General features: G+C 72.3%; 50 protein-coding genes and 2 pseudogenes (1 of these 52 cut by a window edge). 12 read left to right on the plus strand and 40 right to left on the minus strand.

The features are described 5' to 3' along the window. The 4 genes from ACFP2T_RS29750 to ACFP2T_RS29765 all read left to right on the plus strand — a co-directional run. Positions 1-994, plus strand: the 3' portion of a protein-coding gene (locus tag ACFP2T_RS29750) for a sensor histidine kinase (protein ID WP_377427422.1). Its footprint begins 338 nt before the window's first position; 994 of the gene's 1332 nt are visible here — the last part of the coding sequence; its start codon lies beyond the left edge, outside the window; the stop codon is at positions 992-994. 116 nt (positions 995-1110) lie between these two features. Beyond that, positions 1111-1671 carry a PepSY domain-containing protein gene (locus ACFP2T_RS29755; protein WP_377427425.1) on the plus strand — a complete coding sequence of 187 codons (561 nt, stop codon included), beginning with the start codon at positions 1111-1113 and terminating at the stop codon, positions 1669-1671. A gap of 303 nt (positions 1672-1974) precedes the next feature. After that, positions 1975-3480 carry a S8 family serine peptidase gene (locus tag ACFP2T_RS29760; RefSeq protein ID WP_377427427.1) on the plus strand — a complete coding sequence of 502 codons (1506 nt, stop codon included), beginning with the start codon at positions 1975-1977 and terminating at the stop codon, positions 3478-3480. Positions 3481-3528: 48 nt separating this feature from the next. Beyond that, positions 3529-4491 carry a hypothetical protein gene (locus ACFP2T_RS29765; protein ID WP_377427430.1) on the plus strand — a complete coding sequence of 321 codons (963 nt, stop codon included), beginning with the start codon at positions 3529-3531 and terminating at the stop codon, positions 4489-4491. 108 nt (positions 4492-4599) lie between these two features. Here ACFP2T_RS29765 and ACFP2T_RS29770 read toward each other — a convergent pair whose 3' ends face one another. After that, positions 4600-4962: a hypothetical protein gene (locus tag ACFP2T_RS29770; protein ID WP_377427432.1), complete on the minus strand. Its 363-nt coding sequence runs from the start codon at positions 4960-4962 to the stop codon at positions 4600-4602. 377 nt (positions 4963-5339) lie between these two features. Here ACFP2T_RS29770 and ACFP2T_RS29775 point away from each other — a divergent pair, with 377 nt between their 5' ends. Both ACFP2T_RS29775 and ACFP2T_RS29780 read left to right on the plus strand, forming a co-directional pair. Beyond that, entirely contained in the window at positions 5340-7166 is a 1827-nt protein-coding gene (locus ACFP2T_RS29775; RefSeq protein WP_377427434.1) for an AMP-dependent synthetase/ligase, read from the plus strand. A 265-nt stretch (positions 7167-7431) separates the two neighbouring features. After that, on the plus strand, positions 7432-8205 hold the full coding sequence (locus tag ACFP2T_RS29780; protein WP_377427436.1) for an ATP-binding protein: 774 nt from the start codon (positions 7432-7434) through the stop codon (positions 8203-8205). Between the two features lie 141 nt (positions 8206-8346). Here the strand turns inward: ACFP2T_RS29780 and ACFP2T_RS29785 are convergent, their stop codons facing one another. Both ACFP2T_RS29785 and yczR read right to left on the minus strand, forming a co-directional pair. Beyond that, a complete protein-coding gene (locus tag ACFP2T_RS29785; protein WP_377427438.1) occupies positions 8347-8745 on the minus strand; it encodes an NUDIX hydrolase in 399 nt (132 codons plus the stop codon). Positions 8746-8836: 91 nt separating this feature from the next. Beyond that, complete coding sequence (yczR, locus tag ACFP2T_RS29790; RefSeq protein ID WP_377427440.1) at positions 8837-10294, minus strand: MocR-like transcription factor YczR; 1458 nt, start codon at positions 10292-10294, stop codon at positions 8837-8839. A gap of 59 nt (positions 10295-10353) precedes the next feature. Between yczR and yczE the strand changes: the two genes are divergently transcribed. Then, positions 10354-11088: a membrane protein YczE gene (gene yczE, locus ACFP2T_RS29795; RefSeq protein WP_377427442.1), complete on the plus strand. Its 735-nt coding sequence runs from the start codon at positions 10354-10356 to the stop codon at positions 11086-11088. A 141-nt stretch (positions 11089-11229) separates the two neighbouring features. Further along, positions 11230-11685, plus strand: a complete 456-nt coding sequence (locus ACFP2T_RS29800; protein ID WP_377427445.1) for a hypothetical protein — start codon at positions 11230-11232, stop codon at positions 11683-11685. A gap of 103 nt (positions 11686-11788) precedes the next feature. Here ACFP2T_RS29800 and hisF read toward each other — a convergent pair whose 3' ends face one another. From hisF to hisD, 9 genes and pseudogenes are all read right to left on the minus strand, one after another. Next, positions 11789-12559, minus strand: coding sequence for an imidazole glycerol phosphate synthase subunit HisF (hisF, locus tag ACFP2T_RS29805; protein WP_377427447.1), 771 nt, complete (start codon positions 12557-12559; stop codon positions 11789-11791). A 67-nt stretch (positions 12560-12626) separates the two neighbouring features. Beyond that, complete coding sequence (locus tag ACFP2T_RS29810; protein WP_377427449.1) at positions 12627-13058, minus strand: organic hydroperoxide resistance protein; 432 nt, start codon at positions 13056-13058, stop codon at positions 12627-12629. Between the two features lie 232 nt (positions 13059-13290). Next, the gene (gene priA / locus ACFP2T_RS29815) at positions 13291-14016 is read right to left on the minus strand and encodes a bifunctional 1-(5-phosphoribosyl)-5-((5-phosphoribosylamino)methylideneamino)imidazole-4-carboxamide isomerase/phosphoribosylanthranilate isomerase PriA (protein WP_377427452.1); all 726 of its coding nucleotides are present in this window, start codon (positions 14014-14016) and stop codon (positions 13291-13293) included. Between the two features lie 128 nt (positions 14017-14144). Beyond that, a complete protein-coding gene (locus ACFP2T_RS29820; protein WP_377427455.1) occupies positions 14145-14471 on the minus strand; it encodes a hypothetical protein in 327 nt (108 codons plus the stop codon). Positions 14472-14496: 25 nt separating this feature from the next. Then, positions 14497-15159 (minus strand): imidazole glycerol phosphate synthase subunit HisH, encoded by a 663-nt coding sequence (hisH, locus tag ACFP2T_RS29825; protein ID WP_377427457.1) that lies wholly within the window; start codon positions 15157-15159, stop codon positions 14497-14499. Further along, positions 15156-15329: a hypothetical protein gene (locus ACFP2T_RS29830; protein WP_377427459.1), complete on the minus strand. Its 174-nt coding sequence runs from the start codon at positions 15327-15329 to the stop codon at positions 15156-15158. The genes hisH and ACFP2T_RS29830 overlap by 4 nt, the downstream gene beginning before the upstream one ends. After that, positions 15329-15940 carry an imidazoleglycerol-phosphate dehydratase HisB gene (hisB, locus tag ACFP2T_RS29835; protein ID WP_377427461.1) on the minus strand — a complete coding sequence of 204 codons (612 nt, stop codon included), beginning with the start codon at positions 15938-15940 and terminating at the stop codon, positions 15329-15331. Before hisB ends, ACFP2T_RS29830 begins: the two co-directional genes overlap by 1 nt. Positions 15941-16146: 206 nt before the next feature. Further along, positions 16147-17208, minus strand: a pseudogene (locus ACFP2T_RS29840) (histidinol-phosphate transaminase); the annotation flags it as partial. After that, a complete protein-coding gene (gene hisD, locus ACFP2T_RS29845) occupies positions 17205-18581 on the minus strand; it encodes a histidinol dehydrogenase (RefSeq protein WP_377427463.1) in 1377 nt (458 codons plus the stop codon). The pseudogene ACFP2T_RS29840 and the gene hisD, both read right to left, overlap by 4 nt. Before the next feature lie 112 nt (positions 18582-18693). Between hisD and ACFP2T_RS29850 the strand changes: the two genes are divergently transcribed. Continuing rightward, on the plus strand, positions 18694-19455 hold the full coding sequence (locus ACFP2T_RS29850; protein ID WP_377427465.1) for an LON peptidase substrate-binding domain-containing protein: 762 nt from the start codon (positions 18694-18696) through the stop codon (positions 19453-19455). Here the strand turns inward: ACFP2T_RS29850 and ACFP2T_RS29855 are convergent. From ACFP2T_RS29855 to ACFP2T_RS29990, 28 genes and pseudogenes are all read right to left on the minus strand, one after another. Beyond that, positions 19370-20389 carry a DUF2567 domain-containing protein gene (locus tag ACFP2T_RS29855; protein ID WP_377427467.1) on the minus strand — a complete coding sequence of 340 codons (1020 nt, stop codon included), beginning with the start codon at positions 20387-20389 and terminating at the stop codon, positions 19370-19372. The two genes, ACFP2T_RS29850 and ACFP2T_RS29855, sit on opposite strands and share 86 nt — an antisense overlap. A 146-nt stretch (positions 20390-20535) precedes the next feature. Then, positions 20536-24075 (minus strand): DNA polymerase III subunit alpha, encoded by a 3540-nt coding sequence (gene dnaE, locus ACFP2T_RS29860; protein WP_377427469.1) that lies wholly within the window; start codon positions 24073-24075, stop codon positions 20536-20538. Positions 24076-24384: 309 nt separating this feature from the next. Further along, entirely contained in the window at positions 24385-26247 is a 1863-nt protein-coding gene (locus ACFP2T_RS29865; protein ID WP_377427472.1) for an AAA family ATPase, read from the minus strand. 135 nt (positions 26248-26382) lie between these two features. Beyond that, positions 26383-27522 carry a hypothetical protein gene (locus ACFP2T_RS29870; protein WP_377427474.1) on the minus strand — a complete coding sequence of 380 codons (1140 nt, stop codon included), beginning with the start codon at positions 27520-27522 and terminating at the stop codon, positions 26383-26385. A 40-nt stretch (positions 27523-27562) separates the two neighbouring features. Next, positions 27563-28522, minus strand: coding sequence for an RluA family pseudouridine synthase (locus ACFP2T_RS29875; RefSeq protein WP_377427477.1), 960 nt, complete (start codon positions 28520-28522; stop codon positions 27563-27565). Between the two features lie 122 nt (positions 28523-28644). After that, a pseudogene (gene lspA / locus ACFP2T_RS29880) lies at positions 28645-29247 on the minus strand (signal peptidase II); the annotation flags it as partial. A 36-nt stretch (positions 29248-29283) separates the two neighbouring features. After that, positions 29284-29730, minus strand: coding sequence for a TraR/DksA family transcriptional regulator (locus ACFP2T_RS29885; RefSeq protein ID WP_377427479.1), 447 nt, complete (start codon positions 29728-29730; stop codon positions 29284-29286). Between the two features lie 433 nt (positions 29731-30163). Next, positions 30164-31666: a potassium/proton antiporter gene (locus ACFP2T_RS29890; protein ID WP_377428038.1), complete on the minus strand. Its 1503-nt coding sequence runs from the start codon at positions 31664-31666 to the stop codon at positions 30164-30166. 58 nt (positions 31667-31724) lie between these two features. Next, positions 31725-32030, minus strand: coding sequence for a DUF167 domain-containing protein (locus ACFP2T_RS29895; RefSeq protein ID WP_377427482.1), 306 nt, complete (start codon positions 32028-32030; stop codon positions 31725-31727). Between the two features lie 41 nt (positions 32031-32071). After that, positions 32072-32833, minus strand: a complete 762-nt coding sequence (locus ACFP2T_RS29900) for a hypothetical protein (RefSeq protein ID WP_377427484.1) — start codon at positions 32831-32833, stop codon at positions 32072-32074. Positions 32834-32892: 59 nt separating this feature from the next. After that, positions 32893-33699, minus strand: coding sequence for a DivIVA domain-containing protein (locus tag ACFP2T_RS29905; RefSeq protein ID WP_377427486.1), 807 nt, complete (start codon positions 33697-33699; stop codon positions 32893-32895). Between the two features lie 52 nt (positions 33700-33751). After that, entirely contained in the window at positions 33752-34048 is a 297-nt protein-coding gene (locus tag ACFP2T_RS29910) for a YggT family protein (protein ID WP_377428040.1), read from the minus strand. Positions 34049-34078: 30 nt separating this feature from the next. Next, complete coding sequence (locus tag ACFP2T_RS29915) at positions 34079-34780, minus strand: cell division protein SepF (protein ID WP_377427488.1); 702 nt, start codon at positions 34778-34780, stop codon at positions 34079-34081. 192 nt (positions 34781-34972) lie between these two features. Continuing rightward, positions 34973-35719: a YggS family pyridoxal phosphate-dependent enzyme gene (locus tag ACFP2T_RS29920; RefSeq protein WP_377427490.1), complete on the minus strand. Its 747-nt coding sequence runs from the start codon at positions 35717-35719 to the stop codon at positions 34973-34975. 9 nt (positions 35720-35728) lie between these two features. Then, positions 35729-36841, minus strand: coding sequence for a cell division protein FtsZ (gene ftsZ / locus ACFP2T_RS29925; RefSeq protein WP_377427492.1), 1113 nt, complete (start codon positions 36839-36841; stop codon positions 35729-35731). Positions 36842-37100: 259 nt separating this feature from the next. Beyond that, positions 37101-38030 carry a cell division protein FtsQ/DivIB gene (locus tag ACFP2T_RS29930; protein ID WP_377427494.1) on the minus strand — a complete coding sequence of 310 codons (930 nt, stop codon included), beginning with the start codon at positions 38028-38030 and terminating at the stop codon, positions 37101-37103. Then, a complete protein-coding gene (gene murC / locus ACFP2T_RS29935; protein WP_377427496.1) occupies positions 38027-39535 on the minus strand; it encodes a UDP-N-acetylmuramate--L-alanine ligase in 1509 nt (502 codons plus the stop codon). Before murC ends, ACFP2T_RS29930 begins: the two co-directional genes overlap by 4 nt. Beyond that, positions 39532-39720, minus strand: coding sequence for a hypothetical protein (locus ACFP2T_RS29940; RefSeq protein ID WP_377427498.1), 189 nt, complete (start codon positions 39718-39720; stop codon positions 39532-39534). The genes murC and ACFP2T_RS29940 overlap by 4 nt, the downstream gene beginning before the upstream one ends. Further along, a complete protein-coding gene (gene murG, locus ACFP2T_RS29945) occupies positions 39717-40823 on the minus strand; it encodes an undecaprenyldiphospho-muramoylpentapeptide beta-N-acetylglucosaminyltransferase (RefSeq protein ID WP_377427501.1) in 1107 nt (368 codons plus the stop codon). The genes ACFP2T_RS29940 and murG overlap by 4 nt, the downstream gene beginning before the upstream one ends. Continuing rightward, entirely contained in the window at positions 40823-42235 is a 1413-nt protein-coding gene (locus ACFP2T_RS29950; protein ID WP_377428042.1) for an FtsW/RodA/SpoVE family cell cycle protein, read from the minus strand. The genes murG and ACFP2T_RS29950 overlap by 1 nt, the downstream gene beginning before the upstream one ends. A gap of 357 nt (positions 42236-42592) precedes the next feature. Next, a complete protein-coding gene (mraY, locus tag ACFP2T_RS29955) occupies positions 42593-43696 on the minus strand; it encodes a phospho-N-acetylmuramoyl-pentapeptide-transferase (RefSeq protein WP_377427503.1) in 1104 nt (367 codons plus the stop codon). 40 nt (positions 43697-43736) lie between these two features. Beyond that, positions 43737-45143 (minus strand): UDP-N-acetylmuramoyl-tripeptide--D-alanyl-D-alanine ligase, encoded by a 1407-nt coding sequence (locus tag ACFP2T_RS29960; protein ID WP_377427505.1) that lies wholly within the window; start codon positions 45141-45143, stop codon positions 43737-43739. After that, positions 45140-46708, minus strand: coding sequence for a UDP-N-acetylmuramoyl-L-alanyl-D-glutamate--2,6-diaminopimelate ligase (locus tag ACFP2T_RS29965; protein WP_377427508.1), 1569 nt, complete (start codon positions 46706-46708; stop codon positions 45140-45142). The genes ACFP2T_RS29960 and ACFP2T_RS29965 overlap by 4 nt, the downstream gene beginning before the upstream one ends. A gap of 52 nt (positions 46709-46760) precedes the next feature. Then, positions 46761-48998 carry a peptidoglycan D,D-transpeptidase FtsI family protein gene (locus ACFP2T_RS29970; protein ID WP_377427510.1) on the minus strand — a complete coding sequence of 746 codons (2238 nt, stop codon included), beginning with the start codon at positions 48996-48998 and terminating at the stop codon, positions 46761-46763. A 4-nt stretch (positions 48999-49002) separates the two neighbouring features. After that, the gene (ftsL, locus tag ACFP2T_RS29975; protein ID WP_377427512.1) at positions 49003-49677 is read right to left on the minus strand and encodes a cell division protein FtsL; all 675 of its coding nucleotides are present in this window, start codon (positions 49675-49677) and stop codon (positions 49003-49005) included. Beyond that, positions 49677-50816 carry a 16S rRNA (cytosine(1402)-N(4))-methyltransferase RsmH gene (rsmH, locus tag ACFP2T_RS29980; RefSeq protein ID WP_377427515.1) on the minus strand — a complete coding sequence of 380 codons (1140 nt, stop codon included), beginning with the start codon at positions 50814-50816 and terminating at the stop codon, positions 49677-49679. Before rsmH ends, ftsL begins: the two co-directional genes overlap by 1 nt. Before the next feature lie 206 nt (positions 50817-51022). Beyond that, positions 51023-51454 carry a division/cell wall cluster transcriptional repressor MraZ gene (gene mraZ / locus ACFP2T_RS29985; protein WP_377427518.1) on the minus strand — a complete coding sequence of 144 codons (432 nt, stop codon included), beginning with the start codon at positions 51452-51454 and terminating at the stop codon, positions 51023-51025. Between the two features lie 385 nt (positions 51455-51839). Next, on the minus strand, positions 51840-54707 hold the full coding sequence (locus ACFP2T_RS29990; RefSeq protein WP_377427521.1) for a DEAD/DEAH box helicase: 2868 nt from the start codon (positions 54705-54707) through the stop codon (positions 51840-51842). Positions 54708-54924: 217 nt separating this feature from the next. On the opposite strand from ACFP2T_RS29990, the gene ACFP2T_RS29995 reads away from it, so the two are divergent. From ACFP2T_RS29995 to ACFP2T_RS30005, 3 genes are read left to right on the plus strand one after another with little or no spacing between them, the layout of a single operon-like run. Beyond that, positions 54925-56172 (plus strand): Mur ligase family protein, encoded by a 1248-nt coding sequence (locus tag ACFP2T_RS29995; protein WP_377428044.1) that lies wholly within the window; start codon positions 54925-54927, stop codon positions 56170-56172. 13 nt (positions 56173-56185) lie between these two features. Further along, a complete protein-coding gene (locus ACFP2T_RS30000) occupies positions 56186-56920 on the plus strand; it encodes a type 1 glutamine amidotransferase (RefSeq protein WP_377428046.1) in 735 nt (244 codons plus the stop codon). Then, positions 56917-57615, plus strand: a complete 699-nt coding sequence (locus ACFP2T_RS30005) for a TVP38/TMEM64 family protein (protein WP_377427524.1) — start codon at positions 56917-56919, stop codon at positions 57613-57615. Before ACFP2T_RS30000 ends, ACFP2T_RS30005 begins: the two co-directional genes overlap by 4 nt. The last annotated feature ends 56 nt before the right edge of the window (positions 57616-57671 follow it).

The raw sequence follows: 57671 nt of genomic DNA on the forward strand, positions 1-57671 counted from the left end.
CCTCGTCGCGGTGGGGGGCCGACCGGACGGTACGGCGGTGATCCGCACCTTCGTACCCAGGGCCGAACTGACCCGTGGGGTCTACCGGTCCTGGCTGGTCCTGGCCGGGCTCGGGCTGGCGCTGTTGCTGCTCGGTCTCGCCGTCGCCGACCGGCTGGCGCGCACGCTGATCGCGCCGATCACCGAACTCTCGGCGGTCTCGCACCGGCTGGCCCGGGCGGAACTGACCGCTCGGGCCCGACCGTCCGGGCCGCCGGAGCTGCGCGCCGTGGCGAACGCCCTCAACCATCTGGCCACCCGGATCCAGGAGTTGCTCCGGGAGGAGCGTGAGCAGCTCGCCAACCTCTCGCACCGGCTCCGCACGCCGCTGACGGCACTGCGGCTGGAATCCGAGTCGCTGGCCGACCCGCACGAGGCCGCCCGGGTCGGCGAGCAGGTCGACGCGGTGGAGCGGGCGGTGACCGGGCTGATCCGGCAGGCGCGGCGGCGCGGCGTGGAGGGAGGTGCCGAGCCGGTCTGTGACGCCACGGCGGTGGTCCGGGAGCGGGTCACCTTCTGGTCCGTGCTGGCTGAGGACACGGGCCGGGAGGTCGCCCTCGACCTGGCCGACCACCCCCTGCCGGTACGGCTGCCGGCCGACGAACTCGCCGCGGTGCTGGACGCCCTGCTCGGCAACGTCTTCGCACACACACCGGACGGGGTCGACTTCACCGTCGCGCTGGTCCCCGGGCCCACCGGTGGAGCCCTGCTGACCGTCACCGACACCGGCCCCGGGCTGCCGCCGACCCTGGTCGACCCGACGGCGCTGGTGGAGCGGGGCGCGAGCGCCGCCGGGTCGACCGGTCTCGGCCTCGACATCGCCCGCCGGGCCGCCCGGGCCAGCGGGGGCCACCTCGACCTCTCCGCCGGCAGCGGCGGCGGGGCACGGGTCGCAGTCACGCTCGGACCACCGGTCCTCGCGCCGGCCCCGAGGCGTGCGGGCGGGGCGGCCTGACGATCGCCGATCTTTACCTCGGCTTAGCACTGTCGCAGCGCGCCGCTATCCCCCGTCCGGCGAACCTCGTCGGAACAACGCCGAACAGAGTGTTCGAGGTTCGAGGAGGATTTGTGATGCGGCGCAAGACGCTGGTCCTGAGCATCGGTGGCGCGCTGGCCGCTGCCGCCGTCGTCGGTACCGCGATCGGTGCCAGCGCGGCAGAGGGCGAACGGCAGGGGTTCGGGACGGCGCCCACGGCCACCGCCGCCGCTACCGCCACCACCGATCCGACCGGGACGCCCGGCACCGATCCGTCCGGGACGCCGACGAGCGGTCCGACCGGTACGCCCGGGGGCACGCCGACGGCGGCACCGACGGGTTCGCCGGGCGCGACCGGCGGCGCACCGGTCGGCTCCCAGCGGGCGGTCGAGATCGCGCTGGCCAGCGCGGGCGGCGGCCGGCTCGACGAGGTCGAGCAAGAGCAGGAGCACGGCCGGACGGTGTGGAGCGTGGAACTGGTCAAGGACGGCTGGGAGATCGAGGTCGACGTCGACGCGACCACCGGCGAGATCATCAAGACCGAGCGCGACGACAAGGACGACGACCGGGACGACGACAAGGACGACGACAAGGACGACGACAAGGGCCACGACGACCGGGACGACGATGACGACGAGGATGGTGACGACGACTGATTCCGGCGGCAGCCCCGTCGTTCCACCGCCCGCTGGCGTTTGTGCAGCGGGCGGTGCCGTTGTCGGACGGCATCCGGATACATCCGGATCCGTCCGTACGCCTTGTCGCTCCGCCGGGGGTGTCCTTGACTGTGCCGACGTACGACGACGGGACGCCCCGGGACCCGGAGCCCCGCCGACTGACGATCGCATCACCCGCGACAGGACGGCGCGCATCACGCCCACTCTCGACGGACGCCTCCACCGCCGACAGGGGCTTGCGGCCCCTCGGATCCCTGCCACCTCGCCGATCAAGGAGCGTTGTTGCCCTCCGCAGGATGTCACCCGGCGAGCGGGTCCATCGCCCGGCCGGACCGCGTGGGCCCGGTCCCGACGGTCGGGGCCGTTTCCGCCCTTCGCCGGATCGCCACCGCGCTACTCGTCGTGACCACCGCGTCGGCGGTGGGCCTGGTCCTACCCGTTCCCGCCCGCGCCGCGCCCGCACCACACCCGAATCCACGCCAGTGGCATCTCTCCGAGACCTGGGCGGTCGAAACGGAGGTCTGGCCGCACTCCCAGGGTGAGGGGGTGGTCGTCGCGGTGCTCGACAGCGGCGTGGGCGGGGTGGGTGGCGTGTTCGACATGCCGGAGATGCACGACGTGACCGTGCCGGGCGGCAGTTTCATGCCCGGCGGCGGCGACGGGCGCGGCGACACGAACGGGCAGGGCACCGAGATTGCCCAGCTCATCGCGGCGCGGGGCGTGCAGGGAGGCTTCGCGGGACTCGCGCCGAAGGCAAAGATCCTTCCGGTCGCGATTATTGCGCTCAGCCAGGTGGAGGACGCGATCCGGTTCGCGGTCGACCACGGCGCGAAGGTCATCAGCGTGACCCTGTCGGGGTACTCGGGCTATTCCGACGACCTCTGTCCAGCGGACACCCGCGAAGTCGTGGACTACGCGATCGAGCATGACGTCGTCGTCGTGTCGGACGCCGGCAACGAGGGACACAAGGACAACCTCCCGCTGTACCCCGGCGCCTGCCCAGGGGTTCTCGCCGTCGGCGCGGTCACGAAGGCCGGACAGCCCTGGTTGCAGACCAACCGGCAGGCACACGTCTCCGTCGCGGCACCGGGTGCCGGGGTGGTGGTCCGGGACATCCATCAGGAGGTCGGCACCCGGGACGGGACCGTCTTCGCCACCGCGCTGGTCGCCGCCACGGCGGCCCTGGTCCGGGCGAAGTTTCCCGACCTCTCGGCGCGGGAGGTGGTGCAGCGGATCACCGCGACGGCCCAGGACACCGGTCCGAAGGGCCGGGACGACCTGACCGGTTACGGGGTCGTCGACCCGGCGAAGGCGCTCGCCGCCGACGTTCCGCCGGACGCGCCGAACCCCGCGTTCGAGGCCCTCGACGCTTATCAGGATTCGATACAGGATCGGAAGCGGAACGTCCTGCTACTCAAGATCGGCGGAGGACTCTGCGTCGGCCTGGCTCTGCTGGTGCCGGTGCTACTGCTGATCTGGAGCGTACGGCGGAACCGGAGAAGGGCCAGGGCCGTGCTCGGGCCACCGGCCGCCGGTACGCATTTCCCGGTGCCCGGAGCCGGCACCCAATTTCCGGTGCCCGGTCCGGCGCAGATGCCCGGACAGCCGTATCCACAGGCACAACCGCCGGGGCCGCCGTATCCGCAGGCACAACCGCCGGGGCAGCCGTACCCGCAGGGACAACCGCCGGGGCAGCCGTACCCGCAGGGACAGCCGTACCCGCCGGGACCGGCGCAACGTCCGGGACAGCCGTACCCGCCGGGGCCGCCCCACCATCCGTCGAGATAACGCTGACCGGCGACCGTACCCGGCCCGTCGCGGCCCGGAGGAGTTCCGTTGACGTACCCACCGCATCCTGGCCCCGTCGGACCGCCCCGGCACGGTCCGGCGCCCTCCGCCGGCCAACCGCCGTACCAGCCTCAACCGGGAGCACCGCTGTCGGGACAGCAGCCCGGCTACGGTCAGCCGCCCGGAGTGGAGCAGCAGTCCGGGCAGCCGTACGGCTTCCCACCCGGATCCGCGACGCCGGCTCCGCCTCCACCGCGGCCGCACCGGTCCTACACCGGGCTCATCATCGCCGCGCTCGTCGTGGTCGTCGTGGTCGTCGTGACGACGGGGCTCGCCGTCGTGGGCTACCACTACGTCGTCAACTCCTCGGGGGGCGAACTGCCCGACGGTTCTGGTCCCACCGCTCCCGGCGAGCCGATATACCGCAAGTTCCCGGCGCCCTGCGGAATGTTGGCCAAGCCCACCCTGGCGGCGACGGTGCCGGCCGGAGAGTCGATGTTGGACTCGAACCGGCCCGGACCGAGCGAGACGGACGGGGCCCACGCCGTCTGCCACTTCATCATGCCCTACGCCGAGAGCGAACGACGCGCCATGGACAGGTCGCTCAGGGTCACCCTGGACGCCCATCTCCATGAGCGGTACGCCACGGGCGTCGACAGAGCGAAGAAGGTATTCGCGGACTCACGCGCGACGTTGCAGGGACTCGCCGACAAGGGCGAGGACGAAGGCCAGGGCACCCGGACCGTCTTCGGCAAGCTGGAGGAACCCGGTGGTCTCGGGGACGAGGCGGTGGCCATGTACACCACGACGACCTCGGACGACCGCAGGTACGGCGGGACGGATCTCCGGGTACGAGTCGGGAACGTCTACCTCCAGGTGTCCTACACCGGCTTCGACGGCCGTGAAGGGCAGGAGAGGCCGATGACCCCGGAGGTGGCGCGTCAGGGGGCGCAGGACGCCGCGCGCGACGTCGTCGAGGCCCTGATCGACTGTCCGGACTGCAAGAGCTGAGCCCGGAGCCGACGGCGGGACGCCTCGGAGGCCGACCCGGGCCGGCGCGGAGTCCAGCACCCGAACCGACGGGTCGAGCGCCAGCCCGGCCGGGGGAAGCGCCGCTCGCTACGTTCCGGGTGGCACCGGTGCGCCGGCCCAGGCGGCGGACGCGGCGGGGGCGGCGTGCGCGAGTGACCTCTCCGGCCCGGTCACGGTCCCCGGAGTGCCGGCTACGCAGGGGCCCGGATGTCCCTCGCGCTCGCCGCACCGGCCGTCGCCGAAGAGCAGCCGGTCACAGAACACCCGGTACCGCTCGTGCTGCGCGTCCTCGGCCGAGACGGTGACCTCACCCGCGTCGAGTTCCGGGAGGAAGGCCAGCGACTCGGCCAGCAACGCGGCCAGTTCGGCGGCGGCATCCAGGGTGTGTACGGCGACCGGAAGATGGATGACATGTCCCGGTACCGCGTCGCCGCGACCGGGACCTCCCATGACCGGACCTCTCTGACCCATGGTTGATGACCCTCATCCGTGGTTGACGATTCCGTGGTTGACGATGGCTCTGGCCCTCGGTCCAGGACTCTCGCCCTCGGTCTGGCAGCGCGACGTCCCGTACCGACCTGGGCCGACGTCTCGATAGCTTAGAGACGTATCCGGTCATTCCGGGTTTGCCACTCGGATCGACCACGGACCCGCCCCCGGTCTCCTCCGGCGCTGCGGTCCGATCGGCTCCGGCGTTGCGGTCCGATCGGCGTAGCCGAACCGAGCCGAGCAGGACTAGCCGATTCGAGGTCAGACCAAATACTCTGCGGTAACCGCGAGTTAACGTGACCGCCGTCACGCCACGATATCCGGAGGCTGCCCCCGCCATGGCTCTCGATGTGCCCTACCGATCCATCCCCGACATGTTCCTCAAACGCGTCTCGGCCTCCCCTGACCGGGACGCGTTCGCCCATCCCGCGCCGGACGACTCCGGCCCGCTCTGGCTCAGTTGGGCGCAGGTCGGCCAGCGGGCCAAGGCGATCGCCGCGGGATTGCACGGCCTCGGCGTCGGCCACGAGGATCGGGTGGCGATCCTGGCCAACACCCGGCTCGACTGGATCCTCTCCGACCTCGGAATCATGTGTGCCGGAGGCGCGACCACCACGGTCTATCCGACCACCGAGCCGGAGGACACCGCCTTCATCATCGCGGACTCCGGCTCCAAGGTGCTGATCGCCGAGAACGCCACCCAGGCCGCCAAGATCGTCGGAGCCGACCTACCGGCGCTGACCCATGTCGTACTGATCGACGGACCGGCCGATCCGGGAGCCACGCCTCCGCAGCTCGCCCTCGCCGACCTCGAGGTGCAGGGGGCACTCGCGCTGGAGAGCGACCCGGGCCTGATCGACCGGCTGGTCGCCGACATCGATCCGGATCACCTGGCGACGCTGATCTACACCTCCGGCACCACCGGCCGTCCCAAGGGCGTCGAACTGATGCACGCCGGCTGGTGCTGGGAGGGCGTGGCCCAGGCGCAACTGGGCCTGATCAAGGCGGAGGACCTGCAGTACCTCTGGCTCCCGTTGTCGCACTCGTTCGGCAAGACGCTGCTCTGTGGCGTGATCCACGTGGGTATGCCCACCTACGTCGACGGTCGGCTCGACAAGCTCGTCGAACTGCTCGGCGTGGTCAAGCCGACCCTGATGTGCGGCGCGCCCCGGATCTTCGAGAAGGTCTACAACCGGGCCGTGACCACGGCCCAGACCGGAGGCGGCGCCAAGGCCAAGATCTTCGCCTGGGCGGTCAGGACCGGCAAGCGGAAGGTCTCGCTGGAGCAGGCCGGCAAGCCCGTCTCGGCGGGGCTGCGGATCAGCTACGGGCTCGCCGAGAAGCTGGTCTTCAGCAAGTTGCAGGCCCGGCTGGGCGGCCGGATCCGGGTCCTCGTCTCCGGCTCCGCGCCGCTGAGTCAGGACATCGCCCTCTTCTTCGCCGCGGCCAACCTGCCCATCTCCGAGGGGTACGGCCTGACCGAGACCAGCGCCGGCAACTTCGTCAACCGGCCCGGCGCGCTCAAGATCGGCACCGTCGGCAAGGCGCTCGGTGACCTGGAGTGCAAGATCGACTCCGACGGCGAGATCCTGCTCCGGGGCGCACCGGTGATGCGCGGCTACCACAACCTGCCCACCGAGACCGCCGAGGCGTTCACCCCGGACGGCTTCTTCCGGACCGGCGACATCGGCGAACTCGACGACGACGGGTTCCTGAAGATCACGGACCGGAAGAAGGACCTGGTCAAGACGTCCGGCGGAAAGTACGTCTCGCCGTCCCGGATCGAGGGCATGTTCAAGGCGCTGTGCCCGTACACCTCCCAGGTGGTGGTGATCGGCCAGGCCCGCAACTACTGCACGATGCTGCTCACCCTCGACGCGGACGCGATCGCGACCTGGGCCGCGAACGGCCCGCTGGCCGGCCGCCCGTACGCCGAGATCGTCGGCTCGGCCGAGGTGGGCGCAATGATCGACGACTACGTCAAGCAGTTGAACGACAAGCTGAACCGCTGGGAGACGATCAAGAAGGTGCGGGTCCTGTCCCGCGAACTGACCGTCGAGGACGGCGAGATGACGCCGTCGATGAAGATCAAGCGTCGCGCCGTGGAGACCAGCTTCGCGACGGAGATCGACGGGATGTACCAGGGCACCCTCGCCCAGATCTGAGTATCGGACCGGGTATCGGACCGGCCGCCGGGGCTCACGACCGTCCCCGGCGGCCGGCACCCGACGTCGCCGCTCGACTACTGCGGGACAAGGTGACATCTGGTCGGCTTCACCGGACCACCGCCGGGGTAAGACCAGGGTCAGATGCGCGATATGCCCAGCCGAGAGCAGGGCCGATCGCGGCGGCGGACGGGCGGGCGAGGGGGTTCCGGTAATGGCGGCCACGGTGGCAGCTCACATCGAGACCGGGGCTTTGGTGATCACCATGGCTGGGCGGTGGAGCGTAGGACAGGCGTACGCACTCCAGCGGGCGTTCGAACGGTGCGCGGCGCACCATCCGCCGTACGTGGCGGTGGACTGCACCCGGGTCGTCGTCCCGGAGGGACTGGTGCCGGCGCTGCTGCCGGCCCTGGTGGTACTCGGGCAGTCATGCCGGCGCGGCATCACCGTACTGGTCTGCGCCCCGGCCTCGGCCCTCACCGGCCTGCTCCGCCGGCTGCCGACCACCCGGATCCGCCTCTACCCGCGTCTCACCGAGGCGCTCAGTCGAGTCCGGCCCTACCACCTCCCGGGTCCGAGCCGACGCGTCCACCGCCGGTTCACCCCGTCCCCGGCGGCCGTCGGTACGGCCCGTCGGCTGGTCCGCGAGTGCTGCGAACGGTGGCGGCTGGACGGCGTGACCGACAACGCCCAGCTCGTCGTCTCCGAGCTGATGGCGAACGCGGTCGAGCACGCCGGTACCGAGATCGATTTGACCATCGGCCACCACCGGCACCAACTCCGGATCGCGGTCGCGGACCGGCACCAAGCCGTACCGGCGCTCGACCAGAAGGATTCGGACGGTGGCGACCTCGACGCACGACAGGAACTCGCCCTGCGGGGACGCGGGCTGGCCCTGGTGGCCCGGTCCGTCGCCAACTGGGGAGTGCTACGCGGCACCGACGGCAAGGTCGTCTGGGCCGCCCTGGCCGCGCCCCGGGCCGCTCGGCTGCGCCTGTCGGACCTGGCCCTCATCACCGGAAGCGGCTACCCGGCCTGACCGCCGGCCACGGCACGGCGCCGTCGGCGCCCGTCGGTGTCTGCGGCGCCCGTCGGTGCCCGCGGCGCCGTCGATGTCTGCGGTGCCGTCGATGTCGGGACTGCCGGCAGTCCCGTCGAGCCGTCGCTGCCGTCGACAGCCTCAGCCGAGGCTGCCCGCATCGTGGAGATGGTCGAAGATGACCTGGTCGACCGGGGAGACGCGGTGCCGGTCGGCGTGGGTCAACCAGACGATCTCGGCGACCTCGTTACTCGGTCGCAATTCGCCGTGATAGTCCGCCGTGTAGCAGGTCATCCGGACGATCGTCCCGGCCGGATGCCCGTGCGCCTGGGCCCGGAACGTGCCGAGGTGCCGGGCGCTGTCGGCGGCGATGGCGACGCTCAGTTCCTCTTCGATTTCGCGTACCAGCGTGTCGACGTCGGCCTCGCCCGGTTCCCGCTTGCCGCCCGGAAGGTAGTAGACGTCCTTGCCGTGCGATCGCGAACTCAGAATCCGGCCGTTCTCCAGACGGATCCAGGCGATCTTGTCAATCATGCCCATGCGGGTTCGACTCTCCAGTCCTCCGGGGACACCGATGGCTCTTCCACGGACACCGATGACGCTCGCGGTGTCCCGACGCGCGGGCCCACGGTCAGGCGATGACCACCGGCTCGCGCCAGAGCGAGCGTTCCGCCCGGTCGATGTCGTAGCGGACCGCGGCGATCCGGCGTACCGCCTCGGTCAGTTCGGTGGCGGGGAGGGTGAACGGGAGCCGGAGAAAACGCTCCAGCGTGCCGTCCAGGCCGAACCGTGGGCCGGGGGCCAAGCGTACTCCGACCTCCTCCGCCGCCCGGGCGAGCGCGCTGGCGATCGGCCCGTCCAGCTCCGCCCAGAGGGTGACCCCGCCGCTCGGGGTGCGTACCCGCCAGTTGGGAAGTTCGTCCCGCAGGGCGGCCAGCAGGGCGTCCCGCTGCGCGGCCAACTGCCTGCGCCGGGCCGCCACGATCGTGTCGGCGTCGGCGAGCAGCCGCACCGCGACCAGTTGGTCCAGCACCGGACCGGCCATGTCGACCCCGACCCGCGCCGCGGCCAGCCGCTGCACCTGCGGAGCCGAGGCGCGGATCCAGCCGATCCGCAGCCCGCCCCAGTACGGCTTGCTCATTCCGCCGATGGTGACCACCCGGGAGTGCCGGTCGAAGACGGCGGTCGGCGGCGGCATCTCGGTGCCGTCCAACGCCAGATCCACGAAGGACTCGTCGACGACCAGGTCCGTGCCACTGGCGTGCGCGGTGGCCACCACCCGCTCGCGCATCTCGGCGGGCATCAGGTGGCCGGTGGGATTCTGGAACTCCGGGATCAGGTACGCCAGCCGGGGACGCGTCTGCCGCAGGCTGCCGAGCAGCAGGTCGGTGTCCCAGCCCGTGCCCTCGGTGGCCAGGCCGTGGGTGGTGATCCGGGCCCGGCGCGCGGCGAACGCGGCCAGCGCGTTGGGATAGGTCGGTGACTCCACGAGTACGCCGGCACCGGGCGGCAGGACGAGCCGGAGCACCAGGTCCAGCGCGTGCTGTACCCCGTTGGTCACCATGATCTGCTCTGGGCTGGTGGTCAGTCCACGGTCGGTGTAGGACCGGGCCACGGCCGCACGAAGCTCGACTATCCCGGTCGGGTGGTACCCGGCACCGCCGAGATAGCGCGGCAGGTCCTCGGCCGCCGCCCGCGCCGCCGCACCCAGTTCGGCCGGGGCTGCCAGCGCGGCACAGCCGAGGTCGATCATGTCCAGATCGTCCTGCGGCGTCCACAGCCCGGAACTGGCCACCCGGTGTCCGCCCGGCAACGTCGTCCAACTTCCGGCGCCCCGGCGACTCTTCAGGTGACCGGTCTCGCGCAGTCCGCGGTACGCGGCGGTGACCGTGGTCCGGCTCACCCGCAGCGCCTCGGCCAGTTCCCGCTCGGCGGGCAGGCGTACGCCGAGCGGTAGTCGCCCGTCGGCGAGCAGTCCGCGTACCGCCCCGGCCAGCGCGACGTAGTCGGGGCTACGTCGCCGGCCCGGAAGGGCATGCCACTGACCGAGCATCCGCCCCAACTGTGGACCCCGAACGAGGTTTGTCACAGCCACTTCTCCTCGATTGGCCCTTCGTACATCCTGGATTGGCCCTCAGAGTGGCACGCATGGCAACAATTGGCAACAGCAGAGACCGGCTCGCCCGGCGACTCGGGCAGCTCTACGTCGGTCTGGCGCTCTACGGGGTCAGCATGGCGTTGATGATCGAATCGACGCTCGGGCTCGATCCCTGGGACGTCTTCCACCAGGGGCTGTCCAGGTTCACCGGCGCGTCGATCGGCACCGTCACCATCGTCGTCGGCGCACTCGTCCTGCTGCTGTGGATCCCGCTACGCCAACGCCCCGGCCTCGGCACGCTGAGCAACGTCGTCGTCATCGGCCTGGCGGTCGACCTCGCGCTGGCGGTGCTGCCGACCGTCGGCTCCCTGCCCGCCCGGATCGGCTTCGTCGTCGCCGGCATCCTGTTGAACGGCGTGGCGACCGGCCTGTACATCGGTGCCCGGCTCGGCCCCGGACCGCGCGACGGCCTGGTGACCGGGTACGTCGCCCGCCGGCCGCACCAGTCCATCCGACTGGTCCGGACGGTCGTCGAGGTGACCGTCCTGGCGATCGGATTCCTGCTCGGCGGAAAGGTGGGCATCGGCACGGTGGCCTACGCGCTCGCCATCGGTCCGCTCGTGCACACCTTCATTCCGATGTTCACCGTACGTCCCGTGACCGTCGGGCCGGTGGCGACGACGCGTCCCGTGACCGTCGGGCCGACGACGGAGACCGGGATCGGACAGTCGGACGACCGGCGGCGGGAATCCGACAGCCGGGCGGCGGAAGTGGCCGTGCCGTAGCCCCGAACTGCGCCGGCCCGCTGAAAAAGATCGTCGATCTGGATCGAATCGTCCCACGTGGAGGGCCGTTGACCGAGGTCCGCCGGAATGAACGGGTGGACAACGGTTCCGTCGGCCCGCGTCGCACGGCATCATTTCCCCATGGGGGATGAGGGATGGCGGTGGTCCGACGCTTGGATCTTCGTATCGCTGATCATCGCGGGCGGCGCCGGCCGCCACCGGCGTTCGAGCAGCACCCGGCGACCGGAGGGAGTCCGGCTGGCCGACGTGCTGTCCACGGCTGACCATCTCAACCGGGCCATCCCGGCCAGGCACGAGATCGAGGCCGCCGTACGCCGCCTGGTGGGTGCGGGACTGATCACGGTCTCGGACGGTTGGTTCCGGGTCACCACGGCCGGCGAGCAGTTGTGGCGGACCCGGCCGCACGGCGGCCTCGCCACTACCGTGGAGACGGTGCACGGAGTGCTGACCCGCCGGCACGCCCCAGGAAGTCACGACTGGGTACTCGGCGAGGAGGAGCACGCCGCCGCGGTCCAGGAGTACGCCGCCCGGTTCACCCTGCCGATGCCACGCCGCTCGCCGGAGAACGGTTCCTGACCGAGCTGGACTGACACCTGACCGCGCTCGACCTGACCGCACTCGACCTGACCGCCTGGGCCGGACCGGCGCGGATCGGTGGCCGGTCGGGACCGGACGCGGGTCAGCGGACCGGATGCCCGGCGGCCTGTAGCGCGCCCTTCACCTCGCCGACGCTCAGCTCACCGAAGTGGAAGACACTGGCCGCGAGGACCGCGTCCGCGCCGGCCGTGACCGCCGGTGCGAAGTGCGCCACCGCTCCGGCGCCGCCACTGGCCACGACCGGTACGTCGACAACCTGCCGCACCGCCCCGATCAGCTCCAGGTCGAACCCGGCCTTGGTGCCGTCCGCGTCCATCGAGTTCAGCAGGATCTCCCCGGCGCCCAGCTCGGCGACCCTGGCCGCCCAGTCGACCGCGTCGATGCCCGTGCCACGCCGGCCACCGTGCGTCGTCACCTCGAACCCGCTGCGCGTAGCCGTGCCCGCCGGAGTCCGCCGCACGTCGAGCGAGAGCACCAGCACCTGCCGCCCGAACCGCTCGGCGATCTCGGCGATCAGCTCCGGCCGGGCGATCGCGGCGGTGTTCACTCCCACCTTGTCGGCACCGGCCCGCAACAGCACGTCGACGTCGGCGACCTGTCGCACTCCCCCGCCGACGGTGAGCGGGATGAACACCGACTCGGCGGTGCGGCGTACCACGTCCAGCATGGTGCCCCGGTCGTCGGACGAGGCCGTGACGTCGAGGAAGGTCAGCTCGTCGGCGCCGGCCTCGTCGTACGCCGCGGCCAGCTCGACCGGGTCGCCCGCGTCCCGCAGGTCGACGAAGTTGACCCCCTTGACCACCCGACCGGCATCCACGTCCAGACAGGGAATCACCCGTACCGCCACCGTCATGTGCCGAGCCTAACCAGCGTCGCGGACGGGCCGCAGGACGAAACCAGCCGGCGGGACGTAGCCGGGTTCACTCCTGTCCGTCCCCTGCCACGGCCAGGGCCACCTCGACGTTGCCCCGCACCGCGTTGGAGTACGGGCACAGCTCGTGCGCCTTGGCCGTCAGTTCACGCACCACGTCCGGATCGACCCCGGGCACGTCGACGGTGAGCGCGACGGTCAGGCCGAATCCGCCGCTGTCGGTGCGGCCGATCCCCACCTCGGCGGTGACACTGGATCCGGCGACCTCGACCCCGGCTCGCCGGGCCAACAGCCGCAACGCCGAGTGGAAACACGCCGCGTACCCGGCGGCGAAGAGCTGCTCCGGATTGGTAGCACCGCCCTCGCCACCCATCTCCTTGGGCGCGGCGAGGTCGAGCGCGAGGATGCCGTCCGGGGTGGCGACGTGACCGTCGCGGCCCTCCCCGGTGGCACGGGCCTGAGCGGTGTAGAGCACCCGCATCGTCGCTCACGTCTCCTTCCGGCACCGGTCGCCGCGTGCCGGCCGGGACCTGACTGGGCCGAGGCTGGCCGGAACCCTGGCCGGCGCAACCCCGCCGGCCCGACTGGCCGGTCGGCCCAAGATACGCTTCGGCTCCGCCCTCGACCAGGCATCCGGATGATCAGGTGACCAGGCCCTCAGCTGTGATCTGGCTCGCAGTCGGCCGGACGGCTCGCAGTCGGCCGGACGAGCCTCAGGGCTGCGCCAGTACGGCGAGGGCCTGCGCGACGGTGAACGCCCCGGCGTAGAGGGCCTTGCCGGCGATCACGCCCTCGACCCCGATCGGTTCCAGGGCGGCGAGCGACCGCAGGTCGTCCAGTGTGGAGACACCACCGGAGGCGATCACCGGGGCGTCGGTACGGGCACATACCTCCCGCAGCAGGTCCAGGTTCGGCCCGCGCATCGTGCCGTCCTTCGTGATGTCGGTCACCACGTACCGCGCCGCGCCCGCCTTGTCCAACCGCTCCAACACCTCGAACAGGTCACCGCCGTCCCGGGTCCAGCCCCGGGCCGACAGGGTGCGGCCCCGCACGTCCAGCCCGATCGCCACCCGGTCGCCGTACTCGCCGAGCACCCGGTCACACCACTGCGGGTCCTCCAGCGCGGCGGTGCCGATGTTGACCCGCGCCGCCCCGGTACCCAGTGCCGCCGACAGTGACTCGTCGTCGCGGATGCCACCGGACAACTCCACCCGGACGTCGAGCCGGCGGACCACGTCGGCGAGCAGGTGCGCGTTCGAGCCCCGCCCGAACGCGGCGTCGAGGTCGACCAGGTGAATCCACTCGGCACCGTCGCGCTGCCAGGCCAGCGCCGCCTCCAGCGGGTCGCCGTAGCTCGTCTCACTGCCGGCAGCGCCCTGGACCAGGCGTACGGCCTGGCCGTCCGCGACATCGACGGCGGGAAGCAGGGTCAGGCTCAAGGTGTTCTCCTCGGTCGGCTGGCGCGGTTGTCGGATCGGATGTCGTCCGGTCCGGCGATCAGGCTCGCCGGCCCAGTGCTCGGGTCGGTCGGTCCGGCGTTCGGCACTTCGGTTCGTCGCCTCCGGCGTCAGGTCCGCCGGCCCAGGGCGATCACCACGACCGCCGGAAGCACCAGCAGCAGCAGCGCGATCAGCCCGAGGCGCAGGGCCAGGTCGTCGACCAGCAGCCAGATGACCGTCACCGCCGCCAATGAGAGTACGACCACTCCGGCCCGCTCGCCCCGGCTGCGCCGGACGAAGAGCCGCCCGGTACGCCGGTCGGGCAGCCGGGGAGTGAGCCGACGCAGCAGAACACGCCGCCGCTGGCGTCGGACCACCGCACGGGCCCGCGCGGCCCGCTCCCGCTCGGCCTCGGCCAGCCGGACCGCCCGGCGTCGGGCGCGTTCCTTGCTCACCGGACGGCCCCGGACCGGCCCGCGCTCACAACGTGGCCAGCCAGTTGCGGAGCAGGACCCGGCCGGTCTCGCCGGACTTCTCGGGATGGAACTGGGCGGCCGACAACGGCCCCCGCTCGACCGCCGCGACGAACCGCGACTCGTGCTCGGCCGTCGTCGCCAGCGCACCGGCCTCGGCCAGTACGGCCGTGTCGGTGGAGGCGTACGAGTGCACGAAGTAGAACCGGGCTCCCGACGGCAGGTCCGCGAACAGCCGCGTTCCGGGCGGCGGCGCGACGGTGTTCCAGCCCATGTGCGGCACCCGCCGGGCGGCCAGCCTCGTCACCCCGCCGGGCAGCAGCCCGAGCCCCTTGGTGACGACGCCGTGCTCCTCCCCGTACTCGAAGAGGATCTGCATGCCGACGCAGATGCCGAGCACCGGACGGCCCGCCGCGACCCGCTCGGCGATCACCGGACCGGCCCGGAGGGCCTCGATGCCCGCCATGCAGGCGGCGAAGGCACCCACCCCCGGTACCACCAGCCCGTCTGCGGCGGCCGCCGCGGCGAGGTCGTCGGTGACCGTGACCTCGGCGCCGGCCCGGGCCACGGCACGCTCGGCGGAGCGGAGGTTGCCCGAGCCGTAGTCCAGGACCACGACGGTGGGCGGCCGACTCCGGTCGGCGGGCGACGGAACGGGCGACCCGGTCATCCGCCGGCCTCCGGAAGCAGCCACAGCACGCCACCGGCCGTGGCGAGCACCGCGAGGGCGCCGACGATCCAGAGCGCGCCCCGGGGCGCACCCTGGCGGTGCAGCGACCAGGCGCCGCCGATCAGCACGCCGCCCAGGGCGAACAGCGCCACCGGCAGTACCACGCCCATCAGAGCAGCCCCTTGGTGCTCGGGATCGCGCCAGCCGACCGGGCGTCGATCGCCACGGCCTCGCGCAGCGCCCGGGCCACCGCCTTGAACTGCCCCTCCACCACGTGGTGGGCGTCCGGGTGTCCGCCCGGCCGGGCAGCCCGGAGCACGGACACGTGCAGGGTCATCCGGGCCGCCTGGCCGAACGACTCCCAGATGTGCCGGGTCATGCTGGTCGGATAGACCGGCCCGATGTACGGCGCCAGCGCGGGCTCGTCGTGCACCACGTACGGTCGGCCGGAAAGGTCGACGGCGGCCCGGACCAGCACCTCGTCCATGGGGATGGTCGCCGACCCGTACCGCCGGATGCCCGCCTTGTCGCCGAGGGCCTGGTCGAAGGCCGCGCCCAGGGCCAGCGAGGTGTCCTCGATCGTGTGGTGCGCGTCGATCTCCAGATCGCCGACCGTGTGCACGGTCAGGTCGAAACCGCCGTGCCGGGCGATCTGGTTGAGCATGTGGTCGTAGAAGCCGACTCCGGTGATGATGTCGGCCTGACCGGTGCCGTCGAGCTCCAACTCGACGAGGACCTTGGTCTCGGCCGTGGTCCGCTCGACCCGGGCGGTTCTGCTCACGGTAGGACCTTTCGCTGTTCGGGTAGCTCGACTCACTGTTCGGAATCTGCCCACGCCGGGCCGGGATCGCCCGACGGCGAACCCGGATGGGGCGACGCCGGGCCGGGACCGGCCGACGCCGAGCCCGGACCCGCCGACGGCGACCCGGTGCCGATCGATGGCGACCCGGTGCCGATCGGGTCGGACCCGGGACCAGTCGCCCACGAGTCTAAGGCGGCGAGGAAGGCATCGGTCTCCTGCGGCGTGCCGGCGGTGACCCGCAGCCAGCCGGGCAGCCCGACGTCGCGGACCAGCACGCCCCGGTCGAGCAGCGCCCGCCAGGCCACCCGCTGGTCGCCGCCGACCTCGAACAACACGAAGTTGGCGTCGCTGTCGGCCACCGCCCGACCGCCGGCCCGCAGGCTGGCCACGATCCGGTCCCGCTGCTCCTTGATCGCCTGCACCGTGCCGAGCAGGACGTCCCGGTGGGCCAGCGCCGCCCGTGCCGCGGCCTGGGTGAGCGCCGAGAGGTGGTACGGCAGCCGGACGAGCTGCACCGCGTCGACCACCGCCGGGTCGGCGGCGAGGTAGCCCAGCCGCCCGCCGGCGAAGCCGAACGCCTTGCTCATGGTCCGGGTCACCACCAGGCGGGGATGGCCGGGCAACAGGGCGAGCGCGGTCGGCGTGCCGGCACGGGCGAACTCGGCGTACGCCTCGTCCACCACCACCATGCCGGGCGCCTCGGCGAGCACCGCGTCGACGACCGCCGGATCCAGTGCGGTGCCGGTCGGGTTGTTCGGCGAACACAGGAAGACCAGGTCGGGCCGGTGCTGGCGGACCTGCGCCACCGCGTCGGCCGCGGTCAGGCCGAAGTCCGTCCCCCGGTGGCCGTCCCGCCAGCCGGTACCGGTGGCGGTGGCGAGCAGCGGATGCATCGAGTACGCCGGGGTGAAGCCGAGCGCGGTCCGCCCCGGACCGCCGAAGACCTGGAGGAGCTGCTGCTGGATCTCGTTGGATCCGTTCGCCGCCCAGACGTCGGCGGTGCGCAGCCCGTGCCCCAGGTAGTCGGCCAGGTCGGCGCGGAGCGCCGCCGCGTCCCGGTCCGGATAGCGGTTGAGGTCCCGCAACTCGGCCGCGACCGCCTTGCCGATGGCCTCCACCACCGGTTCCGGCAGCGAATACGAGTTCTCGTTGGTATTGAGCCGCACCGGCACGTCGAGCTGCGGTGCGCCGTACGGGCTGCGCCCCCGCAGGTCGTCGCGGATGGGGAGATCGTCAAGCGAGGTCACGCCGACGGCCCGCCCGGGGACCCGGTCACCGACGGCCGGCCCGGGGACTCGAACCCGTCCGACGACTCGAACCTCACCTGCACCGCCTGACCGTGCGCCGGCAGGTCCTCCACGGTGGCAAGGGCCACCACGTGTCGGGCGGTGTCCCGGAGCGCCGCCTCGTCGTACTCGACGATGTGGATGCCGCGCAGGAAGGACTGCACGGAGAGCCCGGAGGAGTGCCGGGCGCAGCCGCCGGTCGGCAGCACGTGGTTGGATCCGGCGCAGTAGTCACCCAGCGACACCGGCGCGTACGGCCCGACGAAGATCGCCCCGGCGTTACGGACCCGCATCGCCCACTCCCGGGCGTTCCGGGTCTGGATCTCCAGGTGCTCGGCGGCGTACAGGTCGACCACCCGCAGCCCCGCTTCGAGGTCGTCGACCAGTACCGCACCGCTCTGCGGACCGGTCAGCGCGGTTCCGACCCGGTCCGCGTGCTTGGTCTCCGGGACCTGCCGGTGCAGTTCACGCTCCACCGCCTCGACCAGCTCGGCCGACGGGGTGACCAGTACGCTCGCCGCGAGCGGATCGTGCTCCGCCTGGCTGATCAGGTCGGCGGCGACGTGCACCGGATCGGCGGTGTCGTCGGCGAGTACGGCGATCTCGGTCGGCCCGGCCTCGGCATCGATGCCGACCACGCCGCGCAGCAGTCGCTTGGCCGCGGTGACCCAGATGTTGCCCGGACCGGTGATCATGTCGACCGGATCGCAGTGGACGCTCTGCGCGGCGTCGGTCCACGAGCCGTACGCCAGCATCGCCACCGCCTGGGCGCCGCCGACCCCGTAGACCTCGTCGACACCCAGCAGCGCGCAGGCGGCCAGCACCCGGGCGTCGGGGAGGCCGTCGTTCTCCGCCTGCGGTGGGCTCGCCACCACCAGCGACCGGACCCCGGCCGCCTGGGCGGGCACCACGTTCATCACCACCGTCGACGGGTACATGGCCAGGCCGCCGGGGACGTACAGGCCGACCCGGTCGACCGGAACCCACCGCTCGGTGACGGTGCCGCCCGGGACCACCTCGGTGGTCAGGTCGACCCGCCGCTGGTCGGCGTGCACCCGGCGGGCCCGGTCGATGCTCTCGACCAGCGCCGCCCGGACCTCCGGCTCGAGCGTCGCCTCGGCCCGCGTGATCGCCTCGGTCGGCACCCGGAACCGGTCCAGCCGCAGCCCGTCGAGGCGATGGGTGGCCTCCTGGATCGCCGCGAACCCATGCTCGCGGACCGCCTCCACGATCGGGCGGATCTTGTCCACCGCGACGGACACGTCAAGCTGGGCGCGGGGCAGCAGCGCGCGCGGGTCGCGCCAACCTCCGCGCAGGTCGATCCGGTTCAACACCCTTGGGAGTCTATTCGCCGTCCACGGATCGCCACGCCGTCCGTCCACCCGGCGGGACGGTGAGCCGAGCCACGCCCGTTCGCGGCTGGCCGGCACGGGCTAGGCTCGACCGGTGGATGCGCGGCTGCCGGTGTTTCCGCTCGGGACGGTGCTCTTTCCCGGCCTGGTGCTACCGCTGCACATCTTCGAGGCCCGTTACCTCGAACTGATGCAGCACCTGATCAACCTGCCCGACGGCACGCCCCGGGAGTTCGGCGTGGTGGCGATCCGCAGCGGCGGCTCGGCCCCGGTCGCCAACGGGCCGGAGCAGGAGCGGCACCCCGGGCAGGAGCGGCCGGCGGGGCGACCGGACCCGGAGCCCGCTGGTCGGCAGCCGGACGGCGCACCGGTAACCCTGCACGAGGTCGGCTGCACCGCCGAACTCCGCCAGGTCACCGAACTGCCCGACGGCCGGCTGGACGTGGTCACGGTGGGCCGCCGACGGTTCCGGATCGCGGAGGTCGACGAGGAGTCGACGCCGTACCTGACCGCCGAGGTGGAGTGGCTGCCCGAGCCCACCGGACAGGAGCAGCTCGCCGATCTGCTCGCACCCCGGGTGCTGGCGGTCTTCCGGCGCTACCTCACGCTGGTCCGGGACGACCGGGACGAGATCTCGGAGCAGTTGCCGGACGACCCGACCGTGCTGTCGCACCTGGTGGCGGCCACCGCCGCGCTGACCCTCACGGACCGGCAGCGGCTGCTGGCCACCCCGGACACCGCCGGCCGGCTCACCGCGGAGCTGCGCCTGCTCAACCGCGAGGCGGCTCTGCTGCGTCAGGTGCGGGCGGTGCCGGTGTCGCTGACGGAGCTGGCGGTACCGGCAAGTCCCAACTGAGCACGGCCGGAGCGGGCACGACCGGAGCGGGCACGGCCGGGACGGGCTCGGCCTCGGGCCGCAGTCCCGGATACCGCGACCAGCCGGCCAGCAGGGTGTACATCACGGCGGCGCCGAACGCCGGCACCAGCAGGTCCTGGATCCGGGGAATGAACCCGAGCACCATCTCGAACTGCCCGCCGTGCAGGTCCGGAGGTTTCGTGAACGTCTCGCCGGGCGGCGCGGTCTGCAACAGCCGCTCGTATCCGGCCAGGCCGATGTGCCGCCCGACCTGCCAGGCCAGCACCGCGGCACCGATCATGCCGAGCACGACCAGCAGGATTCCGAGCGGGCCACGGTACCGGCGCAGCAGCAGCCACACCGCGATGGCGACCAACACCCCCAGGCCGAACCCGAGCAGGCTGAACCAGCCATCGGCGGCGATGAACTCCTCCGGCTGTGGCTGGGCCAGCAGCGCACCGTTCTCGGTCTGCACCACCGGCACTCCCGGTGCGACGGCCGACCAGATCAGACCGAGCGGGATCCCCAGCAGGATCATCGCCAGAACCGCGACGGCGCTGACCGCGAGGCCCCGGAGCAGCCCGCCGCCCGTCTCGGGGCCACCGGGACCGGTGCCGAGCCGGGCTGCGGTCAGGTCGGGCCCGAAGTCCGGTCGGCCGACCGGATCCGGTCCGGGCCACGCCAGCGGGTCGAGATCCGCCTCGGACCCGGCCGGAGTACGTCGCTCCGCCTCGGACCCTGCGGGGGTCGGTAGCTCCGCCTCGGACCCGCCCGGGGTACGTCGCTCCGCCTCGCCGCCCGGCGGCCCGCCGGTGGGCGTCGGGGCCGGGAAGGCCGGGGCTGGGAAGGCCGGGGCAGGCGTCGACGGGACGGCGGGGCGGTCGTCGTCACCATCGCCCAGCGGGCCTTCGGGATGGGAGGTTGCCGGGCTCACCGGATGATCCTCTCAGGCGGGGCAGACCGGGCGGGGCCCGGATCCGGAGAACTGCTCGGGCGAGTGTTTTCCGCAGCCTCCGCTCGGGTGTTAGGAAGGGCCCCTTCTTATACAAAAAGCGATAAGAAGGGGCCCTTCCTTACACCTCAGCCGGCGACGGCGCTGGGGCCGAGCAGCGCCTTGAGGTCGGCCATCAGGGCGGTCGTCGGGGCGACGCGGAGCGGGCTGAGTCGGAGCAGGGTGGCGCGGGAGCCGTTGATCAGTTTGACGTGCACCTCGGCCGAGCCGGGGTGGCTGGTCAGGACCTCGCGGAGGCGTTCGACCAGGGGTGGGGTGCAGCGGGACGGCGGCAGGGCGAGAACGATCGGTTTGACCTCGTCGGCCGCGGTGATCTCCGGCATGGAGAGGTCCATGGCCATCAGCCGGGGCTGGTCGTCGCGGCGGTCGACCCGGCCCTTGACGACGACGATCGCGTCCTCGGCGATGTACTGGCCGACCAGTTCGTAGGTGTTCGGGAAGAACAGCACCTCGACCGCGCCGCCGAGGTCCTCCAGGGTGGCCGATGCCCAGGCCCGGCCCTGCTTGGTGATCCGTCGCTGGACCCCGGAGAGGATGCCGGCCAGGTTCACCACCGCGCCGTCGGAGACGTTGCCCTCCTCGGCGAGGGTGGCGATGGACATGTCGGCGGCGGCGGCGAGGACGTGCTCCACGCCGAAGAGCGGGTGGTCGGAGACGTAGAGGCCGAGCATCTCCCGTTCGAAGGTGAGCAGGTCGGTCTTGTCCCACTCCCCGGTCGGGATCGGCGGGGTGACCACCATCCCACCGCCGGCACCGCCGTCACCGCCGCCGCCGAACGCGTCGCCGAAGAGGTCGTACTGGCCGACCGCCTCGTTGCGCTTCAGGGCGATGAACGAGTCGATCGCATCGGTGTGTACGGCGAGCAGCCCCTTGCGGGTGTGCCCGAGCGAGTCGAAGGCACCGGCCTTGATCAGCGATTCGATCGTCTTCTTGTTGCAGGCCACCGCGTCGACCTTGCGCAGGTAGTCGTAGAAGTCGGTGAACCGGCCCTTCTCCTTGCGGGACCGGCGGATCGACTCGACCACGTTCGTGCCGACGTTGCGGACGGCGGCGAGCCCGAACCGGATGTCCTCGCCGACCGCGGCGAACCGGGCGTTGGACTCGTTGACGTCCGGTGGCAGCACCTTGATGCCCATCCGGCGGCACTCGGCGAGGTAGACCGCCGACTTGTCCTTGTCGTCGCCGACCGAGGTCAGCAGCGCGCTCATGTACTCGGCCGGGTAGTTGGCCTTCAGATATGCGGTCCAGTAGGAGACCACCCCGTACGCGGCACTGTGCGCCTTGTTGAAGGCGTAGTCGGAGAACGGGACCAGGATGTCCCAGAGGGTCTTGATCGCCGCATCGCTGTAGTTGTTGGCCTTCATGCCGGCCGCGAACGGCTTGAACTCCTTGTCGAGGATCTCCTTCTTCTTCTTGCCCATCGCCCGGCGGAGCAGGTCCGCGGCGCCGAGGGTGTAGCCGGCGACCTTCTGGGCGATCGCCATGACCTGCTCCTGGTAGACGATCAGCCCGTAGGTGTCGCCCAGGATCTCGGAGAGGGACTCGGCCAGCTCGGGGTGGATCGGCACCACCGGCTTGCGGTTGTTCTTCCGGTCGGCGTACTCGTTGTGCGCGTTGGCGCCCATCGGGCCGGGCCGGTAGAGCGCGCCGACGGCGGAGATGTCCTCGAAGTTGTCCGGTGCCATCGAGCGGAGCAGCGCCCGCATCGGGCCACCGTCGAACTGGAACACCCCGAGGGTGTCGCCGCGGCCGAGCAGGGCGTACGTCGCCTTGTCGTCCAGCGGCAGATCCTCCAGGACCAGGTCGATCCCCCGGTTGTCCCGAATGGCGTCCAAGGCGTCGTCCATGATGGTCAGGTTGCGCAGGCCCAGGAAGTCCATCTTGAGCAGGCCGATGGTCTCGCAGGCACCCATGTCCCACTGGGTGATGATCGAGCCGTCCTGCTCGCGCTTGTGGATCGGCAGCACGTCGAGCAGCGGATCCCGGGACAGGATGACGCCGGCCGCGTGTACGCCCCACTGCCGCTTGAGCCCCTCCAGCCCCTTGGCGGTGTCGACGATCTTCGCCACCTCGGCGTCGCCGTCGTAGAGCTGCCGGAACTCGGCCGCCTCCTGGTAGCGCGGGTGGCCGGGGTCGAAGATGCCGCCGAGCGGGATGTCCTTGCCCATCACCGCCGGGGGCATCGCCTTGGTGATCCGGTCGCCCATCGCGAACGGGTACCCGAGGACCCGGGCCGCGTCCTTGATCGCCGCCTTCGCCTTGATCGTGCCGTACGTGATGATCTGCGCGACCCGCGCCTCGCCGTACTTCTCGGTGGCGTAGCGGATCATGTCGCCGCGCCTACGCTCGTCGAAGTCCATGTCGATGTCGGGCATCGAGACGCGGTCCGGGTTGAGAAACCGCTCGAAGAGCAGGCCGTGCTCCATCGGGTCCAGTTCGGTGATGCCCAGCGCGTACGCGATCAGCGCGCCCGCCGCCGAGCCACGGCCCGGTCCGACCCGGATCCCCTCCCGCTTGGCGTACGCGATGAGGTCGGCGGTGACCAGGAAGTAGCCCGGGAAGCCCATCTTGATGATCACGTCGAGCTCGTACTCGGCCTGCTTCCGGCGATCCTCCGGCACCCCGCCCGGGAACCGCCGCTCCAGCCCTCGCAGCACCTCCTTGCGGAGGTACGTCTCCTCGGTCTCCCCGGCCGGGATCGGGAACTGCGGCATCAGGTTGCGCGAGGCGAACAGCGCCGAGTAGTCACCGATCTTCTCGGCGATCTCCAGGGTGCTGTCACAGGCCCCGGGGACCTCGGCGTCCCAGAGCGCGCGCATCTCGGCCGGGGACTTCAGATAGAAGTCGCGGGCGTCGAACCTGAACCGCTTCGGGTCGGCCATCGTCGAACCGGACTGCACGCAGAGCAGCACCTCGTGCGCGTCCGCGTCCTTCTCGTACGTGTAGTGCAGGTCGTTGGTGGCCACCGGCTTCAGGTTGAGCTTCTTGCCCAGCCGGATAAGGTCCTGCCGGATCCGGGTCTCGATGTCGAGACCGTGGTCCATGACCTCCAGGTAGTAGTTGTCCGCCCCGAAGATGTCCCGGAACTCGGACGCCGACTCGCACGCCTTCTCGAAGTTGCCGATCCGCAGCCAGGTCTGCACCTCGCCGGACGGGCAGCCGGTGGTGGCGATGATGCCCTTGCCGTACTCGTGCAGCAGTTCCCGGTCGGCGCGCGGCTTGTAGAAGTAGCCCTCCAGGCTCGCCCGCGACTGCATCCGGAACAGGTTGCGCAGCCCGTCGGCGTCGGCCGCGAGCATGGTCATGTGGGTGTACGCGCCACCGCCGGAGACGTCGTTCTCGCCGCCGTCGGCCCAGCGGACCCGGGTCCGGTCCCGACGGTCCGTTCCGGGGGTCAGGTACATCTCACTGCCGATGATCGGCTTGACCCCGGCGGCGGTCGCCTGCTTGTGGAAGTCGTACGCCCCGAACAGGTTGCCGTGGTCGGTCATCGCCAGCGCCGGCATGCCGAGCCGATCCGTCTCGGCGAACAACTCCTTGAGTCGGGCCGCCCCGTCGAGCATCGAGTACTCGGTGTGCACGTGCAGGTGCACGAACGAGTCAGACACCCAGGGCCCCCTTCCCTCACGCGGCTGCCGGCCGATCCGCCAACCCACCGGTCGACGGCGGCTACCGGTCACCCAGCGACGCATCCCCCAACGGCACCACCGCCGCACCTGGCGTACGCAGCCAGAACGGCACGATCCGTGCCCTACGGCAGGGCACCGCCCCCGGCAGAAGCGCCACCGCCGGCCCCCGAGCCTAGTCCCCGGAGAGCCCGGCCTCTAGGGGCGACACCCGCCGTCGCGAGCTGTCCCACACTCCGCCCGCGACACGCCGACCGAGACCCCTGCCGGACCCGATCCGCCGCTCGGCGGTCAGCGGGCGAAGGGCTCGATCATCATCGACGCCGCCTGGAGCCAGGCGTCCCGGGTCTCCTGCTGCAGATGGCCGTACTCGATGGACGAACCGGTCTCCAGCGCCGGGTCGTACGGCACCACCGCGACCGCTCGGGTCCGGGTGGCGAAGTGCCGCTTCAGGTCGTCGAGCAACGGCGAGCGACCCGGCGTCGGGCAGGAGAGCAGGGTCACCGCGTTGTCGGCCAGTTCGCCCATGCCGATGTCGTGCAGCAGGTCGAGCATCCAGTCCGCGGTGAACGCGGCATCCTCCCGGGGAACCGTGGTGACCACCAGCTGGTCGGCCGCGCGCAGCACGGTCTGCCAGTTGGAGCTCTCCACGTTGTTGCCGGTGTCCACGCAGATGACGTCGTGGGTGCGGCGGAGCAGTTCCAGCACCCGCCGGACGGTGTGCTCGTCCAGCCGCTGGGCGAACCGTGGGCTCTCCTCGCCGGCCAGCACGTCGTACGACCCGTCCGAGGCGTGCCGCAGGTAGTCGTCGAGCCGCTCGATCAGCCGGGTGCTGGGCAGCGCCTCGATCTCGATCAGGTCGGCGACCAGGTGTCGGATCGTACGCGCGTGACGGGCGCTCCCCGCCCGTAGCCCGAGGGTGCCGCGCAGCTCGTTGTCGTCCCAGGCGAGCACTCCCCGGCCGCGCACGCTGCCCACGGTCGCCGCCGCGAGGACGGTGGCCGTGGTCTTGTGTACGCCGCCCTTCGGGTTGGCGAAGGCGACCACCCGGGGCGTGCCGAGGTCCCGACGCAGCACGCCCATCGCGCGCTCGACCTCGGGATTCGACTGGCGTTGCTGCCGCTCGATCCGGGCCAGGTAGCCGGGCTCGACGCTGGCCCGCCGGGGAACCGGGGCGTAGCCGACGTCGGACGGCGGAGGGCCGGCCGGCGGTGACTGGGCCGGCACGTCGCCCGGCGCCGTCGGTGGGGCCAGGATCGACGGCTGTCCCGCGGGGGGCGCCGGGGTCACCGGCGGCGCCAGGGACGTCCGGGGAGCCGGGATCGACCGTCCCGGCGCGGCCGGTGGCAGCGCGGCCGGTGGCAGCGCGGGCTGCGGCACGGCGGGCATCGTCGGCGGGGCCGGGCGGCGGGACAGCGGGGGCGGACCGGACGGGGCCGGGCGCGGGGCCGGGGCGACCGGCGGTGGAGGTTGATAGCCGGTGCCGAGGGCGGCGTACCGGGATTCGGTCGGGTAGCCCGGTTCGGCGGGATAGCCGGGCTCGGCCCGGTACCCGGGATCGGGGCGGTATCCGGGGCCCGGCTGGTACGCGGAGTCCGGTCGCGGTTCGGGGCCGGCCCGGTAGCCGGGGTCCGGTCGCCGCTCCGGCTCCGCCCGGTACCCGGAGTCGGGCCGGTAGGCGGGATCGGGGCGGTAGCCCGGTTCCGGGCGGTAGCCAGGATCGGGACGGGCGTAGCCGGGGTCGGCCGGGCGGGCCGGAGGGCCCGGGTCGCCGGACGGCGCCCGTCCGGGGTCCAGTCCGAAGCCGGGATCCGGCCGGTAGCCGTTCTCGAGCGCGGCGTAGCGGGATTCGCCGGGATATCCGGGGTCGGGGCGGTGGTCGGGAGCTACGCCGTAACCGGGCCCGGACGGGTAGCCGGAGCCGGACGGCTGGCCCGGGTCGGCGGCCGGGCCGCGCTCGGACCGACCGGGGTAGCCGGTGCCGGCACCGCGCCCGGCGCCCCGGCCGGGGTCCGGCGACTGCTCCGGACCTGCTCGTTCGTCGAGGACCTGCTGCTCATCGGTGCGGCCACCGTGCAGAGCCCGGTCGAGCAGCGCCCGCCAGCGCGGCGCTGATTCCGCCGGCCGGCCCCAGCCGGTCTCGGTGCCGTCCACGGCTCGCCCCTCCCAGCACCATCGGTCCCCGCCCTGACAGGCTACGAAGCAAACCCTATTCGGGCCACATGGGGAGCGCACCCACCACGGTCGGCGTGGCCACCGTCGAACAGGCGCCCTCAGGCGTAACCATCGTCACGGTTCTCCGCTCGTCGTGGCAGTGGGCAGCCTGGACGTGGTGGAGGGCACCTCGGCCGACGGTGCCTCGTCCGACGGCCGGTCGGGCGCCGGATCCTCGACCGTCGGCGAGTCGGGCACGGGATCGTCGCTGGGCAGCGGATCCGGGACGTCGGGCCCGGTCGGGCCCGCGCTGGGGGTGGCCGGCGGATCGGGGAGCGGATCGTTCGCCCCGCCGGTCGACGGAGCCGTGGTCGTCTGCCCGGCCGGCTCGCCACCCGGCCTACCCGGTCCGCCCGGCCTGGCCGGTTGCCCGGTCAGCTCACCGTCGCCCGCCGGCATGCTGGCGTCGGCCGGCGGGCGGACCACGTCGACCTGTTCCGGCAGCGGCGGGGTGAAGACCGTCCGGTCCAACCGCCGCACCTCGGGGGCCGGGTCGACCGCGCGGATCTCCGACCGGGCGGCGATCCGCTCCAGCGCGACGGGCTCGCCCCGCACCACGGCGGCGTAGACGCAGGAGCATCCGGCACGGTAGGCGGTCGCCTCGTCCGAGGCCACCCGGGCCCCGCTCTCGTACCACCGCCGCAGGTCCCGCTCCGGTACGCCGTCGCCGGTCACGGCGGCGCTCCGCTCCTGGTAGTCCCGCACTTCCTGATCCTTGCGCTCGGCGACCTGGAGCATCCCGGCGACCACGTCGTCGGGAATGCGGAATGCCGGAATACGCACGATCTGGGTCTGGGTACCCGGCCGCCACAACCGGCTGAAGACCTCGGAGACCGAGACCCCGGTCAGCACCGGGGTCAACCGGTCCGGCGCCAGGTAGGCCGACATCGTCACCAGGGCGTACGTCTGCCGGGTCGACTCGGCCGGCCCGGCGGCGAGCAGGGCCCGCAACTCCCCCCGGCTGGATTCGACATAGCCCGGAATGGACTGGCCCTGCTCCACCCCGACCCGGGTGACCTCGCCGACGGTCTGGTCGACGGCTGGCCGCCGATCGGCCGCCCACACCGCCGTGACCAGTACGGCCGCTGAGCAGAGCAACGCGACGGTGGTCAGCAGCCGGAGCCGCAGCGGGCCGTGCCCCAGCCGGGCCATCCCACGGGCCAGGGGCGGCAACAGCTGACGGTCCAGCTGTCGCAACAGGTCGCCGGGGTGCACGGGCGAAACTCCCCCTCGTCGGGTCACCGATCGCGGTCGGTCAGTCGCGCAGGATGCGAAGCGCAACTTCCAGGTCGTCAGGGTAGTCGCTGACGAACCGAACCTGCTCGGCCGTACGGGGGTGCTCGAAGGCCAACTCGTGGGCGTGCAACCACTGCCGGGCAAGGCCGAGCCGGGCCGACAGGGTGGGATCGGCCCCGTATGTCAGATCGCCGACACAGGGATGCCGCAGGGTGGAGAGGTGCACCCGGATCTGGTGGGTCCGGCCGGTCTCCAGCCGTACGTCGAGCAGGCTCGCCGCCGGAAACGCCTCCAGGGTGTCGTAGTGGGTGATGCTGGGTTTGCCACCCGCCACCACCGCCCAGCGGTAGTCGTGGTGCGGGTGGCGGTCGATCGGGGCGTCCACGGTGCCGCGCAGCGGATCGAGGTGGCCCTGGACCACCGCGTGGTAGCGCTTCTCCACCTCACGGGCCTTGAAGGCCCGCTTGAGCAGGCTGTACGCCTGCTCGCTCTTGGCCACCACCATCACACCGGTGGTGCCGACGTCCAGCCGGTGCACGATCCCCTGCCGCTCGGCGGCGCCGCTGGTCGCGATCGTGTGTCCGAGCGCGGCCAGCCCGCCGATCACCGTGGGCCCGGACCAACCCGGACTCGGATGGGCGGCCACCCCGACCGGCTTGTCGACCACGACGATGTCGTCGTCGGAGTACACGACCCGCAGCCCCGGCACCGTCTCGGCGATGACCGTCGGCGCCGCGGCCGGTGCGGGCAGCACCACCTCCAGCCACGAACCGGCGGAGACCCGGTCGGACTTGGGGCGGGCGACACCGTCGACCAGCGCGTCACCGGCCTCCACCAGCGTCGCCGCCGTGGTGCGGGACAGGCCGAACAGCCGGGAGACCGCCTGGTCCAGCCGCATGCCGTCGAGTCCGTCCGGTACCGGCAGGGACCGGACGTCTCCGGTGGGCCGGAGATGGCCGGCGTCGTAGGTCGAGGTCATGCCCGGCCCTGCCGTTCCGTCTCGGCCGTGCTGTCGGCCGCCGTCTCGGCGTCCCGACCGGAGACCCGCCCGTCCCGACCGGGGACCTGCGCGTCCCGACCGGAGACCTCGGCGTCCCGACCGGAGGCCGGGTCACCGGCCCTGGGCCGCGACCGGAGCCGGGTGCCGTCGCGCTGGCGGCCGGTGAGTTCCAGCAGTACCGCCAGGACGACACCGCTGACCAGAGCGCTGTCCGCGAGGTTGAAGATCGGCCAGACCTGCCCGTACGGATCGAACAGGCTGACCATGTCGACCACGTGCCCGACGAACGCCCCGGGAGCCCGGAAGATCCGGTCGGTCAGGTTGCCGACCGCGCCGCCGAGTACCAGGCCCAGTGAGATCGCCCAGGGCAGCGAGCGCAACCGGGCGGCCATCCAGCCGATCCAACCGATCACCACGGCGGTGACCAGCGGAAACACCCAGGTGTGGTCGGAAGCGAGACTGAACGCCGCCCCGCTGTTGCGGGTGAGCGTCAGGTAGACGGCGCCGCCGAGCAGGCGCACCGGTTCGCGGTCGGAGAGTGCTGCCAGGGCCAGGTGCTTCGTACCGAGGTCGGCGAGCCAGGCCAGTACGGCGGTGGCCAGCAGGACCGTCACGGCGACCCGCCGTGCGCGCCCCGGGGTCGGCCGATCCGGGGATGGGCCGGTGGGCCCTGCCTCGGTCGTCCGCTCGTCGTCGATGTTCAGCAGGAGTCCCTTTCTCCGTTCACGACCCGGCTGGGCTCACCGGCGCTCCTCCAACTGCTTGCACGAGACGCACAGCGTGGCGGACGGGAACGCGGCGAGCCGCTCCACGGGGATCGGATTGCCGCACCGCTCGCACCAGCCGTAGCTGCCCTCGTCAAGCCGTTCCAGGGCCCGCTCCACCTGAGTGATGCGCTCCAGGATGCTGTTGGCGAGGGAGATCTCCTGCTCCCGCTCGAACGTCTTGGTGCCGGTGTCGGCCTGGTCGTCCCCGGCCGAGTCGGTCAACCGGTCGCGCTGCAGCTCGGTGATCTCGCTCAACGTCTGATCGTACTCGCCGCGCAGTTCGTCGCGGCGGGCCGCCAGGGCGGCCCGGATCTTCTCGGTCTCCGCGGCACTGCGGGCGGTCCTCGGCGCGGCCTTCGGTGCGGCCTTCGATGCCGACTTACGGCCGGCGGCGGTCCTGGTCTCGGCTGGCTTAGCCATCGTCGCTCCCTAGGCCGCGGACTCCGCGGCGATCGGCCGTGCCTGGACAGGATCCTCCGGTGCCCCGGCTGCGGATCGACTGATCCTGTTCGGTCCGGTCGCTTCGGCGGGCGCGACCGGTGGGGTGGTGCCGACGGCGGAGGACGCCGTCGCCGGGTCTCAGGATCGCGGGACGCCGCCGTCGCGGGGCGCCGACCGGAGGTCGGGCCCGCTCGGCCTTGAGCGACAAACCCGAGATTCCGGGTATCTCACCCCCGACCTTCGCCCGCTCGCCCACGGCTTTCCCCCAATTGCAAAACGGGCGCGGCGGGACGCCGCGCACTCCGGAGGTTGGCAAGAATACGGAACGTACAGACGTCCGACAACATGCCGCACCGATGTGACGCATTTCAGCCCGTAATAAGCCGCAAAACGGGCAAAAGGAACGATAGCATTATTTGTCGCGATCGTCCCCAGACTCCCCAAACCAGCGAGCCAGCCGCCCCCGCCGGCTGACCGCCCGCAGCCGCCGCTCGACGTCGTCCCGGACCCGCGCGGTCGCCACGACCAACACGCTGTCCCCGACCTTCAACCGGGTGTCCGGCCCCGGCACGAACCCGACGCCGTCCCGCGACACCAACGTCACCGAGGCGCCGACCGGCAACCGCAGCTCGTCGAGGTGTACGCCGACCAGCCGGGAACCGGGCGGGATCTCCAACTGCAACAGATCCGCCTGCATCCGTTCCAGCGGTGCCGTCTCCACCCGCAGCTCCGTCAACTCCGCCGGGGCGGTGATCCCCAGCCGGCGGGCCACCGGACCGAGGGTGCCGGCCTGCACCAATGTGAAGATCACCACTAGTACGAAGACCGTGTCGAAGAGTTGCTCGGCGCCCGGCAGGTTCTCCGAGAGCGGGATCGTGGCCAGCACGATCGGCACGGCCCCGCGCAGCCCCGCCCAGGACAGGAACGCCTGCTGCCGGGCCGGGACCCGGAACCCGAGGGCACAGACCACCACCGACACCGGCCGGGCCAGGAAGAGCAGCGCCAGTCCGGCCACCACCGCCGGCAACAGGGCGTCCACGAGTCGACCCGGCACGCTGAGCAGGCCGAGCAGCACGAACAGGCCGATCTGGGCGAGCCAGGCCAGCCCGTCGGCGAACCCGAGAATCGCCTGGCGGTGCGGCAACCGGGAGTTGCCCAGCACCACCCCGGCCACGTAGACGGCGATGAACCCGGACGCGTGCAGCACCGTGGCGGCGCCGTACGCCAGAACGGTGAGCCCGACCGCGGCGATCGGATAGAGCCCGGACGACGGCAGGGCGGCCCGGCGCAACGTCCATCGCCCGAGCATTCCCACGCCGAACCCGAGCACCGTGCCCAGGGACAACTCGTAGCCGAGCACCAGCACCTCGTACCACCAGGGGTGGGCGCCGAGCCCCGAGGTGGAGAGCAGGACGACCAGCAGCACCGCCGGGGCGTCGTTCATCCCGGACTCGGCCTCCAGCGTCGCCACCAGCCGGGGCGGGAGCCGGAGCCAGCGCAGGGTGGCGAAGACCGCCGCCGCGTCCGTGGAGGACAGCACCGCGCCGTAGAGCAGGGCGAGCCGCCAGTCCAGCCCGAGCAGGAAGTGGACCACCACGCCGACCACCGCGATGCTGACCACCACGCCGACCGTGGCCAGCGTGGCGGCTATCCCGAGCACCGGCCGCAGGGCACTCCAGCGCGAGGTCAGCCCACCCTCGGCAATGATCACGATCAGCGCGCAGAAGCCGAGGGCGCGGGTGAGTTCGGCATCGTCGAACCGGATTCCGAACCCGGACTCACCGATGGCCACCCCGAGCGCGAGATAGACCAGCAGGCTGGGCAGTCCGAGCCGGGTCGACAGCCGGACGGCCCCGACGGCGACCAGCAGCACCGCGGCGCCGATCAGCAGGGCCATATCGAGCCGGTCGGTCACGGCCACCGCGCCCGGCACGGAAAGGGGCCAGCGTGGGCGGATCGCCGGGCCCCGGCAGTCACCGCGCGGATCCGTCCCGCAGGTGGCGGAACCGCACGTCGATCGCCGAGCCCTGGCCGTCGACCTGGAACAGTTTGTCGCGGCTCGCCGCACCGGTCCGGAGGCTGACCGCGGCCGGACGCAGCCCGAGTGCCTCGGCGAGCGCCCGCCGGGCAGCCTCGGTGGCCCGACCGTCGACCGCCGGCTGGTGCACCGCGATCACCAACGCCGGGCCGTACGGGCCGTCGAACCGGCCGCCCACCCGGGCCCGGGACGAGCCGGGCTTGACCCGGACCGCGACGGTCACCGCCTCGGATCCGGCCACCGACCGGACCCGTCCACCGCCGTCCGACACTCCCGCCGCCGTCAGCCGCGACGGGCGTCGGTGAGCAGGGCGCTGTCCGGCTCGCAGCGCCCACACGGCGTGAATCCCAGTTCCACCGCCTCGCCCACCGGTAGCGGCTCGCTCTCCCGGTCGTGCAAATGCGGGCAGTCGGCCAGGTGGTAGCGCGGCCTTCCGTCAACCACGTACACGTCGTCGACCAGCCCGGCCACCATCGCCGCGTCGGCCTCGGAGACCACCTGCGCCTCCGGCTCGTCCGCCGGGACGGCGTCGTCGCCCGGCTCGCCTCGACTCGCCGGCCCGGAACCGGGCATCTCCGACCTGCCGGCCGGTTGCCGCCAGCCGGTGTCGTCGATGTCCGCGTCCGCGATGTCCGCGTCCGCGCCGGACCGGTCGGGCTGGGCGGGGACCGGACCGTCGAGAGGATCGGTCAGCACCGGCCCGGCGTCGTCGAACGGGTCGGCGCCGGTGCCCCGACCCGTCCCGGCGAGCCGGGGGTCGGTCGGTGCCATCCGGGTGCTGGTCGGTGGCCGGCGCCGTCGCGGTGGCGCCACGTCCTCGCCGCCGTCATCGACGTTCGCCCCGTCGTCGACGAACTGCTCGTCGGGGACGAAGCCGGCCGCGCCCCGGGCCCCGGCAGCCTGCCGGGCACCCACCACCAGCGCGACGGCGGCCAGCAGGCTGACCGCGATCGAGCTGATCAGCAGCCCGCTAGAACCACTCGCCAGACCGAGCACGAGCAGCATGACGGCGACGAGGATGAGCAGCAGACTGCCGACTATCACGGCTCACCCCCGACGCATCGTTTCCAGTTGTCGTTGTCGTACGGTGTCGAGCCCTCGGATCAGCGGCCGGTCTCAAGCGCACCGGACCGGCTGCCCCCGCCGTACGAGTTCGCCAGGCCCGCGGTCGCCAGCCCGGGGGTGCTGCCGCCGGACCGATTGCCGTCGGTCCGCGTCATCTCCACCTCCAGGCCCTGACCACGCCCGTCGAGATCCCGCAACTGGCTCTCCAGGTACGCCTTGAGCCGGGTCCGGTACTCGCGCTCGAACTGCTTGAGTTCCTCGATGTGCTTCTGCAGCGCGGTCCGCTTGGCGTCCAGGCCACCCATGGCCTCCTGGTGCCGCTGGCGGGCGTCCCGCTCCAGCGCGTCGGCCTTGGCCCGCGCCTCGCGGGTGACCTCTTCGGCCTTGGTCCGCGCGTCGGAGAGCAGCTTGTCGGCCTCGCGCCGGGCGTCGGAGACGTGGTCGTCGGCCGTACGCTGCGCCATCATCAGCACCCGGAGAGCCTGCTGCTCCCCGTCGCCGCCCACCGCCGGGCCGCCCTGGGCCCGTACCTGCTCCAGCTCGGCCTGCATCGCCCGGGCGGCCTGCTCGGCCTGGGCCTTGTCCCGCTGCACCCGGTCGAGCTGGGCCTTCACGTCGTTGAGCTCGGCGGCCAGTCGTGGGTCGGCGCTCGGGCCGGCTGGCGCGCCGCCACGACCGCCGCGCTCCACCTGGGCACGCAGCTCGTTGTTCTCCTCGATCAGACGGGCGAGCTCGCGCTCGACCTCGTCCAGAAACGCGTCGACTTCCTCCTCGTCATACCCCCGCTTGCCGATCGGCGGCTTCTTGAAGGCGACGTTGTGGACGTCGGCCGGGGTCAGCGGCATCGAAACTCCTCGGGTCAGTTGCGGCCGCGTGGCACGCCGGTCACCAGGTTGTTCAACTGACGATCAACGGCCTTAACACGAACTCCATCAGCACGAACAGGATAACCAGGAGCACAAGGGAGGCCAGGTCGATGCTCACGGTACCAATTCGCAATGGAGGGATCACACGCCTCAACGCCTTGAGAGGGGGATCAGTGACGCTCCACACCGACTCCATTCCCGCCGACGCTCCCCGGCTCGGCTGCCAGCGGCGGCCGTACTGAAGGACGGCACTTAGGACAAACCGGGCCAAAAGCACCAGGAGGAAGACGTAGAGGATCAGGTAGAGGACCTGAAACAGGATGGGCAGAAACACGGCAGGCGAGATCCCTCTTTCGGGCTAACTCAGGCTGAAAAACCCACCCTCAGCGATCTTGGCCTTGTCCTCCGCGGTGACCTGGACGTTAGCCGGTGAGAGTAGGAACACCCGATTGGTCACGCGCTCGATCGTACCGCGCAGCCCGAACGCCAAACCGGCGGCGAAATCCACCAATCGGCGGGCATCGGCCTCATCCATCTCGGTGAGGTTGATGATCACCGGTACACCGTCGCGGAAGTGCTCCCCGATAGTGCGGCCCTCGCGGTAGGTGGTCACGTGCAACGTGGTGATCTGGTAGCGCTGCTCGGGCTCCGCCGGCACCGCGCGCTCCCGCAACTGCGGCTGCGGCGCCAGGGCGAGATTGTCCCGGGTCTGGTACGTCAACGCGCCCGACGGCTCCGCGTTGCTCGGCCGACTGATCGACCGCACGCTGGTCCGCTCCGCACGCTCGCTCCGGTCCGGCCGATCGCCGTCCGACCGGTCGTGCTCGGTCGCCCGGGCGGACGACCGCTCGGAGAGCCGGGTCCGCTCGCCGGCCCGGGACCGCGGCGGTGGCGGATCGTCCTGCTCCTCGTCCTCGTCGGCGAACTCGTCGGCGTACCGGCTCTGCCGGTAGCGCGGCTCACGGTAGCCACTTTTCTCGTAGCCACCGTCGTCGTAGGCTCGCTCGTCGTCCTCCTCGACCAGTCCGAGCCAGACCCCCGCCTTGCGCAGTGCACCCATCCCGCGCCCCTCCGTCCGCCGTGCGACACACACCCCCCGTGCCGTGCCACTGTCACGCGCGTGAACACTGCCAGTGCCCACCGGCCCGAGACTTCAACCCCTGGCACGACCGCAATCGGCCCCACCCCGACCCCCGCCAGTGGGGATGTCGTCTCAAACAACACTGATGTAGTTTGGTGTCCGGTTGTCAGGCTACCGCAGCGTGCTACGCATTCCGAGCAACGCGCTACCGATCCGCACATGTGTCGCGCCGTAGGCGACCGCCGCCTCCAGGTCACCGCTCATCCCGGCCGAGACGACCACCGCATCCGGATACCCGCCCCGCAGCCTGGCGCCGATCTCGGCCAACCCGGCGAACGCCCGCTCCGGATCCCAGTCCAGTGGCGCCACCGCCATCACTCCGGCCAGGCGCAACGCCGCCCGCCCGGCGATCTCGGCGGCCACCGCGTCGATCTCCCGGTCCGGATCGTTCCCACCCCGCAGCGCGCCGCCCCGGTCGACGGCACCGTCCAGGTTGACCTGGACCAACACCTCCAGCGACCGGTCGCGGTGCCGCTGCGCCGCGTCGGCGAGGGCACCCGCCAGCCGTACGCTGTCGACCGAGTGGACCAGGTCGGCGTACCGCACCACCGAACGGGCCTTGTTGCGCTGCAACTGTCCGACGAAATGCCACCGCACCCGGCCACCGGCCGACGCCACCTCGGCCGCCTTGGGCGCCGCCTCCTGGTCGCGGTTCTCGCCCACGTCCAGGACACCCAGTTCGGCCAGCAGGCAGACGTCGCTGGCCGGATACGTCTTGGTCACCGCGACCATGGTGACCTCGGCCGGGTCCCGGCCGGCCGCGGTGCAGGCCGCGTCGATCCGGGACCGGACCCGGGCCAGGTTGGCCGCGAGCTGCGCCCGACGCTGGTCCGGCGCCGGGAGGGGTGCTTCGCTCATCTGAGGAGTTCAGGAACCGTTCTTGAGGAAGTCGGGCACGTCCACGTCGTCGAAGAGCACCCGGCGCGGCGGCTGACTCGGTGCCGACACCGGAGGCGGCGAGACCGGGACGGTGGTGTGCGGCGTCGCCGGCGGGCTGACCTTGCGGGGCTGCTCGGCCGGCTTGTACGCCGGAGTTCCGCCGTCGAAGCCAGCGGCGATCACGGTCACCCGGACCTCGTCGCCGAGCGCGTCGTCGATCACCGCGCCGAAGATGATGTTCGCGTCCGGATGCGCGGCGTCGGTGACCAGTTGCGCCGCGTCGTTGATCTCGAAGAGGCCGAGGTCGGAACCGCCGGCGATGGAGAGCAGTACGCCCCGGGCACCGTCCATGCTCTGCTCCAGCAACGGGCTGGAGATGGCCGCCTCGGCCGCCTCCACCGCCCGGTTGTCCCCTCGGGCACTGCCGATACCCATCAGCGCGCTGCCCGCGCCGCTCATCACGCTCTTCACGTCCGCGAAGTCCAGGTTGATCAGACCCGGCGTGGTGATCAGGTCGGTGATGCCCTGCACACCGGAGAGCAGCACCTGGTCCGCCTGCCGGAACGCGTCCATCATGCTGATGCCACGGTCGCCGAGGGCGAGCAGCCGGTCGTTCGGGATCACGATCAGGGTGTCGCACTGGTTGCGCAGCTCGTCGATGCCGGCCTCGGCCTGGACCTGGCGACGCTTGCCCTCGAACGAGAACGGCCGGGTCACCACGCCGATGGTCAGCGCGCCGAGCTTGCGGGCGATGTTCGCCACCACCGGAGCGCCACCGGTGCCCGTACCGCCGCCCTCACCACAGGTGACGAAGACCATGTCGGCGCCCTTGAGCACCTCCTCGATCTCGTCGCGGTGGTCTTCGGCGGCGTTCTTGCCCACATCGGGATTGGCACCGGCGCCCAACCCCCGGGTCAGTTCCCGACCCACGTCGAGCTTGACGTCGGCGTCACTCATCAACAGCGCCTGGGCATCGGTGTTGATCGCGATGAACTCGACACCCTTGAGTCCGACCTCGATCATCCGGTTCACGGCGTTGACTCCACCGCCGCCGATGCCGACGACCTTGATGACCGCCAGGTAGTTGTGCGGAGGTGTCATCGGGGTCCTTTCCTTCGATCTCGGCGGGGCGCCCACCCCGCCCGGCGATCCGGCCGGGTCGAGGCCGACAACCATTCGGTACGAGGAGGCGAAGGGTAACCCTCACCCTCTACTAGAGGCTTACAGTTATGTCAACTATTTGATCCTCTCGGGGCAAGGTATGCGGACGCGAGGCAGGAGCCAAGGACCCGCACGGCGTGTCGGCGCGCCCACCGACAAACGTTGCGGACGAGCACCCCCGGCGGAAGCCTCGATCGGATCAGCGGATGGTCACCACGTCCGGGGTCCGGACATCGATGGTGTCGCCCTTGCGGGCCAGCAACGACGTCGCCACCTGAGCCTTCGTGTCGCTGCGCGAGGCGTCGCCCCAGAGCACCGTACGGCCGCCGCGCAGCTTCACGGTGATCCGGGCGGGACCCTCCACCACCACCTCGGTGAGCCGTTCTCGCAGCTCCGGGGTTAACGCGGCGAGCACCTCCAACGCCCCTCTGGTCGCCACGTCGTCGGGACCGGGCGTACCGATCCGGGCCAGCGGCAGTCCCGCCGGGTGGTCGGACCGGGTCTGGAACACCACTCCGGAACCGTCGATCACGACGAACCGCCGGTTCTGCGGCACCACCGCGACCGGGGTCCGTTCGACCAGCTCGACCAGGAGCGTCCTGGGCCACTGTCGGGAAACCGTCACCCGGGCCACCGGGGGCAGCTCGGCCACCCGGGCCTGGACGACAGCCAGGTCGATCCGGGCCAGTGGAACGCCGTCGGACAGCCGTGCCGCCTCGCGTACCTGCTCCGGGGTGACCAGGGCGGCACCGACGATCCGGAGCGTACGGAAGCCGAACACCGAGGTGCCGTACACGGTGCCGGTGCCGACCAGGACGACCACCAGCAACCCGGCGAGCACCGTCCACGGCAGCGCGGCCCGCATCCGCCGCTGCCGGGCCCTGGCCGTGAACCGGCGCACCGACGGCGGCACCGCGTCGCTACCCGCCCGGACCAGCCGCCAGCCCCGACCGGCGGCGCGTCCCGCACCGGGTCGGGCCGCGCCGGTCCGGGGAGTCGCACCGGAACCGCCCCGGGGGGACCGCCCGGTGCCCCGACCTCCGGATCCCCGGCCCGCCGGGGCCGGACCACCGGACCGGCCGCCCGGCGTCGGGCCGCCGGCCCGGCCGCGAGGCGCGCCGGGGCTCATTCGGCGTCGGCGGCCGCGGTGTCCGGCCCGACAGGCCCCATGCCGGCGGCACCCGACAGCCGGGTATGCGCCGGGTCGCTCGCGGCGGAGGCACCGGCCAACGCGTCGAGCAGGTCGTCACCCATCAGCGAGATCGGCGGTGCCCCCATCGTCACCACCACGTCCCCGCGCCGGGCCCGCCGGGCCACCTCGGCCGGCACGTCCTCCCAGGAGGGCACGAAGACCTTCCGGTCGGCCGGCAGCGCGATCGCCTCGGTGAGCGCCGCCCCGCCCTCGCCGGGCGCCCGGACCTCGCCCGGCCCGAAGACCTCCAACACCACCGCCTCGTCGGCGATGGCCAGCGCGGCGGCCAGCTCGGTCTGGAGATCACGGGTGCGATAGACCCGGTACGGCTGGAAGACGACGACGACCCGCCCGTCGCCGGCCACCTCGCGCAGCGTCTTCAGCGCGGCGGTCATCGACGTCGGGTGGTAGGCGTACTCGTCGTACACCTGGATGCCGGCGACGACACCCTTGCGCTCGAACCGGCGGCGTACTCCGGGGAAGGAGGCGAGCGTCGAGACCACGGAGTCCAGCCCGAGACCGAGCTTGCGGGCGGTGAGGACCGCCGAGGCGCTGTTCAGCCCGATGTGTGCCCCGGGTACCGGCAGCCGGATCTCGCCCAGCGACTCCCCGTCCAGGACGGCGAGATAGCGTACGCCGCCGGCCGACGAGACCAGTTCGGTCAGCCGCAGGTCGGCGTCCTGCGCCGTGCCGTAGGTGTAGACGGTACGACCCTCGGCGCGCAGCACCTCGGCCATCCGCCGGGTACCCGGGTCGTCCGCGCAGGTCACCACGAAGCCGTCCGGGTCGGTCAGCCGGGCGAAGTCGGCGAACGCCTGCTCCAGCCCCGCGTAGTCGCCGTACGTGTTGAGGTGGTCCTCGTCGATGTTGGTGATGATCGAGACGTACGGCCGGTAGAGCAGGAACGAGCGGTCACTCTCGTCGGCCTCCGCGATGAAGTACTCGCCGCTGCCGTGGTGGGCGTTGGACCCGACCTCCGAGATCTCCCCGCCGATCACGAACGACGGGTCCTGACCGGCGTGCTGCATGATCAGCGTGACCATCGAGGTGGTGGTGGTCTTGCCGTGGGTACCGGCGACCGCGATGGTGCGCCGGCCCGTCATGGCGGCGGCCAGCGCCTCCGACCGGTGCAGCACCCGCAGCCCGCGCTGCCGCGCCTCGACCAGTTCCAGGTGGTCCTGCGGGATCGCGGTCGAGTAGACGACGGTGTCGACGCCGTCGAGGTTGGTCTCCGCGTGGCTCATGTGGATGGTGCCACCGAGCGCCCGCAGTCCGGCCAGCGCCGGCCACTCCCGCAACTCGCTGCCGGAGACCTGGATGCCCCGGGTCAGCAGCAGCCGGGCCAGCCCGCTCATGCCGACCCCGCCGACCCCGATCAGATGGATCGTGCCCAGGTCCTCGGCCGCCATCGTGCCGACCGGGCTGAACTGCGCGGTGTTCATAGCGCCAGCCTTCCACTTCCGGGCCGCCCGGTCATCGGGTTGTCCTCCTTCGCGACCACCGGCCCGCACACCGGGCCGGACCTGTTCACCGCCACCGACCCGGCCACCGGACCGGATCGGCTCACCACCGCCACCGACCCGGTCACCGGACCGGATCCGTCCACCACCGCCATCGGCCCGGTCACCGGGCCACCGCCTCGTAGACGAAGTCGAGCAGCGCCTCGTCGCCGTCCCGCCGGCCGTAGGCCGCCGCGGCGGCACCCATCGCCGCCAGCCGGCCCGGGTCGCGGATCAGCGGGATGATGTTGTGCTCGACCCAGCCGGCCGTCATCTCGGCGTCGTCCACCAGGAGGCCGCCGCCCGCCTCGACCACCGGCAGGGCGTTGCGCTTCTGCTCCTGGTTGCTGTGCGGGTACGGCACGTAGATGGTGGGCAGCCCGATCGCGGCGACCTCGGCGCAGGTCATCGCGCCACCCCGGCCCAGCATCAGGTCGGCGGCGGCGTAGCCCAGTTCCATCTGCGAGAGGTACGGCAGTGTCACGTACGGCACCGGCAGGTCGTGCGGCACCGCCACGGGCTCGTTGCGGGCCCCGATCACGTGCAGTACCTGCACCCCGGCGGCGGCGAGCGCCTTGGCGCCCTCGGCGACGGCCAGGTTGATCGAACGGGCCCCCTGCGAGCCACCGGCCACGAACAGGGTCGGCAGGTCGGGATGGAGCCCGAACTGCCGGCGCGCCTCGGCCTGCTGCCGTGCCCGGTCGAGGGTGGTGATGCCACGCCGCAGCGGTACGCCGACCACCCGGGCGTCGCGCAGCGAATCGGCCTGGGCCGGCTGGTGCGGGAAGCCGACCGCCACGTGCTTGGTGAACTTCATGCCGAGCCGGTTGGCCACCCCCGGCGGCACGTTGACCTCGTGGATGACGATCGGCAGCTCGCGGCGCCACGCGGCGAGGTAGCCGGGCACCGAGACGTAGCCACCGAACCCGATGATCACGTTGGCCTGTACCTCGTCGATCACTCTTCCGGCGGCCCGGGCGGCCTTCCACATCCGGTCCGGAGTACGCATCAGGTTCATGTTGACCGAACGCGGGAGTTGATACGCCGGGATCTGCCGCAGATCGTAGCCATGTGGCGGAATCAGCTCGTTCTCAAGCCCTTTCGGGGTACCGAGGCAGGTGATGCGGACGCCCGGGTCGTGTCGACGCAGGCAGTCGGCGAAGGCCAGCAACGGGTAGATGTGGCCTCCCGTGCCTCCTCCCGCGAGCACCACCGACCGCAGCGGACCCATCAGCGTCTCCTCTCGCTCGCCGTACCGGCGCGCCCTTTCCTGGTCCGGCCACCCGCCGGCCCGGCCTCGGCTTCCCGCCGCTTCCCGGTCCCGGGTACGGGCTCCCGACGGGCCGGCGCGGGTAGCTTCGCCCGGCGGCGCGCCGAGGGAAGTGGCGGCAACGGGGCCCAGACTAGTCGGACCCAGCGGGGCGCCGGCCGGGCGTGCAGGGCTCGGGCGGCGTCCGGTTCGGCGCGGGCGAACGAGGCGAGCATGCCGATCGCGGCCAGGGTCACCACGAGGGCGCTGCCGCCGTCGGAGATGAACGGGAGCGGCAGCCCGGTGATCGGCAGCAGGCCGACGACGCCACCAATGTTGATCACGGCCTGGCTGACCAGCCAGGCCGTCGCGGCGGTGGCGGCCAGCCGGCGGAACGGGTCGGCCACCCGGCGGGCGATCCGCAGCCCGGTGTACGCCAGCACGGCGAACAGGCTCAGCACCACCACGCAGCCGACCACGCCCAGTTCCTCGGCCAGGATCGCGAAGATGAAGTCGTTGTGCGCCTCGGGCAGCCAGTTCCACTTGAGGCTGCTCTTGCCCAGGCCCACCCCGAACCAGCCGCCGTTGTCGATCGCGTACCGGGCCTGGAAGTACTGGTAGCAGTCTTTGAGCCCGCACTCCTCGGGCGGTGGCGGGTTGAAGAACGTGGTGAGTCGGGCCAGCCGGTAGTTCGGTCCGTCGCCGCTGGACCCGGCGCCGATCGAGGCGGCGGCGACCAGCAGCCCGACGCCGAGCAGCCCGAAGACCGACAGGGTGCCGAAGATCCGCTTTCGGATGCCGGCCGCCCAGAGCAGGCCGACCAGCACGGCGAGCAGGCAGAGCATGGTGCCCAGGTCGTTGTAGCCGACCAGCAGGAACAACAGGCCCACCACCGGGAACAGCGGGGTGGCGAGTTCCCGCCACCAGCCCAGCGCGGCCCCCTTCCGGGCGATCATGTCGGCGCCCCACAGCACCAGGCCGAACTTCGCCAGTTCGGAGGGCTGCACCTGGATCGGTCCGATGTACAGCCACAGCAGCCGGGCCTCGAGCGGCCCGATACTGGCGTCCCCGCCGTCGCCGTTCAGCTTGTCGAACAGGTGCAGGATGTCGAGCAGCACCAGCAGCACCACGGCGACACCGAGGGTCGGCAGCCCGACCGCCCGGAACGTCCTGGCCGGCAGGCGCTGGCAGATCCAGAACGCGCCCAGCCCGATGAGTGCGAAGAGCGCCTGCTTGGCGAGCATGGCGAACGCGTTGCCGTCGGTGGCGTACGCCCGGACGCTGGTAGCCGAGAAGACCATCGTCAGGCCGATCAGCAGCAGCAGCCCCGAGCTGGAGATCAGCAGGTAGTAGGAGGCGAGCGGGCGGGCCAGCAGCCCGCGCAGCGCGGCCAGGCCGCCGGCCAGGTCGACCCGGGCCGCCTCGCCGGCCGGGGGTTTCGCCGCAGGCGCGCCGTCCGCCGCACGGGCACCGCCCGGGGCCGGACGCCCAGGGCCGTCCCCCGGACGGCCACCACCGTCTCCCGTACGCGCACCGCCGGAGCCCGCGCGCACACCGCTGGCAGCGGCCGGGCCGGTCTGCCGGCGTGGCTGGTCCTCGGTCACCGCGTCAGCCCCTCGTCCTCCCCCATCCGCCCATCATGGGCGTTGGCCCGGCCGGCTCGGTGCAGGCGCCCGGCCGGCGTGTCGGATTGGTACGCCTACCGTCCGTACCGGGGCCGGATTCCGTTCGCCCGACGTGCTGGCGGCGGGTCAGGTGGTCGCGGCGAGGAACTCGCTGTAGAAGAGGCCCAGCGCGATCGCCACACCGATTCCGGCGATGATCCAGAACCGGACGACGATGTTGACCTCGCTCCAGCCGGCCAACTCGAAGTGGTGCTGCAACGGCGACATTCGGAACACCCGTTTACCGGTGGTCCGGAACGAGATGATCTGGATGACCACCGACATCGTGATGATGACGAAGAGCCCGCCGAGGATCAGCAGCAGGATGACCGTCCGGGTGGCCATCGCCATTCCGGCGATCAGCCCGCCCAGGCCGAGCGCTCCGGTGTCGCCCATGAAGATCCGGGCCGGCGAGGTGTTCCACCAGAGGAAGCCGACACAGGCCCCGGCCGCCGCCCCGGCTATCAAGGCGATCTCCAACGGGTCCCGCACCGTGTAGCAGTAGGCCCCGCCCCGGGCGTAGTCCGTGTCCGCGCACCAGTGCCGGTACTGCCAGAACGCGATCAGGGCGTACGAGGCGAGCACCATCACCGAGGCACCGGTGGCCAGTCCGTCCAGCCCGTCGGTCAGGTTCACCCCGTTGGTCGTCGACATCACCACGAAGATGAAGATGACGACCGAGGCGACCTTGCCCACCTCCAGGGCGTTGATGTCCCGGATGAAGGAGAGCGCGGTGCTGCCGACGGTCACGCCCGCGGTGCTCGGGAAGTAGAGCGCGACCACCCCGAAGACCGCGCCGACCAGGATCTGCCCGAGCAGCTTGCCCCGCTTGTTCAGCCCGGCGCTGTTCCGCTTGCGGACCTTGAGGAAGTCGTCGATGAAGCCGACGGCACCGGAGAAGACCATCAGGCCCAGCAGCACCAGTGCGGTGATGGTCGGAGTGACCTGGGCGATCTGCGCCTCGGGCAGGGTGGTCAGGGCGAGGTGCCCGGCCACGTACGCGATCACCGTCGCGACGATGAAGACGACCCCGCCCATCGTCGGAGTGCCCTTCTTGCCCTGGTGCATGATCGGGCCGTCGGCGCGGATCGGCTGACCGGCCTTCAACCGGGTGAACACCTTGATCGCGATTGGCGTAGCGAAGAGCGAGATCAGGAACGCCACGAAGATGGCGACGATGACCGCCCTCACGCCGGCACGCCTTCCGTCGGAACCGCCCCGACCAGCCCGCTCATCGGGACCCGCCCTCGGACCGGGCGGCCTCGGCGCGCAGCGCGTCAGCCACCTCCCAGGTGCGGTAGCGCGAGCCCTTCACCAGGACGACATCGCCCGGCCGCAGCTCGCGCCGCAGCTCGGCAACTGCCGCCTGCTGATCGGTAACCAGCACCGACTCTCCTCCCCAATCCGCCACTGCCACCGCCCCGTCGTGAATCGGCGTGGCAAGTTCACCGACCACCAACAACCGGTCGACGCCCAGTTCGGCCGCGAGCTGGCCGACCTCGACGTGTCCGTCCCGCTCGTACTCGCCGAGTTCGGCCATGTAGCCGAGCACGGCGATCGTCCGCCGCCGCGCACCCATACCGGCCAGCGCGTGCAGCGCGGCGGTCGTCGAGGCGGGGTTGGCGTTGTACGAGTCGTCGATCACCGTCACCCCGTCGGTGCGGTCGAAGACGTCCATCCGGCGGGTCGAGGGCAGGCCCAGCGTGCCGAGCGCCTCGGCCAGTTCGGCCAGCGGCATGCCGAGTTCCAGGGCCACCGCCGCCGCGGCGAGGGAGTTCCCGACCTGGTGCCGCCCGCTGATGCCGAGCCGGACCGGCGCCTGCCCGGCCGGGGTGACCAGGGTGTACGACGCCCGTCCCCGGTCGTCCAGGGTCACGTCCACGGCCCGGATCTCGGCGTCGGGGGCCTCACCCACCAGTACGGTCCGGGCGGCGGTACGGGCCGCCATGGCGCGTACCCGGGGGTCGTCGGCGTTGAGCACGGCGAGCCCGTCGGGCGGCAGTCCCTCGACCAGTTCGCCCTTTGCCTCGGCGATCGCCTCGACCGAACCGAACTCACCGATGTGCGACGACCCGACATTGATCACCACGGCGATCCGGGGCGGGGCCACCTCGCACAGGTAGCGGATGTGTCCCAGCCCCCGGGCGCCCTTCTCCAGCACCAGGAACCGGGTGTCCGCGTCGGCCTGCAACGCCGTGTACGGGTGCCCCAGCTCGTTGTTGAACGACCCGGGCGGCGCGACCGTGGCGCCGAGCCGGACGGTGAGCTGGGCGATCAGGTCCTTGGTGGTGGTCTTGCCGGACGAACCGGTCAGCCCGATCACCGTCAGCGCGGGCAGCCGGTCCAGCACCGCCCGGGCCAGCCGGCCCAGCGCGGCGCGCGGGTCGTCGACCAGCACCATCGGCACGCCGTCGACCTGCCGGGAGCCGAGCACCGCGACCGCACCACCGTCGGAGACCGCTCCGGCCGCGTAGTCGTGGCCGTCCACCTTCTCCCCCGGAAACGCCACGAACAGCCCACCGGGACGCACCTTGCGGGAGTCGAACTCGACCGGGCCGGTCACCAGGGCCTCCGGGGTGGCCCCGACCAGCCGGCCGTCGACGGCGGCGGCCAGTTCGGCCACGGTCATCGGAATCATCGCCGCACCTCCGAGTTCTCGAAGCGGACGGCGAGCGCGGCGGCCAACTCGACCCGGTCGTCGAACGGGTACGTCCGACCGGCGATCTCCTGGCCCCGCTCGTGGCCCTTGCCGAGCACCGCGACCACGTCACCGGGTTCGGCGAGCCGGACCGCCTCGTCGATCGCGGCGCGGCGACCGGCCACCTCCAGGATCCCGGCCGACGTCCCGGTCTGTTCCGCCCCGCGCCGGACCTCGGCCCGGATCACCGCCGGGTCCTCGGTCCGCGGGTTGTCGTCGGTGACCACCACCAGGTCGGCACCGTTCGCCGCGGCGGCACCCATCAGCGACCGCTTGCCGTGGTCCCGGTCCCCACCGGACCCGATCACGCAGATCAGCCGGTTGCCGGAGGTGGTCAGGTTCCGCAGCGCGGTGAGGGCGGCGACGACCGCGTCCGGGGTGTGCGCGAAGTCGACCACGCCGCGCACCGGTCCGGGCGCGTCGACCAGCTCCAGCCGGCCGGGCACTCCCGGGCAGGCGGCGACGCCGTCGGCCGCGACCGTCGGGGCGACCCCGGCCGCGACCAGGGTGGCGATCGCGAGCAGCGCGTTGGCGACGTTGTGCCGACCCGGCAGTGCCACGCCCGCCGGGACCCGCGAGCCACCGGGGCCGAACGCGGTGAAGGTCTGGGTGTAGCCGGACTCGCTGACCTCGCCGGCCCGCCAGGTCGCGTCCGGGGCACCGTCGGCGGAATAGGTGGTCGTACCCGGTTTGACCAGTGGCCGCAGCGCCGGGTCGTCGTGGTTGAGCACCTCGGCCGCACACCTGCCGTCGAACAGCCGCGCCTTGGCCGCGAAGTAGTCCGCCACGTCGGCGTGGAAGTCCAGGTGGTCGTGGCCGAAGTTGGTGTAGCCGCCGACCGCGAACCGGACTCCGCCGACCCGGCCCATCGCCAGGGCGTGACTGGAGACCTCCATCGCCACGGCGGTGACCCCGCGTTCCCGGGCCGCCGCGAGCATGGCGTGCAGGTCGGTCGCCTCCGGGGTGGTCCGGACGCTCTCCACGGTCAGGTCGCCGAGGCGGCACTCCACGGTGCCGATCAGCCCGGTGACGTGGCCGGCGGCGCGCAGCCCCGACTCGATCAGATAGGTGGTGCTGGTCTTGCCGGCGGTGCCGGTGATCCCGATGACGGTCAGCGCGGCGGTCGGATCGCCGTAGACCGCGCTGGCGACCTCGCCGAGCACCGCCCGGGGGTCCGGCACGACCAGGGCGGGGAGCCCGGCCCGGGCCGCCGCCGGGGCGCCGGCAGGATCGGTCAGTACGGCCACCGCGCCGGCCTCGGCCGCCGCCGCGACGAATTCGGCGCCGTGCCGGCGGGCCCCGGGCAGCGCCGCGTACAGGTCACCGGGGCGGACCTCGGTACTGGCATGGGTCACCCCGGTGATCGTCACGTCGGCGGCATCCAACGGCGACTCGGCGGCGACTCGCACGACGAGATCGGCGAGCCGGAGCGGCGTCACGGCGCGGGGACGGGGATTGCCGGGCACGGCGTCAGACCCTACCCCGTCGGGGGGGCCGCCCCGCACAGCCGCCCCGGTGGTTTGCCCGCACCCACCGATGATGTCCCGTTTCGGCTGGTCAACGCGGATAGACGACGAACTTGGGCGGCGCGCTGCCGGTCGACGGCACCCGATAGTGGCGCAGGACGTAGTTCATCATCTCCTTGAACGCCGGTGCGGAGACGTCCCCACCGCCGCCGCCCGGGGTGTACGCGAACACGGCGATCACGTAGCGCGGCTGGTCCGCCTGGTCCATCCCGATGAACGAGGCGACCTCGCCGGGGGCGTACCTCCCGTTCACCACCCGCGAGCCGGTGCCGGTCTTGCCCGCGATCCGGTAGCCGGGGATCGCGGCCTGGGTGCCGGTACCGTGCTCGATGGTCACCGGCGCTTCCATCAACCGGCGCAGGGCGGCGGCGTTGGTCGGGCTGATCACCTGCCGGGTCTCCGGTGCGGGTACGGACTTCCGCTTGCCGTCCGGGCCGACGATCTCGCGTACCAGGTGTGGCTGCACCCACGTGCCGTTGTTCGCGATCGCGGCATAGGCGGCGGCCATCTGCAGGGGCGTGACGTCGACGCTGTGCCCGATCGGCACCGACCCGTACGTCGACCCGCTGTACTCGGACGGCTTGAGCACCCGGCCGGACGCCTCGCCGAGCACGCCTTCGCCGGTGGGCCGGCCCAGCCCGAACTTGAGCTGGTACTCGTAGAGCTTCTGCGCGCCGAGCTTGTCCGCGATGCTGATCGTGCCGACGTTGGAGGAGTACCCCAGCATGCCCGCCACGCTCAGTTTCCGGCCCCCGACGGGGTGGGTGTCCGGAAAGCGCACGCCGCCCCGGTAGATGGCGCTCTGGGTCGGCCACGCGGTGTCCGGGGTGATCACCCCTTCCTCCAGCCCGGCGCCGAAGACCAGGGCCTTGTGCACCGATCCGGGGTCGACCACGAAACTGGTGGCGGCGTCGTCCCGGTCGCTGGCGCGGTACTTCCGCCAGTCGGCCGCGTCGTACGTCGGGTAGCTGGCCTGGGCGAGCACCTCCCCGCTGCGTACGTCGAGCACCACCGCGGCACCGATGGTGCCGTTCACCTCCAGCATTCTGTTGGTGAGGATCCGCTGCACCGTGTACTGCAGGTCCCGGTCGATGGTCAGGTGCAGCGAACTGCCCGGCTGGGCCTTGGTGACCCGGCTGTAGCCGCCCGGGATCTCGGCGGCCAGCTCGCCGTTGCCCACCTCGTACTCCCGCTTGCCGTTGACTCCCCGGAGCAGGTCGTCGTAGCGGGCCTCGATGCCCTCCAGGCCGTTCAGGTCCTGGCTGGTGAACCCGATCAGGTTGGCGGCCAGGTCGCCGCCGGGCACCTCGCGCCGTTCGTCCCGGCCGGTGGCGATGCCGCCCAGGTTGAGTTCCATGATCTTCTCGGCGGTGCCGATCTCGACCCCGCGGGCGAGGTACTCGAACTCCGACGGGCGCCCGTCCGGCCGCTTCTGCTTCTTCATCCGCTCGGTCAGGTCGGAGACCGGAATGCCGAGCAGTGGCGACAGGGTCGCGGCGGTACGGGCGGGATCCTCGATCAGCTGCGGGTCGGCGTAGACGTACCGGGCCTCCACGCTCCGGGCCAGCGGTGCTCCGGCCCGGTCGTAGATGGCGCCCCGGGGAGCCGGCAGGACGACCTGCCGGACGCGGTCGTTGAGCCCGCCGCCGTCGTACTCCGGGGCGTCCACGACCTGGAGCGCGACCAGCCGGATGCCGATGGTGGTGAACATGGCGAGCGCGAGCAGGGTTCCGAGGCGCAGCCGCCGGTGCGGGTCGGCCAGTCGGGGTGGCCGGCGGGGTCGACGCCCGAGCCGGCGGGCGGGCGCGGCGGCGGTCCGGGTCGGGCCACCGGCGCCGTCGGCCGGGCGCCGCCGGACCGGCTTCGCCACGTCGCCACCCCGGACCGGGCGCGGGGTAATGGTGCGTCCGGTGCCCGTCGCGGCGACCCGCCGGGTGGCCCGCGAGGTGCCGGACCGGCCGCCGTCGAGCACCTGCAACGCGGGTCGGAACGGGTCCGCCGACCGGCCGGACCGGGGAGTACGGCGGGACCGGCTGGCGGCGTCGCCGCCCGTCGGCACCCGCCGGGTCGGTTCGGGGTTGTCGCGCACGGTTCGACCGCGCGGGGTGTAGGCGCGGGCGTCGGAGATGCCCCCGAGGCCCGACCCGGAACCGGAGCGCCCGCCGTGGCCGGCACCGCGTTCGTCCGGCTCCCGGCCGGCACCCGTACGTGACGAGCCGCGCCGGGACACCGAAGCGTCCCGGCGCGGCTCCTCGGACCGCGGCGCCATCCTGCTATCCCCCGGCACCCTGCGGGCTGGTGATGGCGGGCTCGCCGCCGGCCGGTTGCGGTACTCCGATCACCCGACCGTCGGGCAGCCGGATGAAGGCGGGTGGCCCGGAGTCGACCAGGCCCAGCTTGCGGGCCCGGGCGGCCAGGTTGCCCGGCACCTCCGCCTCGGCGATCTTCTGCTCCAGCTCCTGCTGCTGGACGTCCAACGTGGACTGCTGCTGCTGTAGCCGCTCCAGCCGGAAGGCGTTCTCGTTGACCTTGCTGTTGACCACCAGGATGCCGAGCATCCCGCCGACCACCAGCACCAGGACCAGGACCACGAAGGAGACCCGGGGCCGGGCGACCGGACGCGGTGGTGTCACCCGGAGCCGGGAACGCCGCGCGGGCGTGTCCGACTCCGGCGACCGGTCGGGTCGCTCCTCGGAGCTGTCCCAGACCCGCAGTTCCGGCGTGGGCTCGTTCGGCTCTTCCCAGGCGCGCTCCCGCAGTGCGGCGCTGCCCTGTGTCGGATACTGTCGCGCCCCCCGGACGCGAGTCTCCGATGCCGGGTTCGACCGGCTGTTACCCGCTCGCGGAGCCCGCTCCACCGTGGTCCGGCCCCCCGACCGCGGTGTGCGCTGCTCAGCGCCGCGCGCCGCGTCGGGTTGGCCCCGACGGTCGCGCTTGTTGGCGTTCATCATCCCTCCCCCTGTACTGTCGTGCCGCCGCCGTCCCCTGGCGATCGCGGCATCTCCCGTCGTGCTTTTTCGGACCCGTCCGCTACCCCCGCACCGGACGTGCGCACTTCCTCGGCGACTCGGCCGGGCCGTTCGCGGGCGGCCCTCTTCCGTGTCGTCGTCTCCGTACCGTTCGTGCCGTCCTGCTCGATCCGCTCCGCCGCCCGCAGCCGCACCGATGCGGCGCGCGGATTGGCCTCGACCTCCGACTCGCCCGCCAGCTCGGCCCCCCGGCTGAGCAGCCGCAGCATCGGCCCGGTGCCGGGCAGCTCGACGGGAAGGTCGACCGGCCCCGTGCTCCGGGACCGGCCGGTGAGCACCTGCTTGGTGATCCGGTCCTCCAGGGAGTGGTAGGACAGCACCACCGCGCGACCGCCCAGTGACAGCGCGTCCAGGGCGGCCGGCAGCGCCGTCTCCAGCGCGGCCAGCTCCCGGTTTACCTCGATCCGCAAAGCCTGAAACGTCCTCTTCGCCGGATGCCCACCCGTACGTCGGGCCGGTGCCGGTATCGAGTCCCGGACCAGCTCGGCCAGCCGCGCCGACGACGTGAGCCGGGTCCGCTCCCGTTCCCGGATGATCGCCGAGGCGATCCGACCGGCGAACCGCTCCTCGCCGTAGACCCGCAGTACCCGGGCCAACTCCCCGTGTGAGTAGGTGTTGACCACCTCTTCGGCGGTCGTACCGGTCGACTGGTCCATCCGCATGTCCAGCGGCGCGTCCTGGGCGTAGGCGAACCCGCGGTCGGGCGCGTCGAGTTGGAGCGAGGAGACACCGAGGTCGAACAGCACGCCGTCGACCCGGGCGTAGCCGAGCCGGTCCAGCACCTCGGCGAACTCGTCGTAGACCGCGTGCACCAGGTGGATCCGGTCGGCGTACCGGTCGAGGCGGGCCCGTGCGTGGGCGAGCGCCTCCGTGTCCCGGTCGAGTCCGATCAGGACCGTACGCGGATGCGCGGCCAACACCGCCTCGGCGTGCCCGGCCAGGCCGAGCGTGGCGTCGACGTACACGGTCGTCCGGTCGTCCCGGTCCAGCGCGGGGGCGAGCAGCTCGAGACATCGCTCAAGCAGCACCGGCACGTGCGTACCGCGTAGCTCCCCCATGTCGACCCCCACTGACCGCTGTTCCGTCCGGACGTGCCCCGGTTACCGTTACTGCTCGTCGTACCGCCAGATCCCCATCCGCTCTGGTCTCCCGGGTCCGACCGTCGGACCACGTCGGGGGATCGCGCCTGGCACCGGGGAAGAGGCGCCAGGAACTTCGAGCGGGTGGAGATCTCGCAGTACGTCGGGCGTTGGCAGGCAGCGCCCTACAGTCCGCCCGGCAGCACCCCCTCCTCGATGTCGGCGAAGTCTCCTTCGCTCTCCGCGAGGTAGGTCTCCCAGGCCCGCTTGTCCCAGATCTCCACCCGGGTGCTCGCCCCGATCACCACCAGCTCCCGGTCCAACGCCGCGTACTCCCGGAGGTGGATCGGAATGGTGACCCGGCCCTGCTTGTCCGGGATCTCGTCATGGGCGCTGGCGAAGAACACCCGGCTGTACGCCCGGGCCGCCTTGTGTGTCATCGGCTGTTCGCGCAACTGCCCCGCGATGCGCTGGAACTCGGGCATCGGGAAGACGTAGAGGCAGCGCTCCTGCCCTTTGGTGATCACGACACCTCCCGCCAACCCGTCCCGGAACTTGGCCGGAAGGATCAGCCGGCCCTTTTCGTCCAGGCGCGGGGTGTGCGTGCCGAGAAACACCGGCCCAACCCCCTCGCCCTTCCAGCGACGTTCGCGGCGCCGCTGCCCCCCGGGCCGGCGGGCCCTCCTGGCCCCCCATCGCGCCCCACTCTACTCCACTTCCCTCCACCCGCAACCAGAATCGCCCGGAAAGCGCACCTATCGCTCGGACGAAACCGCACGTCAGAAGGGGTGGCCGTCGGTGGAGGGAAATGGGGCCCCCGGGCGAGGGTCCGCTACCCGACACCGCCGAGGCCAGTGGCAATCATTCGGGAATGCCCGCTTTATCCGGCACAACTGTCCATCGGCAGTGGCCCGATTGGACGGTGCGGGGAGCGAAGTGGAGGAAAATGCGGACGGGCTCAGCGCGGGACGCGGACGGGCGCTCGGCGGAGCGCGGACGGGCTCAGCGCGGATTAGGGCGGCGGGCCGCGACGTCCAGGGCGGCGATCTCCAGTGCGGCCCGGACGGGGTCGCCGCCCCACCGGCTGGCGAAGGCGTCCACCAGGACCCAACCGGCCTGGCCCAGCGCCCGCTGCCGGGCGATGTGCGCCGCCGCCCCGGCCGGATGCACCGCGCAGATCAGCCCGATCGCCCGCGCGCCCTCGCCCACGCACAGGTCCACCGTCCAGCGGCCGACCGGATAGCGGAGCCGGACCGCCAGCCCGACCCTGGCCAGTTCGGCCGCCAGTTCGGCGGTCCAGTCGGCTGCGGAGCGGACCGACGGAACCGAGCGCGTACCGGTGGCGGGGGTGGTCGGCAGGGCGAACGGCTCGCCGCACGGCGACGGCGGCGCCGACGCGTAGCGCAGATAGTCCCCGAGCAGGCCGTTCGGGGCGGACTGCGAGGTCAGCACGACCATCCGCCGACGGGCCCGGGTCACCATCACGTTGAACAGGTTCGGATCGGTCAGGAAGCGCATCCGCCCGGCGGGTACGGGATCGGTGACCGCCAGCGACACCACCACGGTCTCCGCCTCGCTGCCCTGGAAGGAGTGCACCGTGCCGACCCGCAACCCGAGGCGCTCGATCTCGGTCACCGCGAAGGCGGCGACCAGTGCGGACTCCAGCGCGTCGGCCTGGGCCCGAAACGGAGTGATCACTCCGATGCCGGTCCGGCCCGCCTCGGCCAGCCGCCGGACCTCGGCCACCGCCGCCTCGACCTCGGCCGGGTTCACCCCCGCCTCGGTGCTCGACGCCTCGACCGTCAACACGTCGATCACGTCCGCGGACTCGTTGTCCGGATGCCGGGTGGCCACCGCGATGCGGTCGTCGTAGAAGCGGTGCGCGGAGAAGTCGATCAGGTGCGGTGCACACCGGTAGTGCTCGTCGAGCCAGGTGACCGGTGCGGCGCCGGCAGCCAGGTCGAAGGCGCTGACCCGGCGTACGTCGACCCGTGCGTCGAGGCCGTGCCGGTCCAGGGTCGCCGCTACGTCGACGTCGGCGACGAACGAGACGAACCGCAACTGCCGGGGATCGCCCACCACCAGCGCCCGGCGGGCCCGGGCCAGTGCCGGCGCCGCGCGGATCTGGTCGGTGTGCGACGCCTCGTCCATGATCACCAGGTCGAAGAGCCCGGCGGTCGGCGGTAGCAGCTCCTCGACGTCGGTGACCGTACCGATCCACAGTGGCAAGGCGCGGACCAGCGAGTCCCCGCGCAGCGCGGCGAGGAGCTCCCGACGCCGGTTGCGGCCCGCCCGGAGCGCACCGCTCAGCGCGGCGGCGCTGCGGCGACCGGCGTCGTCCCAGCGCCTGGCGCTACGACTCCGATGCCGCATCGCCGTACCGAGCGCCACCGACAGGGCCTGGTGCGCCCGGTCCAGCGCCGACCACAGCGGGCCCGGATCGGTGCCGCCGACCGTCGCCAACCGGGCCGCCGCGACCTCCGCCCGGGCCGCCGCGATCGCGTCGTCGAGCCGGTCGATCGACACCGTGGGAGCCGCGCCGAGCCGGCGCCGCAGCCGGCGTCCGGGTGGTCCCGGCGCCCAGCGCCGCCACCAGGCATCGGCGGTGTTCCGGGCACGACGGGCCGCCCGCGCCGCCGCGACCAGGTCGGCCCCCGGCTCGAAGGCACCGGGTACGTCCAGCCGCAACCCGCCGAGCAACGGCTGCCACCGCTCGACGGAGTCGGCCAGCAGTTCGAGTTCCAGCAGCTCGGTGAGCTGGCCGGTGACCCGGTCGAGTTCCGCACCGGCCTCGGCGACGGCGGTCCGGTCCGCGTCGAGGGTCGCGGACGACACCACGTCGTCGACTCCGAGGCCCAGCGTGCTGGCGATGGCCGCCCGGCGTTCGGCGTCGCCGAACAGCACCGGCCTCGGTCCGGGATAGCGCTCCAGCAGTTCGCCGAGCACGTCGGCGGCGTGCGTGGACTGGGTGACCACGAGGACGCTGCCGCCCCGGTCCACCACGTCCAGCGCCGCCGCGACCACGGCGTGGCTCTTGCCGTTCCCCGGCGGTCCGGAGACCACGGTCACCGGCTGGTGCCGGACCCGGCGTACCACCTCGATCTGGGCCTCGTTGAGCGGAAGCGGCGAGTCGACCGACTCGGCGGGCCCGGTGGGTACGGCGGAAACGGCCGGCGCGGTGGGGACGCCGCTGTCGTCCGGCGCCCGGGTGCCGTACACCTGCGCCAGCGCGGTCGACTCCAATCCTGGCCGTCCGGCCCAGGCCCGCAACCGGTCGCCGAGCGCGATACCGGCGACGTCCCGTAACGCGAACAGCGCCGCCCCGACGAACAGCACCAGGCCCTTGGTGGGCAGCGGAGCCGAACCACTCCGCTCGGTCCGGTCGACCCCGGTCAGCGGCAGGCCGGCCGCCTCGGCGACGCTACGCAGCCAGTCCTCGGCACCGCTGCTCGCCAGCCACTCCGGTGAACCCAGGCCCGGGGCGGCCTCCAGCCGCGCGGCCAGGCCCCGGTCCTCGACCAGCGGCGTGATCTCCAGGTCACCCGCCGGGACGATCCGGTAGCCGTGCGACGCGTTCTCCACCCGCACCGGCTCACTGAGCAGCGGCAGCCGCACCTTGCGGGTACCACCGCCGGCCACCTCGACCGCCCCGGCGACCACGCCCCAGGCGCGGCGCACCGTCCGCTCGTCCCGGTGCAGCAGGTCGGCGGCGGCCAGCCGGGCCATCTCGGGGTACCAGCCGCAGTATTCGAAGTTCCCCGGCAGCCAGAACAGTGGCTGCCCGGGGCGGGTGACGTCGAGGACCCGGGCGGACGCGGCCGGCGCGAGGTCGGCGAGGGCGCGGAGGACTGTCGCGGCGGAGGGGCTCATCGGCAGCCGAGGGTAGCAACGGGGCGCCCAGGGCCGCGTCGTCCGGCTCCGGCATGGGCGGCCGGTACGGAACATCGACCGCAAACCGGACCCACCGGCCCGGGATACGACGGCGGCGGTCGGCCTCCGTATCGGGTCTTACGGCAAACCGGTACATCGTGCGGCGGTCGTCCGCCCGGTGTCGTCCGGTAACCTCGCTCGGGTGACGGACGGGAAGATGCCCCTTCGGGCGAAGGTGGCCAGTTCGGTATCGCGTACCGCCGCGGCCCTCTCCCGGGCCGCCGGCCGAGGCGACGGATCAGTGATCGGCGGGTGGATCGGCCTCAAGATCGACCCGGACCTGCTGGCGCATCTAGCCGCCGGCCGCGCCATCGCGCTGGTCTCGGGAACCAACGGCAAGACGACCACCACCCGGCTGACCGCGGCGGCGGTCGGCGTACTCGGTCGGGTGGCAACCAACTCGTTCGGGGCCAACATGCCCACCGGGCACACCTCGGCGCTGGCGAAGGCGGGTGTCACCCCGTACGCGGTGCTGGAGGTCGACGAGCACTACCTGGCCCAGGTGCTGGAGGCCACCGAGCCGCACGTGGTGGCCCTGCTCAACCTCTCCCGGGACCAGCTCGACCGGGCCAAGGAGGTGGCGATGATGGCACAGCTCTGGCGTGCCGCCCTGGTCCGGCATCCGACGGTACGGGTGGTGGCGAACGCCGACGACCCGATGGTGGTCTGGGCCGCCACCCCTCCGGCGATCCGCAGCAACCAGGTGGAACCTCCCGCGGTGACCTGGTTCAGCGCCGGCCAGCGCTGGCATGACGACTCGTGGGTGTGCCCGGAGTGCGGCTCCCCGATCGAGCGGATGTCCGACCAGTGGTGGTGCACGGGCTGCTGGCTGCGCCGGCCGGAGCCGCAGTGGGTGGTCGAGGACGACGGGGTGGTCGACCCGGCCGGCGACTGGCACAAGGTGGTGTTGCAACTGCCGGGCCGGGTCAACCTGGGCAACGCGGCCACCGCGCTGGCCGTCGCGGCGGAGTTCGGCGTACGACCGACCGACGCGGTGTCCCGGCTCGGCGGCGTCGCCTCGGTGGCCGGGCGCTACGCGCAGGTGGTCCGGGACGGGCGCACCGTCCGGCTGCTGCTGGCGAAGAACCCGGCGAGCTGGCTGGAGGCCTTCGACATGGCCGACGTGGCGCCCACACTGCTCTCGATCAACGCTCGGGACCCCGACGGGCTGGACACCTCGTGGCTCTTCGACGTCGACTTCGCCCCGCTGCGGGGTCGTCAGGTGCTGATCACCGGCGACCGGGCGTACGACCTGGCGGTGCGGCTCGACGTCAACGACGTACCGTTCCAGCATGTGCGGACCTTCGCCGACGCGGTCGCGAGCGTCCCACCGGGCCGGCTTGAAGTGATCGCCAACTACACGGCGTTCCAGGACATCCGAGCGGAGTTGGACCGTGTCAACTGAGGCTGCCTACCCCATGCCCCCGTCGTCCGGCGGGGAGAGCAGTCTGCGCGTCGTCTGGATCTACCCGGACCTGCTCTCCACCTACGGCGACCGGGGAAACATGCTGATCCTGGCCCGCCGCGCACAGCTGCGCGGGATGCCGGTGGAGACCATCGAGGTCCGCTCCGACCAGCCGTTGCCGGTCTCGGCCGACATCTACCTGCTGGGCGGCGGCGAGGACGGCCCACAGGCCCTGGGCGCGCAGCGGCTGATCGCGGACGGCGGCCTGCGCCGCGCCGCCCAGCAGGGCTCGGTGGTCTTCGCGGTCTGCGCGGGCTACCAGCTCCTCGGTGGCTCGTTCTTCGCCAAGGGCGCCAAGTGCGCCGGGCTCGACCTGCTCGACCTGCACTCCGACCGGGGGCCGTCCCGGGCCGTCGGTGAACTCGCCGGTGCCATCGACCCACGGCTCGGGCTGCCGCCGCTGAGCGGGTTCGAGAACCACGGCGGCCGTACCCACCTCGGGTCCGGGGTGTCCCCGCTGGCCCGGGTGAGCACCGGGATCGGCAACGACGGCGCCACCGAGGGCGCCTGGCGCGGCAAGCTGCTCGGCACCTACTCGCACGGGCCGGCGCTGGCCCGTAACCCGGCGCTGGCCGATCTGCTACTGCGCTGGGCCACCGGGGCACACCAGCTGCCGCCGCTGGACGAGACCTGGTCCGACCGGCTCCGGGCCGAACGCACCGCGGCGCTGGCCGCCAGCCGGCAGTGATCGGCCGCGTCCGGCGGCTGCTAGGCCAGCGGTCGGTCGCGCGATTCGCCGTACTGCTCCTGGTGCTCGGTCTGTTCGGGCTGGCTCTGTTGCTCGTGCCCCGTCCCGACGTGGCGCGGCTGCCCGGACTGGCCGACCGGCTCGGCGCGCTGGCTCCGGTGGCCGCGGTCGGTGGCGGCGCGCTGCTGATGGTGGCGCTGGTGCCCCGGACCGCCGTGACGGTGGTCTGGGGGGCGATCTTCGGGCCGCTGCTCGGCGCCGGCTACACGCTGGCCGCCGCGTTGCTGGCCGCGACCGCCGGTTTCGCGGTCGGCCGGCTGCTCGGTCGGGAGTTCGTCGCGGAACGCGTCCGGGGTCGGCTGGCCCGCCTCGACCGCTGGTTCACCCGGCAGAGCGTGCTCGGGGTGATCAGCGTCCGGCTGCTTCCGATCGGCGGCTTCGGGCTCGTCAGTTACGGCTACGGCACCACCGGGGCCCGGCTGGCGCCGTTCCTGCTGGGCAGTTTGCTCGCCTCCGCCCCGTCCGCGTTCGGTTACGCCGCGGTGGGCGCGGCGGTGGTCTCCCCGGACGAGGTGAACTGGCTGGCCGTGGCCCCGGCGGGGCTGGGCCTGGTCGCCGCCCTGGCCCTCGGGGCGCGCTGGTGGCGGGCGGAGCGGTCCCGACCGGCCGAGGAATCAACACGCGGTCCACTTTAGGGTATTTGCCCGATAAGAACGGAATGGGCGATAAAGTGGGGACTACCACCGCCCGG

This window comes from Plantactinospora solaniradicis, from assembly GCF_042658085.1.
GTDB classification, from domain to species: Bacteria; Actinomycetota; Actinomycetes; order Mycobacteriales; family Micromonosporaceae; genus Plantactinospora; species Plantactinospora solaniradicis.

What these genes read in the sequence shown, in the direction of transcription:
- hisF (WP_377427447.1), bottom strand. Translation starts at nt 12,559, where the DNA reads ATGACGGTGGCGGTACGGGTGATTCCCTGTCTGGACGTGGATGCCGGT.
- ACFP2T_RS29875 (WP_377427477.1), bottom strand. Translation starts at nt 28,522, where the DNA reads ATGACCTCGACCTACGACGCCGGCCATCTCCGGCCCACCGGAGACGTC.
- ACFP2T_RS29995 (WP_377428044.1), top strand. Translation starts at nt 54,925, where the DNA reads ATGCCCCTTCGGGCGAAGGTGGCCAGTTCGGTATCGCGTACCGCCGCG.
- ACFP2T_RS29905 (WP_377427486.1), bottom strand. Translation starts at nt 33,699, where the DNA reads ATGCCGCTGACCCCGGCCGACGTCCACAACGTCGCCTTCAAGAAGCCG.
- ACFP2T_RS29810 (WP_377427449.1), bottom strand. Translation starts at nt 13,058, where the DNA reads ATGCGGGTGCTCTACACCGCTCAGGCCCGTGCCACCGGGGAGGGCCGC.
- yczE (WP_377427442.1), top strand. Translation starts at nt 10,354, where the DNA reads ATGGCAACAATTGGCAACAGCAGAGACCGGCTCGCCCGGCGACTCGGG.
- ACFP2T_RS30000 (WP_377428046.1), top strand. Translation starts at nt 56,186, where the DNA reads ATGCCCCCGTCGTCCGGCGGGGAGAGCAGTCTGCGCGTCGTCTGGATC.
- murG (WP_377427501.1), bottom strand. Translation starts at nt 40,823, where the DNA reads ATGGGTCCGCTGCGGTCGGTGGTGCTCGCGGGAGGAGGCACGGGAGGC.
- ACFP2T_RS29960 (WP_377427505.1), bottom strand. Translation starts at nt 45,143, where the DNA reads ATGATTCCGATGACCGTGGCCGAACTGGCCGCCGCCGTCGACGGCCGG.
- ACFP2T_RS29990 (WP_377427521.1), bottom strand. Translation starts at nt 54,707, where the DNA reads ATGAGCCCCTCCGCCGCGACAGTCCTCCGCGCCCTCGCCGACCTCGCG.
- ACFP2T_RS29920 (WP_377427490.1), bottom strand. Translation starts at nt 35,719, where the DNA reads ATGAGCGAAGCACCCCTCCCGGCGCCGGACCAGCGTCGGGCGCAGCTC.
- ftsL (WP_377427512.1), bottom strand. Translation starts at nt 49,677, where the DNA reads ATGAACGCCAACAAGCGCGACCGTCGGGGCCAACCCGACGCGGCGCGC.
- ACFP2T_RS29770 (WP_377427432.1), bottom strand. Translation starts at nt 4,962, where the DNA reads ATGGGAGGTCCCGGTCGCGGCGACGCGGTACCGGGACATGTCATCCAT.
- ACFP2T_RS29780 (WP_377427436.1), top strand. Translation starts at nt 7,432, where the DNA reads ATGGCTGGGCGGTGGAGCGTAGGACAGGCGTACGCACTCCAGCGGGCG.
- ACFP2T_RS29885 (WP_377427479.1), bottom strand. Translation starts at nt 29,730, where the DNA reads ATGGCTAAGCCAGCCGAGACCAGGACCGCCGCCGGCCGTAAGTCGGCA.
- ACFP2T_RS29785 (WP_377427438.1), bottom strand. Translation starts at nt 8,745, where the DNA reads ATGGGCATGATTGACAAGATCGCCTGGATCCGTCTGGAGAACGGCCGG.
- murC (WP_377427496.1), bottom strand. Translation starts at nt 39,535, where the DNA reads ATGAACACCGCGCAGTTCAGCCCGGTCGGCACGATGGCGGCCGAGGAC.
- ACFP2T_RS29830 (WP_377427459.1), bottom strand. Translation starts at nt 15,329, where the DNA reads ATGGGCGTGGTACTGCCGGTGGCGCTGTTCGCCCTGGGCGGCGTGCTG.
- hisH (WP_377427457.1), bottom strand. Translation starts at nt 15,159, where the DNA reads ATGACCGGGTCGCCCGTTCCGTCGCCCGCCGACCGGAGTCGGCCGCCC.
- ACFP2T_RS29930 (WP_377427494.1), bottom strand. Translation starts at nt 38,030, where the DNA reads ATGAGCCCCGGCGCGCCTCGCGGCCGGGCCGGCGGCCCGACGCCGGGC.
- ACFP2T_RS29775 (WP_377427434.1), top strand. Translation starts at nt 5,340, where the DNA reads ATGGCTCTCGATGTGCCCTACCGATCCATCCCCGACATGTTCCTCAAA.
- ACFP2T_RS29755 (WP_377427425.1), top strand. Translation starts at nt 1,111, where the DNA reads ATGCGGCGCAAGACGCTGGTCCTGAGCATCGGTGGCGCGCTGGCCGCT.
- ACFP2T_RS29970 (WP_377427510.1), bottom strand. Translation starts at nt 48,998, where the DNA reads ATGGCGCCGCGGTCCGAGGAGCCGCGCCGGGACGCTTCGGTGTCCCGG.
- ftsZ (WP_377427492.1), bottom strand. Translation starts at nt 36,841, where the DNA reads ATGACACCTCCGCACAACTACCTGGCGGTCATCAAGGTCGTCGGCATC.
- rsmH (WP_377427515.1), bottom strand. Translation starts at nt 50,816, where the DNA reads ATGGGGGAGCTACGCGGTACGCACGTGCCGGTGCTGCTTGAGCGATGT.
- ACFP2T_RS29915 (WP_377427488.1), bottom strand. Translation starts at nt 34,780, where the DNA reads ATGGGTGCACTGCGCAAGGCGGGGGTCTGGCTCGGACTGGTCGAGGAG.
- ACFP2T_RS29800 (WP_377427445.1), top strand. Translation starts at nt 11,230, where the DNA reads ATGGGGGATGAGGGATGGCGGTGGTCCGACGCTTGGATCTTCGTATCG.